41 protein-coding genes, 1 tRNA gene, 1 other RNA gene and 2 pseudogenes (1 of these 45 cut by a window edge) are annotated in these 43166 nt (G+C 69.6%); 30 read left to right on the plus strand and 15 right to left on the minus strand.

Translation table 11 applies throughout. The features are described from left to right. The 3 genes from Vgi01_RS04180 to hpf form a co-directional block, all read left to right on the plus strand. Nucleotides 1-498, plus strand: partial view of an LpqB family beta-propeller domain-containing protein gene (locus Vgi01_RS04180; protein ID WP_204290197.1) — the end only. 1296 nt of this gene lie to the left of the window's left edge; 498 of the gene's 1794 nt are visible here — the last part of the coding sequence; the start codon falls outside the window, past its left edge; its stop codon occupies nucleotides 496-498. A gap of 7 nt (nucleotides 499-505) precedes the next feature. Further along, on the plus strand, nucleotides 506-1204 hold the full coding sequence (locus tag Vgi01_RS04185; RefSeq protein WP_204290198.1) for a ComF family protein: 699 nt from the start codon (nucleotides 506-508) through the stop codon (nucleotides 1202-1204). Between the two features lie 249 nt (nucleotides 1205-1453). Then, the gene (hpf, locus tag Vgi01_RS04190; RefSeq protein ID WP_102658224.1) at nucleotides 1454-2083 is read left to right on the plus strand and encodes a ribosome hibernation-promoting factor, HPF/YfiA family; all 630 of its coding nucleotides are present in this window, start codon (nucleotides 1454-1456) and stop codon (nucleotides 2081-2083) included. 57 nt (nucleotides 2084-2140) lie between these two features. Here the strand turns inward: hpf and Vgi01_RS04195 are convergent, their stop codons facing one another. Together Vgi01_RS04195 and Vgi01_RS04200 are read right to left on the minus strand one after the other, a co-directional pair. Beyond that, nucleotides 2141-3250: a GNAT family N-acetyltransferase gene (locus Vgi01_RS04195; RefSeq protein ID WP_204290199.1), complete on the minus strand. Its 1110-nt coding sequence runs from the start codon at nucleotides 3248-3250 to the stop codon at nucleotides 2141-2143. Beyond that, the gene (locus tag Vgi01_RS04200; protein WP_204290200.1) at nucleotides 3247-4461 is read right to left on the minus strand and encodes a GNAT family N-acetyltransferase; all 1215 of its coding nucleotides are present in this window, start codon (nucleotides 4459-4461) and stop codon (nucleotides 3247-3249) included. Before Vgi01_RS04200 ends, Vgi01_RS04195 begins: the two co-directional genes overlap by 4 nt. Nucleotides 4462-4632: 171 nt before the next feature. Between Vgi01_RS04200 and secA the strand changes: the two genes are divergently transcribed. Then, nucleotides 4633-7563 carry a preprotein translocase subunit SecA gene (gene secA / locus Vgi01_RS04205; protein WP_204290201.1) on the plus strand — a complete coding sequence of 977 codons (2931 nt, stop codon included), beginning with the start codon at nucleotides 4633-4635 and terminating at the stop codon, nucleotides 7561-7563. A gap of 245 nt (nucleotides 7564-7808) precedes the next feature. On the opposite strand, the gene Vgi01_RS04210 is transcribed toward secA, so the two are convergent. Both Vgi01_RS04210 and Vgi01_RS04215 read right to left on the minus strand, forming a co-directional pair. Further along, nucleotides 7809-8420 (minus strand): Rv3235 family protein, encoded by a 612-nt coding sequence (locus Vgi01_RS04210; RefSeq protein WP_102658220.1) that lies wholly within the window; start codon nucleotides 8418-8420, stop codon nucleotides 7809-7811. Between the two features lie 141 nt (nucleotides 8421-8561). Then, nucleotides 8562-8789 (minus strand): helix-turn-helix transcriptional regulator, encoded by a 228-nt coding sequence (locus Vgi01_RS04215; RefSeq protein WP_102658219.1) that lies wholly within the window; start codon nucleotides 8787-8789, stop codon nucleotides 8562-8564. A gap of 194 nt (nucleotides 8790-8983) precedes the next feature. On the opposite strand from Vgi01_RS04215, the gene Vgi01_RS04220 reads away from it, so the two are divergent. Continuing rightward, on the plus strand, nucleotides 8984-9502 hold the full coding sequence (locus tag Vgi01_RS04220) for a DUF6912 family protein (RefSeq protein WP_204290202.1): 519 nt from the start codon (nucleotides 8984-8986) through the stop codon (nucleotides 9500-9502). Nucleotides 9503-9511: 9 nt separating this feature from the next. On the opposite strand, the gene Vgi01_RS04225 is transcribed toward Vgi01_RS04220, so the two are convergent. Next, nucleotides 9512-10585 (minus strand): hypothetical protein, encoded by a 1074-nt coding sequence (locus tag Vgi01_RS04225; RefSeq protein WP_204290203.1) that lies wholly within the window; start codon nucleotides 10583-10585, stop codon nucleotides 9512-9514. A 303-nt stretch (nucleotides 10586-10888) separates the two neighbouring features. Between Vgi01_RS04225 and pruA the strand changes: the two genes are divergently transcribed. The 8 genes from pruA to Vgi01_RS04265 all read left to right on the plus strand — a co-directional run bounded on the left by pruA (nucleotide 10889) and on the right by Vgi01_RS04265 (nucleotide 18494). Next, entirely contained in the window at nucleotides 10889-12517 is a 1629-nt protein-coding gene (gene pruA, locus Vgi01_RS04230; RefSeq protein ID WP_102658216.1) for an L-glutamate gamma-semialdehyde dehydrogenase, read from the plus strand. A gap of 236 nt (nucleotides 12518-12753) precedes the next feature. Beyond that, the gene (locus tag Vgi01_RS04235; protein WP_102658250.1) at nucleotides 12754-13272 is read left to right on the plus strand and encodes a PadR family transcriptional regulator; all 519 of its coding nucleotides are present in this window, start codon (nucleotides 12754-12756) and stop codon (nucleotides 13270-13272) included. A 125-nt stretch (nucleotides 13273-13397) separates the two neighbouring features. Then, complete coding sequence (gene prfB, locus Vgi01_RS04240; protein WP_102658215.1) at nucleotides 13398-14519, plus strand: peptide chain release factor 2; 1122 nt, start codon at nucleotides 13398-13400, stop codon at nucleotides 14517-14519. A 118-nt stretch (nucleotides 14520-14637) separates the two neighbouring features. Next, nucleotides 14638-15318 carry a cell division ATP-binding protein FtsE gene (ftsE, locus tag Vgi01_RS04245; RefSeq protein ID WP_013731749.1) on the plus strand — a complete coding sequence of 227 codons (681 nt, stop codon included), beginning with the start codon at nucleotides 14638-14640 and terminating at the stop codon, nucleotides 15316-15318. Nucleotides 15319-15387: 69 nt separating this feature from the next. Continuing rightward, nucleotides 15388-16263, plus strand: coding sequence for a permease-like cell division protein FtsX (gene ftsX, locus Vgi01_RS04250; protein WP_204290204.1), 876 nt, complete (start codon nucleotides 15388-15390; stop codon nucleotides 16261-16263). A 155-nt stretch (nucleotides 16264-16418) separates the two neighbouring features. Further along, nucleotides 16419-16898: an SsrA-binding protein SmpB gene (smpB, locus tag Vgi01_RS04255; protein ID WP_013731751.1), complete on the plus strand. Its 480-nt coding sequence runs from the start codon at nucleotides 16419-16421 to the stop codon at nucleotides 16896-16898. Nucleotides 16899-17005: 107 nt separating this feature from the next. Then, nucleotides 17006-17381, plus strand: a transfer-messenger RNA (tmRNA) gene (gene ssrA / locus Vgi01_RS04260). A 156-nt stretch (nucleotides 17382-17537) separates the two neighbouring features. After that, nucleotides 17538-18494: a hypothetical protein gene (locus tag Vgi01_RS04265; protein WP_204290205.1), complete on the plus strand. Its 957-nt coding sequence runs from the start codon at nucleotides 17538-17540 to the stop codon at nucleotides 18492-18494. Between the two features lie 84 nt (nucleotides 18495-18578). On the opposite strand, the gene mdlC is transcribed toward Vgi01_RS04265, so the two are convergent. Then, nucleotides 18579-20174 (minus strand): benzoylformate decarboxylase, encoded by a 1596-nt coding sequence (gene mdlC, locus Vgi01_RS04270; protein ID WP_204290206.1) that lies wholly within the window; start codon nucleotides 20172-20174, stop codon nucleotides 18579-18581. Nucleotides 20175-20457: 283 nt separating this feature from the next. Here mdlC and Vgi01_RS04275 point away from each other — a divergent pair, with 283 nt between their 5' ends. The 3 genes from Vgi01_RS04275 to Vgi01_RS04285 all read left to right on the plus strand — a co-directional run bounded on the left by Vgi01_RS04275 (nucleotide 20458) and on the right by Vgi01_RS04285 (nucleotide 22339). Next, the gene (locus Vgi01_RS04275; protein WP_102658249.1) at nucleotides 20458-21048 is read left to right on the plus strand and encodes a YqgE/AlgH family protein; all 591 of its coding nucleotides are present in this window, start codon (nucleotides 20458-20460) and stop codon (nucleotides 21046-21048) included. Nucleotides 21049-21137: 89 nt separating this feature from the next. Continuing rightward, nucleotides 21138-21210: transfer RNA gene (locus tag Vgi01_RS04280), tRNA-Ala, on the plus strand. Nucleotides 21211-21640: 430 nt separating this feature from the next. Then, a complete protein-coding gene (locus Vgi01_RS04285) occupies nucleotides 21641-22339 on the plus strand; it encodes a VOC family protein (RefSeq protein WP_204290207.1) in 699 nt (232 codons plus the stop codon). Between the two features lie 88 nt (nucleotides 22340-22427). Here the strand turns inward: Vgi01_RS04285 and Vgi01_RS04290 are convergent, their stop codons facing one another. After that, on the minus strand, nucleotides 22428-23066 hold the full coding sequence (locus Vgi01_RS04290) for a TetR/AcrR family transcriptional regulator (RefSeq protein ID WP_204290208.1): 639 nt from the start codon (nucleotides 23064-23066) through the stop codon (nucleotides 22428-22430). 442 nt (nucleotides 23067-23508) lie between these two features. On the opposite strand from Vgi01_RS04290, the gene Vgi01_RS04295 reads away from it, so the two are divergent. Further along, entirely contained in the window at nucleotides 23509-24588 is a 1080-nt protein-coding gene (locus Vgi01_RS04295; RefSeq protein ID WP_204290209.1) for an MFS transporter, read from the plus strand. Nucleotides 24589-24696: 108 nt separating this feature from the next. Here Vgi01_RS04295 and Vgi01_RS04300 read toward each other — a convergent pair whose 3' ends face one another. Continuing rightward, nucleotides 24697-26196 (minus strand): SulP family inorganic anion transporter, encoded by a 1500-nt coding sequence (locus Vgi01_RS04300; protein WP_204290210.1) that lies wholly within the window; start codon nucleotides 26194-26196, stop codon nucleotides 24697-24699. A gap of 240 nt (nucleotides 26197-26436) precedes the next feature. Further along, nucleotides 26437-27308, minus strand: a pseudogene (locus Vgi01_RS04305) (IS5 family transposase). Nucleotides 27309-27597: 289 nt separating this feature from the next. On the opposite strand from Vgi01_RS04305, the gene Vgi01_RS04310 reads away from it, so the two are divergent. Continuing rightward, nucleotides 27598-28740 carry an ice-binding family protein gene (locus tag Vgi01_RS04310; protein ID WP_204290211.1) on the plus strand — a complete coding sequence of 381 codons (1143 nt, stop codon included), beginning with the start codon at nucleotides 27598-27600 and terminating at the stop codon, nucleotides 28738-28740. A 96-nt stretch (nucleotides 28741-28836) separates the two neighbouring features. On the opposite strand, the gene Vgi01_RS04315 is transcribed toward Vgi01_RS04310, so the two are convergent. Then, complete coding sequence (locus tag Vgi01_RS04315; protein ID WP_204290212.1) at nucleotides 28837-29085, minus strand: hypothetical protein; 249 nt, start codon at nucleotides 29083-29085, stop codon at nucleotides 28837-28839. 508 nt (nucleotides 29086-29593) lie between these two features. Between Vgi01_RS04315 and Vgi01_RS04320 the strand changes: the two genes are divergently transcribed. Beyond that, nucleotides 29594-30733 (plus strand): IS701 family transposase, encoded by a 1140-nt coding sequence (locus Vgi01_RS04320; protein WP_204290213.1) that lies wholly within the window; start codon nucleotides 29594-29596, stop codon nucleotides 30731-30733. 202 nt (nucleotides 30734-30935) lie between these two features. On the opposite strand, the gene Vgi01_RS04325 is transcribed toward Vgi01_RS04320, so the two are convergent. From Vgi01_RS04325 to Vgi01_RS04345, 5 genes are all read right to left on the minus strand, one after another. Then, entirely contained in the window at nucleotides 30936-31169 is a 234-nt protein-coding gene (locus Vgi01_RS04325) for a phosphatase PAP2 family protein (RefSeq protein WP_204290214.1), read from the minus strand. A gap of 134 nt (nucleotides 31170-31303) precedes the next feature. Next, nucleotides 31304-31759, minus strand: a complete 456-nt coding sequence (locus Vgi01_RS04330) for an ADP-ribosylglycohydrolase family protein (RefSeq protein WP_505842439.1) — start codon at nucleotides 31757-31759, stop codon at nucleotides 31304-31306. 108 nt (nucleotides 31760-31867) lie between these two features. Beyond that, complete coding sequence (locus Vgi01_RS04335) at nucleotides 31868-32068, minus strand: DUF2795 domain-containing protein (RefSeq protein WP_204290216.1); 201 nt, start codon at nucleotides 32066-32068, stop codon at nucleotides 31868-31870. 101 nt (nucleotides 32069-32169) lie between these two features. Continuing rightward, nucleotides 32170-33456, minus strand: coding sequence for an MFS transporter (locus Vgi01_RS04340; RefSeq protein WP_204290217.1), 1287 nt, complete (start codon nucleotides 33454-33456; stop codon nucleotides 32170-32172). Nucleotides 33457-33817: 361 nt separating this feature from the next. Next, a complete protein-coding gene (locus tag Vgi01_RS04345) occupies nucleotides 33818-34774 on the minus strand; it encodes an ADP-ribosylglycohydrolase family protein (protein WP_204290218.1) in 957 nt (318 codons plus the stop codon). A 135-nt stretch (nucleotides 34775-34909) separates the two neighbouring features. On the opposite strand from Vgi01_RS04345, the gene Vgi01_RS04350 reads away from it, so the two are divergent. The 11 genes and pseudogenes from Vgi01_RS04350 to Vgi01_RS04405 form a co-directional block, all read left to right on the plus strand. Next, a complete protein-coding gene (locus Vgi01_RS04350) occupies nucleotides 34910-36031 on the plus strand; it encodes an FUSC family protein (protein ID WP_204290219.1) in 1122 nt (373 codons plus the stop codon). Between the two features lie 187 nt (nucleotides 36032-36218). After that, nucleotides 36219-36653 (plus strand): MerR family transcriptional regulator, encoded by a 435-nt coding sequence (locus tag Vgi01_RS04355; RefSeq protein WP_239088795.1) that lies wholly within the window; start codon nucleotides 36219-36221, stop codon nucleotides 36651-36653. Nucleotides 36654-36731: 78 nt separating this feature from the next. Continuing rightward, nucleotides 36732-38288 carry a GTP-binding protein gene (locus Vgi01_RS30465; RefSeq protein ID WP_239088796.1) on the plus strand — a complete coding sequence of 519 codons (1557 nt, stop codon included), beginning with the start codon at nucleotides 36732-36734 and terminating at the stop codon, nucleotides 38286-38288. A gap of 222 nt (nucleotides 38289-38510) precedes the next feature. Next, nucleotides 38511-39230 (plus strand): SigB/SigF/SigG family RNA polymerase sigma factor, encoded by a 720-nt coding sequence (locus Vgi01_RS04370; protein ID WP_204290220.1) that lies wholly within the window; start codon nucleotides 38511-38513, stop codon nucleotides 39228-39230. A 79-nt stretch (nucleotides 39231-39309) separates the two neighbouring features. Beyond that, nucleotides 39310-39483: a hypothetical protein gene (locus Vgi01_RS04375; protein WP_204290221.1), complete on the plus strand. Its 174-nt coding sequence runs from the start codon at nucleotides 39310-39312 to the stop codon at nucleotides 39481-39483. A 299-nt stretch (nucleotides 39484-39782) separates the two neighbouring features. Then, the gene (locus Vgi01_RS04380; RefSeq protein WP_204290222.1) at nucleotides 39783-40820 is read left to right on the plus strand and encodes a fatty acid desaturase family protein; all 1038 of its coding nucleotides are present in this window, start codon (nucleotides 39783-39785) and stop codon (nucleotides 40818-40820) included. Nucleotides 40821-41130: 310 nt separating this feature from the next. Beyond that, entirely contained in the window at nucleotides 41131-41403 is a 273-nt protein-coding gene (locus tag Vgi01_RS04385; protein WP_204290223.1) for a lipopolysaccharide assembly protein LapA domain-containing protein, read from the plus strand. Further along, nucleotides 41403-41960: a DUF5994 family protein gene (locus Vgi01_RS04390; protein ID WP_204290224.1), complete on the plus strand. Its 558-nt coding sequence runs from the start codon at nucleotides 41403-41405 to the stop codon at nucleotides 41958-41960. Before Vgi01_RS04385 ends, Vgi01_RS04390 begins: the two co-directional genes overlap by 1 nt. Nucleotides 41961-42089: 129 nt before the next feature. After that, complete coding sequence (locus Vgi01_RS04395; RefSeq protein WP_204290225.1) at nucleotides 42090-42590, plus strand: inorganic diphosphatase; 501 nt, start codon at nucleotides 42090-42092, stop codon at nucleotides 42588-42590. Between the two features lie 35 nt (nucleotides 42591-42625). After that, nucleotides 42626-42799, plus strand: coding sequence for a hypothetical protein (locus tag Vgi01_RS04400; protein ID WP_204290226.1), 174 nt, complete (start codon nucleotides 42626-42628; stop codon nucleotides 42797-42799). Beyond that, nucleotides 42796-43166, plus strand: a pseudogene (locus Vgi01_RS04405) (glycosyltransferase family 4 protein); the annotation flags it as partial. The gene Vgi01_RS04400 and the pseudogene Vgi01_RS04405, both read left to right, overlap by 4 nt.

Here is a 43166-nt window from a genome sequence, read left to right on the forward strand (position 1 = left end):
GCCATGCGCCCGGTGCAGCTCGGCCTGCCCGGCCGGGTCGACGCGGTGGCGGCCTCGCTGGACGGGCACCGGATCGCCCTGATCGTCGGCGGTGCGCTGCACGTGGCCGCGATCAGTTGGGAGGGCGGGGTGCCGACCATCGGCCCGGCCCGACGCCTGGCGACCTCACTGAACCGCCTGACCGCGGTCGACTGGTGGGCCGAGAGCCGCATGCTGGTGGCCGGGGCCGCCGGTCGACCCGCGATCTACGACGTCAGCGTCGACGGGGCGCTGGAGACCCGGCTGCGCGACGACGCCGGTGCCGAGGTCACCCACCTGGCCGCCCACCCCGCCACCCCGACCTCGCCGCTCGCCGCCACGTTCATGTACGAGGCCAACGGGGTGACCTACCGCAACAACCCGTTCGAGCGGATCGTGCGCGAACAGGTCCAGGAGGTCACGGCACCACCGACCGGGGTCCGCCCGGGCAACCCCACCGCCCCCGTCTTCCTCTACTGAGTCGACCGTGCTGCGCGGGCTGTGGGCGGATCTGGCCGACCTGGCCCTGCCCACCGAATGCGCCGGCTGCCGGCAGCGCCGGCCCGGGCTGCGGCACGGCGTCTGCCCGGACTGCGTGACCGCGCTGCAGGCGCTGCGCCCCGGCGAGGTCCGACCGGTACCGGCCCCGGTGGGGTTACCGCCCTGTCACGCGCTCGGCAGCTACGGCGGGCCGTTGCGGGAAACCCTGCTGGCGTACAAGGAACATGGCCGACACGGTCTGGCCCGGCCGCTGGGCGTGCTGCTCGCCGAGGTCGTGGCCGAAGCGGTCGGCTCGGCCCGACCGCTGGTGCTGGTGCCCGTTCCGGACACCCCGGCGGCGGCCCGGGCCCGCTTCGGCGACCATCTCGGCCGGCTCGCCCGGCACTGCGCCCGTCGGCTCGCCGCGGCAGGCTGGCCGGTACGCGTGGACCGGCTGGTACGCGCGCTGCCCCGGCCCGACTCGGTCACCCTGGACAGCGCCGGCCGGGCGGCGACGGCCCTGGCCGCCTTCCGGGTACGGCCGGACGCCGGCCCGGTGCCACCCGGCGCGACAGTGGTCCTGCTGGACGACATCGTCACCACCGGGTCGACACTTGCCGCGATCAGTCAATTGCTGGCCGTACAAGGAATGTCGCCGTCGGTGGCGGCTGTGCTGGCCGCCACCGAAAAAAGGCACCAACGGTGACGGATTGTGTTTCCGATTCACTCCTTCGTGTGTGATCTCTGCAAAATTCCGGCCGTTGTCGAGGACTGGGGATGACGACCGGGCAAACAAGAGTTAGCGTTTGCTTGTCGAGGGTAGGAGGTCAGCCACCCACCCCCGGCGGTGAGAGGAGGCGTAGCCGTATTGACCGGTCGACGCCGAGCGGGGCCCCTCCCCGGACGCGCGACCGGAGTTTTTCGGAGCAAAGACCGTCCGAAGAAGGAGGTCACGGTGGACATCGTGGTCAAGGGCCGTAACGTCGAAGTGCCGGATCATTACCGGGTGCACGTAGCAGAAAAACTGGCGAAGATCGAACGTTACGACCACAAGCTGATTCGTGCCGAGGTGGAGCTTTTCCACGAGCGCAATCCGCGCCAGGCCGACCACTGCCAGCGAGTGGAAATCACCTGCTTCTCCCGGGGCCCGGTGATCCGGGCCGAGGCCTGCACGAGCGACTTCTACAGCGCCCTGGACGCCGCGATCGCCAAGCTCGACGCCCGACTCCGCCGCGCCGCCGACCGGCGTCGGGTGCACCGCGGCCGGCACGCGCCGCTGTCGGTCGCCGCCGCCACCGCCGGCCTGCCGGTAACCGACCTCCCCTCCGCCGCCCTGGGCGCACCGGCCGGCGCCGCCACCGCGGTCGCCGAGCGTGCCGAGGAGGACGAGTACGACGACCAGCCGTGGCACATCGCCCGGGAGAAGGTGCACCCGGCCGAGCCGATGACCGTCGACGACGCGTTGTTCCAGATGGAACTCGTCGGCCACGACTTCTACCTGTTCCAGGACAAGGAATCGGGTCGTCCGAGCGTGGTCTACCGACGGCACGCCTACGACTACGGCATCATCTCGCTGGACATCTGACCGGCGTCGGTGCGGGCCGGGGCGGCAGCGCCCCGGCCCGCACCGCTGCGTCTGCGGTCAGTCCCGCAGTTCGCGGGGCAGCAGCCCGTACACGGTCGAGTCGCCGCGGCTGCCCTCCGCGCCGGGCAGCCGGGCGCTCAGCAGCCCCTCGTAGCGGAAGCCGGCCCGTTCCAGCACCCGCCGGGAGGCCTGGTTCTCCGGGAGGGTGCCGGCCCACAGCCGGGCCAGACCGACCTGCTCGAAGCCCCACCGGGCGAGCAGCCGCACCGTGCGGGTCGCGTAGCCGCGTCCCCGCCACTGCGGGAACAGGCTGTAGCCGAGCATCGCCTGCCCGCCGGGCTGGTCGGGCAGCAACATGCAGGTTCCGGCCACCGACCCCGAGGCCGCGTCGAGGATGGTCATCGACGCGACCGTGCCGACCAGCCACTGGTGCGCCGCACCGACGCCGCGCCGGACGAGCTCCTCGCGGGCCGGCGGACCCGGTGGCACCCGGCTGGCCACCACGGCCGGGTCGGTGTTCAGGCGGTACATCTCGTCGGTGTCCTCGGGTTCGAGCCGCCGCAGCACGATCACGCCGTCGGTGAGTCGCCCGCCGGGCAGGTCGGGCAGCAGGCGGGGGTACGGCCCGGGCGGATCGTCGGCCAGTCGTACCCAGACGGCCAGGTCCCGTCGGCCGCCATCGCGCGCCCGGCCACCACCTCGACGTATCCCCTCGGATCGGAAGCCGGCGGCCAGCGCGACCCGCTGACTTGCCACGTTCTCGACCTGGGCGAGCAGTTCCAGCCGGTCGATGCCGCCGGTGAAGGCGCGCTCGGCCAGTGCCCGGGTGGCCGCCGTGGCCACCCCGCGTCCCCGCGCGTCCGGATGCACCCAGTAGCCGATCTCGGCCTGCCGTCGCTGCGGCATCGCGTGGCTCAGCCCGATGGTGCCGAGCAACCGGTCGGTGGCCGGATCGGCCACGGCGTACGCGGCCCCACCGGCGGCGAACGCCGCGGGAGCAGCCTCGGTGATCCACCACCGGGCGTCGGCCTCGGTGTACGGGCTGGGCAGGCCGTCGAGGAAGCGCTGGGTCAGCGGGTCGGCGCAGCCGACGACGACATCGGCCTCGTCGTCCGGACGGAACGGCCGCAGGCGTACGCCGTGGGCTTCGATCGTCTCGGGGGTCACACCGTCACCTGGCCCGGTGCCGGCCGGCCGTCGGTGCCTGCGCCGGTCTGTGCCGCGCTGCTCGGCGGGGCCAGGTCCTCGGCCAGCAGCGCGCCGACCCAGGCGTCGACCCGGGTGCCGCGGTGGTTAAGCGCAGCCCGGGCGGTGCCCTCCATGGTGAAGCCGACCTTCTCGGCGACCCGGCGGGAGGCGACGTTGCCGACGTTGGCCCACCACTCGATGCGGGCCAGCCCGAGCGTGGCGAAGCCCCAGGTGGTGAGCGCCGCCAGAGCTGCCGTCTGGTAGCCCCGACCCCGGGCGTGCGGCGCGGTCATGAAGCCGACGGTCGCCAGCAGCGGGTCGCCGGAGGACAGCCGCAGGTCGATCGAGCCGGCGTAGCGGTCCTGCTCGTCGGCGATCACGAAGCTGGCCGCGGTGCCGTCGGCCCAGCAGTCCTCGCAGTGGGCCAGGAAGGACACGGCTGCCGACCGGTCGTAGGCCTCCGGGACGGTGGTCCACCGCAGGGTGTCCGGATCCTGGCAGGTGATCACCACCGCGTCGAGGTCGCGTTCCTCCAGCCGACGCAGGCGCAGCTCGCATCGCGATGTGCTGGCGAAGACTGTGGGCTGGGCCCGGCCGAAGACGGCGGCCCGGCGAGCCTCCAGGGAGCCCGGGCCGGCCGGACCGACCTCGCCGGGCGCCGGCACATCACCGGGCAGCAGCGAGCCGAACCACTCGTAGCTGCCGTGCGCCGGGTCGGCGGCGCGCAGCCGACCCTCGATCCGGAAGCCGCTGCGCAGGGCGACCAGCCGGGCGGCGTGGTTGCCCGCACAGGACGTCCAGAGCAGCCGGCGCAGGCCCAGTTCCGCGAAGGACCACCGGGCGAGGGCGCGGACGGCGCGTACCGCCACACCCTGACCGCGCGCCCACGGGGCGGTCCAGTAGCCGATCTCGCTCAACTGCCGGCTCTGGTCGATTCGTTGCAGATCAACGGCGCCGAGGAGTCGACCGGTGGCGGCGTCACAGACCGCGAAGGCGGCTGCCGTGCCCTCCGCCCACTGGCGCGTACGGCAGGCGATGAACCGTTGCGCGTCCTGCTGCCGGTAGGGTCGGGGGAAGTCGATCCAGCGCTGGATCTCCGGATCCTGGCACGCGCGATGCAGGTCGTCGGCGTCGGTCGGCCGCCACGGCCGGAGCGTCAGTCCGGCCTCGGTGATCTCCACGGGCTCCATTCGACCCATCGTGCCGGATCGTTCGCCCACGGCGTAACGGGTAAACCGGGCGCGTAGCCTGGAGCGTCGGACGTTATGTCGGTTTCGCGATGGCCGAGGGTCGCCACCAGTGACCATTGGCCCGATGAAACGCCTACGATGGTTCGAGACTGTCTAGGGGAGCGTTGATCCGTGTCGATTCTGGAAAAGGTCCTTCGCGCGGGCGAGGGGCGAATGGTGCGCCGGCTGAAGGCCATCGCCGCCGCCGTCAACTCGATCGAGGACGACTACGTCAACCTCACCGACGAAGAGCTGAGCGGCATGACCGAGCAGTTCAGGGAACGGCTCGCCGAAGGCGAGACCCTGGACGACCTGTTGCCCGAGGCGTTCGCGGTCTGCCGGGAGGCAGCGGCGCGGGTGCTCGGTCAGCGACCGTACGACGTCCAGGTGATGGGCGGCGCGGCGCTGCACTTCGGCAACATCGCCGAGATGAAGACCGGTGAGGGTAAGACGCTGACCTCGGTCATGCCGGTCTACCTCAACGCGCTGTCCGGCAAGGGCGTGCACGTGGTCACCGTCAACGACTACCTGGCCCAGCGTGACGCGGCCTGGATGGGCCGGGTACACCAGTTCCTCGGCCTGACCGTCGGTGTGGTGCTGCCCAACCGGCCCGCCTCCGAGCACCGCGCGGCGTACGAGTGCGACATCACCTACGGCACCAACAACGAGTTCGGCTTCGACTACCTGCGCGACAACATGGCCTGGTCGAAGGAGGAGCTGGTCCAGCGCGGCCACAACTTCGCCGTGGTCGACGAGGTCGACTCCATCCTGATCGACGAGGCCCGGACCCCGCTGATCATCTCCGGTCCGGCCGAGCACTCCGCCCGCTGGTACGGCGAGTTCGCCGCCGTGGTGGCCCGCCTTCAGCCCGGCAAGGACGGCGAGGGCGACTACGAGGTCGACTACGCCAAGCGCACCATCGCGGTCACCGAGCGCGGCGTGGCCAAGGTCGAGGACCGCCTCGGCATCGACAACCTCTACGAGTCGGTGAACACTCCGCTGGTCGGCTACCTGAACAACGCCATCAAGGCCAAGGAGCTCTACAAGCGCGACAAGGACTACATCGTCAGCGACGGCGAGGTCCTGATCGTCGACGAGTTCACCGGCCGCATCCTGCACGGTCGCCGCTACAACGAGGGCATGCACCAGGCGATCGAGGCCAAGGAGGGGGTGGAGATCAAGCAGGAGAACCAGACCCTGGCCACCATCACCCTCCAGAACTACTTCCGCCTCTACGACAAGCTCTCCGGCATGACCGGTACGGCCCAGACCGAGGCGGGCGAGTTCAACAAGGTCTACAAGGTCGGCGTGGTGACCATCCCGACCCACCGGCCGATGGTCCGGCAGGACAAGGCCGACGTCATCTACAAGACCGAGAAGGCCAAGTTCAACGCGGTCATCGAGGACATCGCCGAGCGCCACCAGGCCGGGCAGCCCGTGCTGGTCGGCACCGTCTCGGTGGAGAACTCCGAGATCCTCTCCCAGCTGCTGCGCCGCCGGGGCATCCCGCACTCCGTGCTGAACGCGAAGTTCCACGCCCGCGAGGCGGAGATCGTCGCCCAGGCCGGTCGCAAGGGCGCGGTCACGGTCGCCACCAACATGGCCGGTCGAGGCACCGACATCCTGCTCGGCGGCAACGCCGAGTTCCTCGCCGCCAGCGAGCTGCGCCAGCGCGGCCTCGACCCGGTGGAGAACGCCGAAGAGTACGACAAGGCGATGGAGGAGGTCCTGCCGAAGTGGAAGCAGGCCTGCGAAGCCGAGGCCGACGAGGTGGCCGCCGCCGGTGGGCTCTACGTGCTGGGCACCGAGCGGCACGAGTCCCGGCGCATCGACAACCAGCTGCGTGGTCGGTCCGGCCGGCAGGGTGACCCGGGCGAGTCGCGCTTCTACCTGTCGCTTCAGGACGAGCTGATGAAGCGGTTCCGCTCCGGTGCGGTCGAGGCGGTCATGGAGCGCTTCAACATCCCGGAGGACGTGCCCATCGAGTCGAAGATGGTCACCCGCCAGATCAAGAGCGCGCAGGCCCAGATCGAGGGCCAGAACGCCGAGATCCGCAAGAACGTCCTCAAGTACGACGAGGTCATGAACCAGCAGCGCCAGGTGATCTACGCCGAGCGGCTGCGCGTACTCAACGGCGAGGACCTCTCCGAGCAGGTCCGCAACATGATCGACGACGTGATCGAGGCGTACGTCCAGGGCGCCACGTCGGAGAACTACGCCGAGGAGTGGGATCTCGAGCAGCTCTGGGCCAGCCTCAAGCAGCTCTACCCGGTGGGCATCACCATCGAGGAGATGGAGGAGGAGGCCGGCGGCTCCCGGGCCGGCATCGACGCCGACTTCCTCATCTCCCGACTGCGGGCGGACGCGCACGCCGCGTACGACCGTCGTGAGGAGCAGCTCGGTGCCGAGGGCACCCGGCAGCTGGAGCGGATGGTGCTGCTCCAGGTCATCGACCGCAAGTGGCGTGAACACCTCTACGAGATGGACTACCTCCAGGAGGGCATCACGCTGCGGGCGTACGCCCAGCGTGACCCGGTGGTGGAATACCAGCGCGAGGGCTTCGCCATGTTCGCCACCATGATGGAAGGCATCAAGGAGGAGACGGTCGGCTTCCTCTACAACCTCGAGGTGCAGGTCAACGAGCCGGAGCCCGAGGAAGAGGAAATCCAGCTGCTGGACAAGCCGGTGGAGATCCGGGCCAAGGGCCTCGGCCGTGCACCGCAGCAGCAGGGCCTTCAGTACTCCGCCCCCACCATCGACGGTGAGGCCGGCGCCGGTGCGGTCGCCGTGCAGCGCGACGACCAGCGCGCCCCGGCGCTCGGCATCGGTGGCCCGGAGCCCGACGCGCCGGCAGCCCCCGGCCGCACCGCCCCGGCCGCGCCGCAGCGGCAGGCCAATGCCCTGCGCGGCGCCGGGGTGGCGTCCAGCACGGCCCGCCAGACGGCGGCCAACGGGCAGGCCGCGGCCAGCAACGGCCCGTCCCGCAACGCACCGTGCCCCTGCGGCTCCGGGCGTAAGTACAAGCGCTGCCACGGTGCCCCCGGTGGCACCTCGGCCAGCTGACCGAACACACTCGAAGCCCCGGACACCGCTGACGCGGTGTCCGGGGCTTCGCATTTCCCCCTGCCCTACATCGCCCTTTCCACGCTTGCTCGATGTGGGATCGAGTGGTCTCGGTGCGGCAGGTGACCACTCGATCCAGGATCGAGTGCGATTTGAAGATGCTGTGGGTGATGTTGAGGGTGGCCGGGGCGGGATGGGGGGGGCTGCCGAGGGTGGCAGTGGGGGCTGCGGGGGATGTCAGGGTGTCAGAGGACGCGGAGGTCGGTGCAGAGCCAGGTGCCGCGCCGGTGTTCCAGACGTAGTGCCATGGCCCAGTTGGTGTCGACGACGCCGGTGAGTACGGCGGCGGCCTCGATGGCGGCCGGGTGGAGTTCGCAGACGCGCAGGCGGCGGAGCCGGAGTGTGGGGCGGGGGGTCCGGCGGCGCGTCGGGACGACGCGGGCGGTGGCGCGCGCCAGCTCGGGCAGCAGTTGGGCGCTGCGGGCGGGGTCCAGTTGACGGCGAAGTTGCACCGGCGGCCGGAAGCCGTTGAAGACCTCGATGCAGCTCGCCACGAAACGGTGGGCGACCCGGGTGGCCGACGGGGTGGCGGTGGCCAGGGCACCGGGTGGTAGCTGCCGGACCGGATCATGGCCGGGGCGTACGGGGACCGGGCGGGCGGTGACCCGCTGGTAAGGGAGGCGTTCCGCAGCATGACGAGCGGATCGCTGCTGGGCGGAGAAGAGGTCGAGGGCGAGTTGGCCGTCGCCCGGCTCGGGCCACCCGGCGTTCTCGTCGACGAAGGGCGGGTCGTACGCGGGTGCCGGCCGTAACCGCACGGGCGGGTGGCTCGGCCCAGGTCGCCGGGGATCGATCATCGCCCTGGCCTCTCACTCGATTCGGTTTTCCCTACGTTTGCTTTCGTTTGCCTTCGACAGACTTCATTCTGTGGCACGACAGAGCCGTCGGTCAATGCCTTCGGTGATCGTGCGGCCACCCGTGGCCGTGCCCAGGGGCGACTACTCGGGCTCGCGCTCGGTCAGCGGATTCCCGCGTACCCACTCGGCGGTTTCCGCGTACTTCTGCTGGATGTACTCCTCCAGCCGGGCGCGCTCGACGCGCCACTGGCCCCGACCGCCGATCTTGATCGCAGGCAGCTCGCCGCTGCGCACCATGTGGTAGACCTGCGAATCCGACACGTTCAGCTCGGCGGCCACGTCGGACAGGAGCAGGAACCTGGGCTCCACGTGAACTCCCCGGGTTGGCGTCGTTTGCCTCAGTTTGCCATCGAGGGACGACAGGGTCTGCCGCCGAGGGGTGACTTCGACACACCCGCCGACCCGAGTTCCCACCACGGCGGCGTGGGGTGTATGACGTTCAGGGTGAGCGTGCGCCCGGGGCGGCGCAGTCGCCGACCGGAGCAGAGCAGGGGAGACCGACCGTGACCGACCAGCTTGTCCGGGTGTACCTGTCGGCGACCGTACCGATGCTGACCAGGCTGCCCGAGCACGGCCTTGCCGTGACCCAGGCGCACGCGGTGACCCCGATGCTGCGCGAGTGGTACGCGGAGGGCGACGAGGAGGAGTTGGAGTACGTCGCCTTCACCCGGGCCGCGCAGGACGCCCTGCAACTGCTCCATCACGATCCCGCGGCGCCGCGTCGGCGGGTGGTGGTCTCGGCGGACCTGCCCGCGTCGGCGCTCGGCCGGGGTGACGGTGAACTGGGTTCCAGCGTGGTGGAGCTGCGTGGGGTGGTAGCGGTAAACGCCGTGGCGGCCCTGCACGTCGACGGCGTCGACGCCGTACCGGATGTCACCGCCGCCGCGAAGGTGGTGGTGGAGGCGCTGGCCGGCGACCCGGACGCGCAGTTCACCGTCGATGGTGTCGAGGACCACGAACTGGAGTGGTACGACCCCAGCGAGCTGGACCTGCTGCTGCGCGACGCCGCCGACCAGGGGTGACCCGCGCGCTCAGCGCGTTGCGCCGGCCTCGGCGGGTTCGGGGTCGGTCTCCGGTGCCGGGGACAGCGTACGGCCGAAGATGATCATGGCGGTGAGTGCGCCCACGAACAGCACCCAGATCCCGTTGTCCACCCGGGAGGTGCCCAGCGAGGTCTGCGCCACCGCGTCGGCCTCGCTCAGCGCGGCGGCCAGGTCGATCAGGGAACGCCCGCCGACCCGGATGATCACCTCGGCGAGCAGCAGCAGGAGCCCGGGGCCGGCCCCGGCGACCAGGTACGCCGGCCAGCGCAGGGCGGTGACTGTGGTGTCGCGGCGGGCGGCCCGCCGTCGGGCCCAGGTGAGGTAGCCGAAGGCCAGCAGGCCGGCGATGAGGCCGGCGAGCAGCGATTCGGTACGCGAGACCCAGGTGGCCGCGGTGACCAGCGACTGCTGGCTGTCGCCCGCGCCGAACAGGTTGAACAGGGGATCCCGGGCGACGCTGAAGCCCACCACGAAGAGCAGCGTGCCGAGCGCGGCGGAGGCGACGGCACCGATGACCGCCCCGTTGCGAGCGCCGGCCAACGCGCCACCGATGACGGCCGCGGCGGCGGTCGTGCCGGCGATCGTGCGGGTGGTGGTGTTCCCGTCGTAGCTCAGCGCGATGGCGAGGGCGGCGGCGAGCCCGACCAGCAGGCCGACGCCGACCGCCACCGCGAAGCGCAGGGTGGCCCGATCGCCCCGCCGGGTGACCGGCTCGCTGGCCGCCAGTCCCACCGCAGCACCGGCCACCAGGGCGGCCGAGATCACGCCGGGCAGGGCGAAGGCGGACAGGCTGATCGCGGTGACGCCGGCGGTGGCCGACTGGATCGCTTCCCGGGTGGACCAGAGCATGGCGGCCAGCCAGCCGGTCGCCAGCAGCGCCAACCCGAGGGTGCCCGGCGCGGGTGGCGGTGGGGCGGAGCCGTCCGTAGCGTCGCTGAGCAGCACGACGGACCCGTCGGCGTCGTCGGCCGGGGCGGGGCCTGGCCCGTCGGCAGCCACCTCGTCGGTGGTCTGCAGCCGGTCGGGTTGCGCGGCGGTCGGCCCACCGGGCTGGTTGCTCATCGTCTCCCCTTCGCCGCCCGGACCTGGCGATCCGACCCGGGCACGTCACCGGCAATCCAGCGTACGCGGCCCGGCGGAGGAGGAGCCTGAGCCCCGCGCGCCGCCGAAATGATCTATGTTCCTTCGGTTTGCACGGCCTTCAAGGTACGAATCTCTGCCTGCCCCCGCCCGTTGCCTCTGGATCCACGGTCGTCCAGCGGCCGGGGGGTGATCGGTCGAAGCTGGTCGTGGGAAGATTGGCGCGCGGTCCCGCCACCTTTGGGGCCGGTTTCGCCACCGTCGTCGAGATCGCCAGGAGCCCTGATGGACGCCGTGTTCTCCGTACCCGAGCCGCACAACGAGCCGGTGCGCACCTACGAGCCGGGCAGCGCCGACGCCGAACGGCTCCAGCGGCGACTCACCGAGCTGGCGGCCGAGCGGATCGACCTGCCGATGACCATCGCGGGCGAGCAGCGGATGGCCGGCGGCGTGCCGATCCAGGTGGTGCAGCCGCACCGGCACGCGCACGTGCTCGGGGTCACCGGGCACGCCACCCACGACGACGCCCGGGCCGCGGTCAAGGCGGCCAAGGACGCCGCACCGGGATGGCGGGCACTGCCCTTCGAGGAGCGGGCCGCGATCTTCCTGCGCGCCGCCGAACTGCTCGCCGGCCCGTGGCGCGACACCCTCAACGCGGCCACCATGCTCGGCCAGTCGAAGACCGCCGTGCAGGCCGAGATCGACTCTGCCTGTGAGTTCATCGACTTCCTGCGGTTCAACGTGTACTTCGCCCGCAAGCTGCTCGCCGAGCAGCCGATGTCCTCGCCGGGCGTGTGGAACCGGTTCGACCACCGGCCGCTGGAGGGCTTCGTCTACGCGGTCACCCCGTTCAACTTCACCGCGATCGCCGGCAACCTGCCCTCGGCCCCGGCCCTGCTGGGCAACACCGTGGTCTGGAAGCCGGGCCCCACCCAGCAGTTCGCGGCGCACTTCACCATGCGGCTGTTCGAGGCGGCCGGCCTGCCCCCCGGCGTGATCAACATGGTCACCGGTCGGGGCGAGGAGGTCTCCGACGTGGTGCTCGCCGACCCCGACCTGGCCGGCATCCACTTCACCGGCTCGACCAAGGTCTTCCAGCACCTGTGGCGCACCGTGGGCGAGAACATCGCCGGCTACCGGGGCTACCCCCGGCTGGTCGGCGAGACCGGCGGCAAGGACTTCGTGGTGGCGCACACCAGCGCCGACGTCGACGCCCTGCACACCGCGCTGATCCGGGGCGCCTTCGAATACCAGGGTCAGAAGTGCTCGGCGGCCTCCCGGGCGTACGTTCCCCGGTCGATCTGGGAGGGTGGCCTGCGCGACCGGCTGGCCGCCACCGCGGACGGCCTGACCTACGGCGACGTCACCGACTTCCGTAACTTCGGTGGCGCGGTCATCGACGACAAGGCCTTCTCCCGGCACACCGCCGCGCTTGAGTTGATCTCCGGCGACGACAGCTGCCGGATCATCGCCGGTGGTACCGCCGACGACTCGGTCGGCTGGTTCGTCCGCCCGACCATCTTCGAATGCGGTGACCCGGCCCACGAGACGTTCACCACCGAGTACTTCGGGCCGATCCTCGGCGTGCACGTCTTCGACGACGCCCGCTTCGACGAGGTGGTCACCCAGGCCGAGGCGATCGCGCCGTACGCGCTCACCGGTTCGATCTTCGCCACCGACCGGCGGGTGGTCGACGCGGTGGCCGAGAAGATGCGGTACGCGGCCGGCAACTTCTACATCAACGACAAGCCGACCGGTGCGGTCGTCGGGCAGCAGCCCTTCGGTGGTGCCCGCGCCAGCGGCACCAACGACAAGGCCGGTTCCTGGCACAACCTGGTCCGCTGGATGTCCCCCCGGACGATCAAGGAAACCTTCGTGCCCCCCACCGACCACACCTACCCCCACATGGGCTGAGGTGTAAGGAAGGGCCCCTTACTAACGCCTCGTGCATAGGAAGGGGCCCCTCTTAACATCGCCGCTCGTGGGGGCCGGGCGCTCGGTGGGGGACGGGTCGGTCGTGGTCGGGTGGGGCGGTCTGTGGGGCTGCGGGGTTGACCGTCGCGCACCGACAGTGCACATAGGAAACCCCAATGGGTGGCGAAACGGTGAAATCCTGGACGCCAGCCCGTCAAAGTGGCAGCGTGAACGGCATGGCGGAATCCGGAGTCAACCCCACGGCGGCGGCCCTGCTCGGGCTGCTCCACGAGGGCCCCATGACAGGTGGCCAGTTGATGGCCGCCGCCGAGCGCCGGCTGGCGCCGTACTGGTCGATGACCCGCAGCCAGGTCTACCGGGAGTTGCCGGTGCTGGCCGAGAAGGGCCTCGTCCGGCTGGGTAAACCCGGGCCGCGGATGAGTCAACCGTATGCGATCACGGCAGCCGGTAAGCGGACCTTTTCCCGCTGGCTGGCCGAGGATCCGGGGCGGGACACCATCCGCAACCCGATCGCCCTGCGGATCGCCTTCGGGCAACTACACTCCGCGACCCAGCTGAAGAGCCTCCAGGCCGCGGCCAACGAATACCACACCGAGGCGTTGGCCCGGGTCCGCGAGCAGGTCAAGAACGCTCGCAAGGAAGGCGACACGTACGACGCGAGCGCGCTGGAGTTCGCCGTGGCGTACCACAAGGCCGCCCTGACCTGGCTCAAGAACGCACCAGTCAGCAGCTGACCAGCCCTCGTTTTGGCTCGGAGTGCGGGGCTCGCAAGCTCACTCCTCCTCCGAGCGGAGCTGTTTTGGCTCGGAGTGCGGGGCTCGCAAGCTCACTCCTCCTCCGAGCAGTACCCTTGTCTGTCGTGACAGCTGCCGATTACGCCGACCAGCTCAAGGACCTCGACGCCACCCTGCGCAACATCGAGGCGGTGCTCGACCTGGACCGCCTGCGGGCGGACAAGGCCCGCCTGGAAGAGCAGGCGTCCGCCCCGGATCTGTGGGACGACCAGGCCCGGGCCCAACAGGTGACCTCGCAGCTGTCGTACGTCAACGGCGAGATCGAGAAGCTGGGTAGCCTGCGCTCCCGGCTCGACGACGCCAATGTGCTGCTGGAGCTGGCCGAGGCGGAGGCCGACTCGGGAGTCCTCTCCGAGGTCGAGTCGGAGGTCGCCGGGCTGACCAAGGCCATCCAGGAGATGGAGGTCCGCACCCTGCTCTCCGGCGAGTACGACTCCCGGGAGGCCCTGGTGGCCATCCGGGCAGGCGCCGGTGGCGTGGACGCGGCGGACTTCGCCGAGATGCTGCTGCGGATGTACCTGCGCTGGGCGGAGCGGCACGGCTACCCGACCGAGGTCTACGAGACCTCGTACGCCGAGGAGGCGGGCCTGAAGTCGGCCACCTTCACGGTGAAGGTTCCCTACGCCTACGGCACGCTGAGCGTGGAGTCCGGCACCCACCGGCTGGTGCGGATCAGCCCGTTCGACAACCAGGGCCGTCGGCAGACCAGCTTCGCCGGTGTCGAGGTGCTGCCGGTGGTCGAGCAGACCGACAGCATCGACATCCCCGAGAACGAGATGCGGATCGACGTCTACCGCTCGTCCGGGCCCGGTGGGCAGAGCGTCAACACCACCGACTCGGCGGTGCGGATCACCCACATCCCCACCGGCATCGTGGTGACCTGCCAGAACGAGAAGTCGCAGCTGCAGAACAAGGCGTCCGCGCTGCGCGTGCTCCAGGCCCGGCTGCTGGAACGCAAGCGGCAGGAGGAGCAGGCCAAGATGGCGGGCCTGAAGACCGACGCCGCGGGCTCGTGGGGCGACCAGATGCGGTCGTACGTGCTGCACCCGTATCAGATGGTGAAGGATCTGCGTACCGAGCAGGAGACCGGTAACCCGAGCGCGGTCTTCGACGGTGAGCTCGACTCCTTCATCGAAGCGGGAATCCGTTGGCGCAAGCAGCAGCAACTCGCCGGCGACGCTGCGTGACCGGTCGTGGGCGGAGTGCGTCATCGATCTCCACATGACGTGCTGGATCAATGACTTCCCCCGCAACGGCGGGGCGTAGGACTTGGCACGACAGTTACACGGCGTAGACTCACCACCCGTGATTCAGCTTGAGCAAGTGACGAAGACGTACCCGAAGGCGTCGCGGCCTTCGCTCGACAACGTGTCCGTGTCGATCGACAAGGGCGAGTTCGTCTTCTTCATCGGCCCATCCGGCTCCGGCAAGTCCACGATCATCAAGATGCTGCTGCACGAGGTGACCCCCAACAAGGGTCGCGTCGTCGTCAACGGCAAGGACGTCACCTCGATGCGGTCCTGGAAGCGCCCGCACTTCCGCCGCTCGATCGGCTGCGTCTTCCAGGACTTCCGGCTGCTGCCCAACCGCACCGCGTACGAGAACGTGGCCTTCGCGCTCGAGGTGATCGGCAAGACCAAGGCGGTGGCCCGCCGGGTCGTGCCGGAGGTGTTGGAGCTGGTGGGTCTCGGTGGCAAGGAGCATCGCTACCCGCACGAGCTCTCCGGTGGTGAGCAGCAGCGTGTCGCAGTCGCCCGGGCGTTCGTGAACCGTCCCCTGATCCTGCTGGCCGACGAGCCGACCGGAAACCTGGACCCGGACACGTCAATCGAAATCATGCGCCTGCTGGACCGGATCAACCGCACCGGCACGACAGTCGTGATGGTCACGCACGACTCCAACATCGTGAACCAGATGCGCCGCCGGGTCATCGAGATCGAGAGCGGCCGCATCGTCCGCGACCAGGCCCGCGGCGTCTACGGGTGACGAGCGCAGCCCACCGCACCCCGATCTGACGACGAACACCTCACGCCGGAGAGCCGGAGGAATATCCCGATGCGGATGAAATACGTCCTGTCCGAGGTACTTGTCGGACTGTGGCGCAACGTGACCATGACCATCGCGATGATCATCACGTTGGGCGTCTCGCTGACCATGCTCGGTGCCAGCGGCCTGATCTACACCAAGGTCGCCGACATGAAGGACCTGTACTTCGAGAACATCCAGGTGTCGATCTTCCTGAAGACCGACATCTCGGAAGAAGACCGTGCGGCACTGGGCTCCCGGCTGGAGGCCGACCCGCTGATCTCACAGGTCACATACGTCAACAAGGACGAGGCCTTCCAGCGTTTCCAGGAGATGTTCCGGGACTCGCCGGACCTGCTCAGCGCGGTCAAGGCGGACCAGTTGCCCGAGTCGTACCGGCTGAACCTGGTCGACCCGGAGCAGTACAAGTCCATCTCGGAGCAGTACTCCTCGGCCGCCGGCGTCGACCAGGTGGTCGACCAGAGTCAGGTGCTTGACAAGATCTTCAACCTCTTCACGGCCGGGCAGAACGTCGCGCTGGCCGCCGCCATAGCCATGGCCGTCGCCGCGCTGCTCCTGGTGGCGAACACGATCCAGGTGGCCGCGTACAGCAAGCGGCGTGAGGTCGCGGTCATGAAGCTGGTCGGCGCCTCGAACTGGTTCATCCAGGCACCCTTCGTCCTGGAAGCGGTGGTCGCCGGCCTGATCGGCTCGGTGCTCGGGTTGGGTGCCCTGGTCGCGTTGAAGAAGTTCCTCTTCGACGACGCACTCAGCGCCCTGCAGGGCCTGTTCGCCCCGGTCAGCTGGAGTGAGGTGCTGCTGACCTTCCCGGTGATGGCGGGCGTCGGTGGCCTGATCAGCGCGATCACCGCCTGGGTCACGCTCCGCTTCTACCTGCGGGTCTAGCTTTCGGTACGACAGTCGCAAGGGCTCTTCGGCGCTGGAATAAACCGCGCGGAAGGGCCCTTGTCGTTCGGGTAGCATGATCTCCGCTCTCCGGCCGGCACGTCGCACGTCGCACGTCGCCGGGGGAGCAGGCAACGAAAGGAGGTGGCGCGGCGATGCCACGGGAAAAGGGGCGCAAGGTCGTCGCCTCCAACAAGAAGGCCCGCCACGACTACGCCATCCTCGACACGTACGAGGCGGGCATGGCGCTGACCGGCACCGAGGTGAAGTCGCTGCGGGCCGGGCGGGCGTCGCTTGTCGACGCGTTCGCCCAGGAGCGCGACGGTGAGCTGTATCTGCACGGCATGCACATCCCGGAGTACACCCAGGGCACCTGGACCAACCACGAGCCTCGGCGTACCCGCAAGCTGCTGCTCAAGCGGTTGGAGATCGATCGCCTGATCGGCAAGACCCGGGAGAGCGGGCTGACCCTGGTGCCGTTGCAGGTCTACTTCTCCGACGGCTGGGCCAAGGTGGAGATCGGCCTGGCCAAGGGCAAGAAGGCGTACGACAAGCGCCAGGACCTCGCCAAGCGGGACGCCGACCGGGAGATCCAACGTGCGGTCGGTCGGCGAGGAAAGGGCATGGCTGAGTGAGTTGTCCGGTTCGTCCTTCGGTCGCGTCGGCGACGTGACCTCGGGATGAATCGGGTTGCGGCAGGCGTTACGCTTGTCGGAGCCGCCGGAAGTTGGCGGCCTGTCGAGGGGGTGACTGGTTTCGACTTCGTACGTTGCGGCAGGGGAAGCGAGCCGAGGAAGCCGACGTCGTCTCGAGAATCGTTCGTCGGAAACCAATAAGCGCCAAGAACGAACGCGCTGACTTCGCTCTCGCCGCCTGAGGCGAGTAGCAAGTCTGTCGGCCTGGGAGCGCCTTCGACCCAGATAGCCGGCATCAGCTAGAAGGCTGGCCAATCGGACCCGGTCGCGGGGTCCGTGCGGCGAGATCAATCAGCGACTGGGCCCGTCACACCGACTCGCTCGCGTGATCGGAGGGGCCGAGTAGAGGCACAGCGAGCTGCGCTCGGAGAAGCCCTGACAAGGCGGCGAAGGACCCGGGTTCGATTCCCGGCACCTCCACCACCTGACTGCGCGCCCCGGCCACCCGGCCGGGGCGCGCAGTCGCGTCTGCGCCAAAAGGTTGATCACACGTTCGTGCCCGAGAGGCACGTCTGCGCCAGAAGGGCCCGACCGGTGTGCCGTGGGAACCAAGTGCAGGCCAGACCCGTCAGACGGGGTATGCGTCTCTTCGCCGCCCGGTTGGGTCTGCCCCTGATGATCGTCGTAGCCGGCTGCGCGCCGGCAGGAACCGGAACCGCACCGACCGGTCCCATCAGCTCCGCTGACGAGCCGGGGCCGTTCGACCGCCGGGCCACCGCAGTGGCCGAGGCGTGGCAACCCGGGCCGGGTTGGCGCGAGGGCTACGTACCGCTGCAGGACCCCGCGGTGCTGATCGGCGAGGCGAACTTCACGCCGGCGACCCAGACGGCGTTTCAGGCCGGCTGGTACCGCAAGCCGGCCGACCTGCCCGTACGGCAGCCCGACGACGGCACCATCCGCTTTCCCGACGGGCAGCTGCGCGTACCACTTGTCAGCGCCACCGACGCGTTCCTGACGCTCACCCGCGGCAGCGACCCGCCGTCCTGCCCGCAGCCGAAGGAGCCCGCCATCCCGCCGCCGCCCGCACCCGGCGACGAACCGGACGACACGGTCGTCGGCCGGCCGCAGGGGGAGTGCGTCGCGCTCACCATCAGCAAGGTCGAACTGGGTACCGCGCCGCTGCGTACCAGCCGTGGCGAGGCACAGGTGCCGGCCTGGCTGTTCACCGTCGAGGAGATCGGCGCCGTGGTGGCCGCCGCCGCCGTCGCACCGCACGCGGTCGATGCGGTGCCCGCGCCGGTCGCACCCTCCGACACCGCTCCGGAAGGGCTGGTCGCCGCGCAGGACATCGTGGAGATCGACGGGACCCGGCTGGCCTTCCGGCTCGGGGTCGGCAGCTGCGACACCGACATCACCCCGCTGGTGCAGGAGCGCGACGACGTCGTGGTGGTGGGCGGCACTGTGGTGCGCTCCACCGACGTCTGCGACGCGATGCTCAGGATGGAGCCGGTCGAGGTGACGCTCAAGGAGCCGCTGGGCGCCCGGCCCGTCCTGGACGCGCTCACCGGCGCACCGCTGCGCATCGGCGGCAACTGAGCGCCGTGAGCGCCCTGTGGCGTTAACAGGGGGCCCTTCCTATACCCCAGGCGTTAAGAAGGGCACCTTCCTTACACCTCACCCCTAGAGCAGTGGGGGGATGTCGGTGCGGATGGGTACGGGCAGCACCGTCGGGCCGTCCGCGCGCAGCGCCACGTCGAGGGCCTCGCCGAGCTGATCGGGGCTCTCGACGACCGCGGTGGCGCAGCCGTAGCCACGGGCCACCGCGCTGACGTCGATGCCGGGAAGATCCAGCCCGGGTACGCCGGGAGTGTGTTTGAGTTCGGCGAACGCCTTGAGGATGGCGTACTGCTGGTTCACCGGTACGACGACGACAAGTGGCAGCCGCAGTTGGGCGGCGGTCCACAGGGCCTGCACCGAGTAGTGGAACGAGCCGTCGCCGATCACCGCGATCACCGGCCGGTGCTGGCCGGTGTCTCGTTGGGCCAGCGCGATGCCGACCGCCGCCGGAAGGCCGTAACCGAGCCCACCGCTGGCCATCGTGAAGTACGACCCGGGTCGGCCGAACCGTAGCCGGCGACGCAGGGCGGAGAGGTTCGACGGCGACTCCTGCACGAGCACCCCGTCGGAGGGCCAGTACCGCGCCAACGCGGCGAAGAGCGCGTCCGCACTCAGCGGGAGGGAATCCTCGACCGGTGGCGGATCAGGTGGGGTGGCCGGCGGCGGCCGATCCGCCGACGGCAGCAGTTCGGCAAGCGCGGCGAGGGTGAGTCCGGCGTCGCCGAGCAGACTGTCCCCGACCGGAGCGCGAGCCGCCTCCTCCGGATCGTCGGTGACGTGCAGCAGTTGGGCACCCTCGGGCACGGTGTCGCCGGGCACGTGCGGGTAGTACCGGAACACCGGAGCACCGACCACCAGCACGGTGTCGTGCCCGTGCAGCCGTTCGGCCAGCGGCCCGGCGGCGTAGGGCAGCACGCCCTGAAAATGCGGGTGGCTCTCGGGGAAGGCGGTCCGCTCGGGCGCGGGCGCCGACCAGACCGGCGCGGCCAGCCGCTCGGCCACGGCCACCGCCGAGTCCCAGGCGTCGGCGCGGTCCACCGCCGCACCGAGCACCATGACCGGTGACCGGGCGCTGGTCAGGGCGGCGACGAACTGCCGCAGCCGCTGCGGGTCGGGCGCGAACCGGGTCGCCACGGACCGGACCGCGGGTGGCGGATCGGCGGGCTGCGCCCAGTCGTCCAACGGCAGGGAGAGAAAGACCGGCCCGGCGGGCGGTTGGATCGCGGTGGCGTACGCCCGCATCAGCGACGCCGGCACGTCCTGCGCGCGGACCGGCTCGTACGCCCACTTCACGTACGGCTGGGGCAGCTCGGTGGGACGGCGGGCGGTGAGGCGCGGTTCGAGCAGCAGCATCTGCCGGGTCTGCTGCCCGGCGGTGACGATCAGCGGTGTCCGGTTGTGCCAGGCGGTGACGATGTTGCCCATGGCGTTGCCGGTGCCGGGTGCCGTGTGCAGGTTGACGTGCGCCGGTCGTCCGGTGACCTGGGCGTACCCGTCGGCCATGCCGACCACCGACGCCTCGTGCAGCGCGTGCACGTACTGGAAGTCGTCGGGGAAGGCATGCAGGAACGGCTCCTCGGTCGACCCGGGGTTGCCGAACACGGTGGTCATGCCCAACGCGCGGAGCAGCTCGTAGGTGGTGTCGCGGACCGTTGCCATCGCCCCTGAATCTAACCGGGCGGCTCCGGCCGACAGGGCCATTCGGCGTTGCCGGAGCTCACCGTCAGCCGGTTCGTCCCAGGTGCTGGCTGCGATTATCGACAGCCGTGACGGATCTCCGCGCATCACTGTCGATCACCCGACGATCAGACCTTCGCCACGGCCGGGGACGCAAGCTATCGTGCCAGACATGGCTACGACAGCGCGGATGGCATCGACAGGGCTCGTTGGTGGTCTTCATGACCGGCCCTCTCGGCTGCTACACGGCTGACGGGTACACGTGATGCAGGGAGAGGGGCAGGCGATCGGCGGGCGAGCCATGGAGTCGATGACCGGGAAACTACTGGTGGCGACGCCCGCACTGAAAGATCCGAACTTCGACCGTACGGTGGTCCTGTTGGTCGCCCACGAGCCCGGCGGCGCCCTCGGCGTGGTCCTCAACCGGGCGACCGAGGTTCCGGTGGCCGACGTGTTGCGCGACTGGGGTGATCTGGCCCGGCACCCGGCGGTGCTGTTCGAGGGTGGCCCGGTGCAGCCCGAGTCGGCGATCTGCCTGGCCCGGATGCATTCGCCGGTCCGCCGTCTCAAAGGCTTCCACCAGGTCTCCGGAGCCGTCGGCACCCTCGACCTGTCCGTCGACCCGGACCGGCTGCGGGAGAGCGTGCAGACCATCCGGGTCTTCGCCGGGTACGCCGGCTGGGGCAGCGGGCAACTGGAGCAGGAGATCGAGGAGGGTTCCTGGTTCGTGCTGGACGCGCTGCCCGGCGACGCCTTCGTCGAGCGCCCCGACGACCTGTGGCCCATGGTGCTGCGCCGGCAGGGCGGCATGATGGCCGCGGTGGCACATTTCCCGCCGGACGTGACGCTCAACTGACCCGCCCGGTGGGTACCCCCGCCAGATGACCATGCCGGGCGCCGTGTGTATAGTTCTTCCAGTGCCCGGGTGACCGGGGACAACCGCAAGGGGCCGTGGCGCAGCTGGTAGCGCACCACACTGGCAGTGTGGGGGTCAGGGGTTCGAGTCCCCTCGGCTCCACCTCGCGTTTATGCAGGTCAATCGGCGTCAGTCATCGACTGACGCCGATTGTTTGTGATCTCGTGGTCACAGCCGTGGTCACACAGCGCCCCACACTGCACTTCGATGATCGGTGTTGAGACTTCGTCCGAAACAGCCTTTGACCAGGAGTCTTTCTATTGCTTCGGCTGCCCGGGCCTTGTCGGGGCGAAATGTGGGGCGCAGAACCGTGTGGTACCCGGTGTCGGCCCGTACCGTCAGATGCGGCCCGGCCGGGGCGCTGGGGCGTACCCGAGCTTCGTCGGCTGAGCTCGGGCCCGTCAGCCGATGGTCATAGGCTTACGGGAATAAGGTTGCATCTGTTCGCCACCGGAGACAGGGTGGACCTGTGAGGACTCGGCGCTCGGCAGCCAAGGTGGTCTCTATTGGTGCTGGCGGTGAGTTCTGCTGGATGGACGTGAAGACCAGGGATATTCCCGGCACGGCGGCGTTCTTCTCGGCGTTGCTCGGTTGGCGTTTCGCCGTGGATGAGACCGACTGGCGTCGCGCCACGGTCATCACGGTTGGCGAATTCCCGATCGGTACGGTGAGCGACCTGGCGGCGCCGATCTACCCGCCGGGGACCCCGGCCCACCTTGCCTTCTACCATCGCGTGGATGATGTCGATGGACGAGTGGCGGCAGCGGTGGCCAGCGGTGCGGAAGTAGTTGTCGCTCCCTTCGACGTCCCGGGGCAGGGGCGCCTCGCAACCCTGATCGATCCTTTCGGTGCGGCCGTTTCCGTCTGGCGTCCGACTCCGGCCGTTGGTTGGCGGCATCCGGTCGGCTTGCCCATGGCGCCGTACCGGATGGTGCTCAGTTGTCCGCGTCCGGAGTTGGTCCGTCGCTTCTATCGGGAGGCGCTTGGCGCCACCCTGCAACACGCCGCGTTTCTCCCGATGCGTGACGGCGCTACCTTGCCCGGACAGTGGCAACTCGTCGTACCTGCCGCTGACCTCGACGCGGTCGCGGATCTGTTTGCTCGGTTCAGCGATGATGGTCGGGAACTATCGATTGATCCGCATCTGGGGGCACTGCGGGTGTCGACGGTTGAGGGCCTCAGCGTCTACGTGGTCCCGGCCGGCGAATCGAGCCGCGGCGGCAGGGCCTGATCAGTTTCCGGCCAGGGGTCGTGTCGAGGTGGCTGGTGGTGAGTCGGTGCCACAGGTGGCGACGGAGATGACGGCTGCTGCCGTGAGGTCATGCCGTGTCTTGGGCTCGTGGTCGGTAGCCGTCGAGGAAGGCGGTCACGCCGGTGGTGATGATCGCCGTGGTCTCGGCTGCGGGTAGCGGGACAGCCCCGTGGTAGGAGGCGGCGTCGATGGCGGCGACGGTGAGCAGCAGATAGTGGCTCGCCGCCCGCTCGGCGTCGAAGACCCTCAGCGTGCCCTGCCGCGCCATGGCGGCGAGGCGGTTGGTCAGCGCCGCCATCACTCGGGCCGGCCCTGTCTCGTGCCAGGTGTGGAGGGCCGCTGCGGGTACGTGGGTCGCTTCGATGTTGATCTGCCGGACCATGGCGAAGTGGTCGGCGAACTCGGCCTGCGCGGCGATCCAGTCGTGGGCCAGCGCGACGAGGGCCCGATGTGGTGGCGCGGCCGGATCGTTGAGGTGAGCGGCGATGAGTTCGGTGAGGGTGTCGGCGACCTGGGCCGTGCTGGCGGTGACCACGGCGGAGAACAGGTCGTCCTTGCCGTCGAAGTGGTGGTAGATGGTCCGGGTCGACACTCCGGCCTCGGCGGCGATCGCGTCGATGCCGGCCCGGGCGTATCCGTCGCGGCCGAAGACTCGTCCTGCGGCGGCGAGGATCGCTGCCCGCTTGCCGGGTCGGCCTCGGCGCATCCGTGGTTGGTCTGACTCTGTCGCTTCGGACCGCACGACGCCCCCCGCTCCCAATCTGCCACGACCGTTGTACTTTAGCGGATATGCGGGTCGTGACCATCCTCAATCCTGTTGCTCCGCTCACCTGGTGGCCGCGCCTGATCTGCCGGTCGCGGCAGTGACCGGCACCGGCCCCACCACCGCACCGGCCCGCGCTGACCGGACCCGGTGGGCGGCGGTGGTGACGTTCGGGACGGCCACCCTTGTCGTGCGTCCGAGTCGAGCATGGCGGCGTTCGTGCTGCCGTCGGTGGCCGCCGAGATGAACGTCTCCGCGTCCGCGACGACCTGGGTCGTGCTGGCGTACGCCTTGCCGTTGGCGGCGCTGGCGTTGCCCGCCGGCCGATGGATCGACAACGCCGACCTGCGCCGCGTCTTCATCTTCACCCTTGGTGGTGTTGGGGGTGGCCAGCGTGCTGGCTGCGCTCGCGCCGGCGTTCTGGGTGCTCCTCGTCGCCCGCGTGATGCAGGGCGTGGCGTCCGCTGTCTATCTGGCGGGCTACCTACCGATCGTCGCCGCGGCGGTGCGTCCGCAGCATCGGGGTCGAGCGTTGAGTTACATCAGCACGATCATGATGTTGGGCAGTGTGGTCATCGCCCCGCTCGGCGGGTTCGTCGCCGACGGCTTCGGTTGGCGGGCGGTGTTCCTGTTCAAGGCGCCGTTGCTCGTCCCGGTCGTCATCGCCGGGTGGCGCACCATCCCGACCGACCGGGCCCACCGTGTGCCGATGCCGGGCCGAGGTCTCGCGGTGGAGGCCCTGCTGCTCGGCGGCGCGGTCGTCTTGGCGCTGCTGTCTGTCGAGTACGTGCAGACCGGCTGGTGGTGGTCACTGGTACTCGGAGCCGTCGCGGTGGTGTTGACGGTGGCCTGGTCACGGCTGTCGTCGTCCCGCCCGGTGCTGGCCCTGCTGCGTCGCCGTGCCTTCGGTCTCCCGGCCCTCGCGTTGATGTTGATGGCCTCGCTGCTCGGGCTGGTGGTTTTCTCACTGCCGTACTTCGTCGCCGAGGTTCTCGACGACGGGCCGTCGGTGCTCGGCGTGGCGATGCTGTTCTTCACCGCCGCCGCGTCGCTGGTGGCGCCGCTGGCCGGCCTGCTGGCCGACCGGTACCAGCCGTTGCCCGTCGCCGCCGCCGGTGTCGCGATGACAGTGGCTGGCCTGCTGAGCATGCTGACCCTCGGCCCGGCTGCCAACGTCGTCGACCTGTCGTGGCGAATGCTGCTGATCGGAGCAGGCATGGCCTTGTTCAACTCACCCACGGTGACCTTGCTGCTTGCCGCAGCGCCGGAGGGAAGGGCCGGCACCGCCGGGGGAGTGAGCAATCTGGTCCGCACGCTGGGCACGACCATCGGGCCCGCCGCCACCGCGCTCATGTGGAGCCTGGGCGGCGGGATCGGCGGTTTCCGCACCGGGGTGGTGATGTTGACCGCCTTTGCGGTCGCCGGCTTGGTTGCGCTCGTCGCCACCGGCCGTCATGCCCTGTGACGAGAGCTTTCACCGAGCTACACGTTCGGCGGCCTCGCCAGTCTGCGGGCGTCGACTGCCGGCCGGGCCGCGGATGTTGGGGCCCGGCATCAGGCCCGATCTTTGGTATCAGTGGCCCGCGCTGAGGGTGCCGGCGAGGGTGCCGTGGATGGCGGCGCTGGGCTTGTTCAGCTCGATGATCTCGACGGTCTTGCCCCGCGCTGCGTATTTGGTGGTGATGGCGTCTAGGGCAGCGACGGAGGAGGCGTCCCACACGTGGGCGCGACTCATGTCGATGATCACCTTGTCGGGGTCGCCGGCGTAGTCGAACTGGTAGACGAGGTCGTTGCTGGAGGCGAAGAAGAGTTCGCCGTGTACGGAGTAGATGCGGGTGCCGCCGTCGGGGTCGAGCACGCTGGTGACCTCGACGAGGTGGGCGACCCGGCGGGCGAAGATGACCATGGCGGTGAGTACGCCGGCGACGACGCCGATGGCGAGGTTGTGGGTGGCCAGGGTGGTGGCGACGGTGGTGACCATGACGAGGGTCTCGCCCAGGGGCATGCGCTTGAGGGTGGCGGGGGCCACGGAGTGCCAGTCGAAGGTGGAGACCGCAACGATGATCATGACGGCGACGAGGGCGGCCATCGGGATGGTGGCGACCACGTCGCCGAGTGCCACGACCAGGATGAGCAGGAAGACCCCGGACAGGAACGTCGACAGGCGGGTCCGGGCGCCGGACGCCTTCACGTTGATCATCGTCTGGCCGATCATGGCGCAGCCGCCCATGCCGCCGAAGAAGCCGGTGACGATGTTCGCCACACCTTGGCCCCAGGACTCGCGGGTCTTGTTGGAGTGGGTGTCGGTGATGTCGTCGACCAGCTTCGCGGTCATCAGCGACTCCATCAGCCCGACCAGCGCGACACCGAAGGCGTAGGGGGCGAGCAGGGCCAGGGTGTCCATCGTCCAGGGGATCTGCGGCAAGCCGAGGGTGGGCAGGCTGTTGGGCAGTTCACCCTGGTCGCCGACGGTCGGCACGGTCACCGCGGCGGCGACAGTGATCACGGTGAGCACGACGATCGCGACCAGCGGGGCGGGGACGGCCCGGGTGAGTCGGGGCAGCCCGACCATGATTACCAGGGCGACGGCGACGAGGGGGTAGACCAGCCACGGCACCCCGAGCAGGTACGGCACCTGCGCGGCGAAGATCAGGATCGCCAGGGCGTTGACGAAACCGACCATCACGCTGCGCGGGATGAACCGCATCAGCCTCGCCACCCCGAGGGCGGCCAACAGCACCTGGATCGCCCCGCCCAGGATCACCGCCGCGATCAGGTAGTCCAGGCCGTGCTCCTTCGCCAGCGGCGCGACGACCAGGGCGATCGCGCCGGTCGCCGCACTGATCATCGCCGGCCGGCCACCGCAGATCGAGATGACCACGGCCATCGTGAACGAGGCGAACAACCCGACCCGCGGATCCACGCCGGCCAGGATCGAGAAGCTGATCGCCTCCGGAATCAACGCCAACGCCACCACCAGCCCGGCGAGGACCTCGGTCCGGAACACCTTCGGCGACAACCACGACGGGCGGGACAGACGCGGCCGGGCGACCGCGGACAGCATCGAAGACATACAGCCGTTTCCACTCAGGGTGCACGCCCCAGACGCACACACGATGCCGCCCCCTGCAGGGAACGACGTGATCTGCACATACCAGTACCGGTCGGACGTTTCCGGACCGTTTCCGGGCATCGTTGCCCGGGAGAACACCGCTCAAGAGACCGCGAGGGGCCGTAGCCGCACCTCGACGACCTATGCGGACTCTACCGTCTGGTGAGGGTAGAGTTCAGCCACGGTGATGATCATCACCTGCTAGGCCGTGTCTTCAAAGGTTTGCAACCATTGGAGTAGCGCGGCGATGGTGACGGTGGCCTGGAACGAGGTCGCGGTCTTGTCGTAGCGGGTCGCGACGCTGCGGCACTGCTTGAGCCGGTTGAAGCAGCGCTCGACGACGTTGCGCCGCTTGTAGAGCTGTTTGTCGAACGCCGGTGGCCGGCCGCCACAGTTGCCTCGTCGGTGGCGGTTGGCCTGCTGGTCGGCGCGTTCAGGGCTCGTGTGCCCGATGCCGCGTCGGCGCAGGTCCGCCCGGATGGCCCTGGTGCTGTAGCCCTTGTCGGCGATGACATGGTCCGGGCGGACCCGAGGTCGGCCGGGACCTGGCCGCTCGACCCGGATGGCAGCCATGACGTGGGTGAAGCGGGTGCAGTCGTTGACGTTGCCGCCGGAGAGCACGAACGCCAGGGTTCGCCCGACGCCGTCGCAGGCGAGGTGAATCTTGGTGGTCAGTCCACCTCGATTTCGACCGAGGGCGTGATCTTGTGGTTCGTCCGATTCTCGGCGCCCCCTTTAGCGCCCGCGGCGTGCTGGTGGGCTCGCACGATCGTGGAGTCCACCGACACCAGCCAGTCGATATCCCTGGCCGCGTCCGCGTCGGCCTGGACGCCGGCGAGCATCCGCTCGAGCGTGCCGTCCAGGGCCCACCTGCTGAAACGGGTGTAGATCGACTGCCAGGACCCGTAGCGGGCGGGCACATCCCGCCACGCCGCCCCGGCCCGGATCTTCCACACGATCCCATTGAGCGCCCTCCGGTCATCGACCCGAGGCCGACCACCGGTCACCGCCGACGGCAGGTACCTCGACAGCGCTTCCCACTCGACGTCAGACAACTCGTAGCGACGACCCACGCGCTACATCATCCGACACGAAGATCCTTTAAAGACACTGCATAAGGCCGAGATCCGCTCGGTTTCTTGGGTTAGGACCCGCCCGCTACTCCCAGAACCGGCGAAAGCGAATGCGAATGTCAGTCCGATTCGGATAGATGGGATCGGGGCTATTGTTCCGATTTGCCCTCATTGGAGCACCTGACGTGATGTGGTGGTCAGCGCGCTTCATCGGCGCCATTCAGGCCGTATCACGCAGGACGCCGCTCGTTGGACGTCTCCTGCGAGTAGTACCCACGGAGGGTGTTCTGTGACAGCTAAACCCAAGAATTGGCTACGGCGGCGGGTGGTCCTGCCGTCGCTCGCGGCTGGCGCAGCCGCCACGGTGGCAGCCAGCCTGCTGATCTTCAGCTCGACCGCCGCAAACGCGCAGGTAGCACCGGTCAACCTGGGGACGGCGGCCGACTTCTCCGTCCTCGCCGGAGCGGAGCCCACCAACACCGGCCCTAGCTTCCTGGCCCAGAGCCTCGGGCGGTTCCCCGGAAACACCGCGTCCGGCTTCGGAACGGCAACCATCGGCGGGGAGGTGCACCTCGGCGACGCGGTCGCGCTCCAAGCTCAGAGCGACCTGACCATCGCCTTCAACGACGCCGCCGGCCGGACCCCGTTCACCAACCTCCCGGCGGAGCTGGGTGGCAACACACTCAACGAAGGGGTCTACCGGATCGGGGCCGCCCAACTGACCGGAGCGTTGACGCTCAACGGCCAGGGCGACCCGTCGGCCGTGTTCATCTTCCAGGTCGACTCCTCGCTGACGACGGCGTCGAACAGCAGCGTCGTCCTGACCAACGGGGCGTCGGCCTGCAACGTGTTCTGGAAGATCGGCAGCTCGGCGACGATCGGCACCGGCACCACCTTCGTGGGCACCATCATGGCTCAGGCCGCGATCACGATGGCCACGGGCGCGACCCTCCAGGGCCGCGCGCTGGCGCGAACCGCCGCCGTCACCCTCGACACCAACGTCATCACCGCACCGATCTGCGCCGGGCCGACGGGCCCGCCCGGACCGACCGGCCCACCCGGGCCCACCGGCCCACCCGGCCCGTCCGGCAGCCCCGGAGCACCTGGCAGCCCCGGAGCACCCGGTAGCCCGGGCGCACCCGGAGCCCCCGGAGCACCCGGTAGTCCGGGCGCGCCCGGCAGCCCCGGGGCACCTGGTCCGTCCGGACCCCCCGGAGCGCCCGGTGCACCCGGCAGCCCCGGAGCACCCGGCAGCCCCGGTGCACCTGGCAGCCCTGGCGCACCCGGCAAACCTGGTGGTGGAGGCAAGCAACCCATCCTGCCGGTCACCGGCGGAAGTGTGGTCCCGGCCATGACCGGCGTCGGAGGTGTGATGGTCGTCCTGGGCGCGGTCATGTTCTTCCTCGCCCGGCGTCGACGCCTGGAGTCCTGACCGGTGGCCCGGCCGGTGTGATCCCGGCCGGGCCATCTCACGTCGTCGGCCCGCTCCCCACCGGGGGCGGGCCGACGACGTACTCGCCATGGACGGTCAGCCGGTGAGCCCCAGCTCGCGCATGACATCGTCCACGCGCTCGTGCGAGAGGTAGAGCAGGATCTGTGGCCGGTCGCCGTCGCAGCGCACCACGTAGGTCTGTGCGAACCGCGCGCTGCCGGCCTTGCCCTGCGGCGGCGCGAAGTCCAACGTCCACTCGGTCGGTACGAGGACGTACCCCGGTGCGAGATCGAGAACGTCCAGGACCGTCAACTGGACTCCGGTCAGACCAAACTGCTCGGTCATCGCCGTGTGGCGTTCGTCGAGAGCGGCCCGGTACCCGGCGTCGTTGATGACGGCCGCCGCCCCGCCCGAGGTCGCCCTCGATGTACGTCTCGGCGTAGCTCGCGGCAACGGCGCCGTTGTCGCCGGCCTCGACGGCCCGCGCGTAGCCGTGCAGGAAGGCGGTGATCTGGTCGCGTACCGGTGTCTCCGTCGACTTCATCCTCGGTCCTCTCAGTTCGGCGGCTGTCAGTAGGCGAGGATCCGCCCGTCCTCACCGCCGGGGCAGCCCGCTCAGCCAGACGTCCAGCTCCGCCGGGGAGTGCAGCAACACCACAGGCGGCGCGGACGGATCGGTCTGCCAGGCCCGCATCCGCCGGCGGCCCCGCCGCTACGACAAGACCGCGACCTCGTTCCAGGCCACCGTCACTATCGCCGCGCTACTCCAATGGTTGTGAACCTTTGAAGACACGGCCTAGTACTGCAACGGCAGTAGGCGAGTCGAGTTCGGCTCGCGTTCGTTGGTCTGCCTGTGGCGGATGTTGATGTCGATCGGTGGCATGGGGAGTTGGACCGGTTGCATGCTCGGATCGGTGTGCGTTTTCGCCGGTCGGAGCCTCGTCGGCGGGCGCGTCAGTACCTGTGCGGGCTGGTCTCGGGTCTGGGTCGCAAGAACGGCTGGACTCTGGCGGAGCAGGCCGGTGATGTGTCGCCGGACGGGATGCAGCGGTTGTTGCGGTGGGCGGACTGGGACGTCGACGCTGTCCGCGACGATGTGCGGGACTACGTGGTCGAGCATCTCGGCGATCCGGCCGGTGTGCTGATCGTTGACGACACCGGCTTCCTGAAGAAGGGCACGCGGTCGGCCGGGGTGCAACGTCAGTACTCCGGCACCGCGGGACGGACGGAGAACTGCCAGGTCGGGGTGTTCCTGGCCTATCGCTCGTCCAAAGGCCACGCGTTGATCGACCGGCAGTTGTACCTTCCGGCGTCGTGGACCGATGACCGGGACCGGTGTCGGGCAGCGGGGATCCCCAACGAGGTCACCTTCGCCACGAAGGTGCAGATGGCCCGCCAGATGCTGGCCCGTGCGTTGGACGCTGGGGTGCCGGTGGGGTGGGTGACTATGGACGAGGCCTACGGGCAGTCGAAGTCGCTGCGGGTGTGGCTGGAACACCGGGATGTGGCTTATGTGGTCGCGACCCGCCGCAACGACGACATGATCACCACCACGATGGGGCGGGCGCGGGCCGACGACTTGATCGCCGCTCTGCCTGCTCAGGCGTGGTGTCGGCTGTCCGCCGGCGTGGGTGCCCACGGTCCCCGCGAGTATTGGTGGGCACGAGTGCCGGTGCGGATCTGCTGGCAGCCCGGTCGCGGGCACTGGCTGCTCGCCCGACGCAACATGAGTACCGGGGAGATCGCCTACTACGTCTGCTACGGCCCTCGCCGCACCCGCCTAGTCGACCTGGCCCGCATCGCCGGCACCCGCTGGGCGATCGAGGAGTGCTTCCAACAGGCCAAGAACGAAACCGGCCTCGACGAATACCAGGTCCGCGACTGGCGAGCCTGGTACGCCCACATCACCCTGTCCATGGCCGCCCACGCCTGGCTGACCGTCGCCCGATCCCTAACGACAAAAGGGGAACCAGTCCCGGCGACGACACGATGATCGGCTACACCGTACCGGAGATCCGAAGACTGCTCACCGCACTTGCAGTGCGATCGACCCACCTACCCCAGCAGGTCTGGGCCTGGTCCCGATGGCGCAGACGACGCCAACACCAAGCCCGAACCTGCCACTACCGACGACGCGGCTACCCCTGACCAACTGCCGTTGCAGTACTAGGTCGTCCGGATTGTGCGAGTTCAAATCACCGACCTCGCTGACGAAGCCGTGACGTGAGGCGGGCGGTCGCAGGGGCCGCCGTCACCGAAACGGTGCTTGTGATGATCAACACGCCGAGCGCGACCCCGCACAGGACGTCGTACGGATAGTGCACGCCCACGGCCACCCGGGACAGGGCCGCGAGCGCCGCCAGCGGCGCCGCTAGGACGACCATCTGCCGGCTGAGCAGCACGATCGCGGTGGCCAGGCCGGCGGCCACGGTACCGCCACGCCGACAAGAGGAACAGGAGCGCGAGCGCCACCACGATGGCGTCCGTCGCGGGCCGGGTCATCTGCTGCAGGCCGTCCGGGCGCGGCTCGTCAGGTTGACGATGCTGCGGTACCAACGCTCGTTCACGTCGTGGATGTCCACGCGCTCCTCATTGCGTCGTCGGGGCCGTGCCGGCCATGCCAGGCGGCTCTCCGCTTCGCGGTGGGCTCGGTCAGCGGGAGCGCAGCATCTGCCGGCGACAGGCGAGGGCGGCCAGCGCGTCCGCAGCGTCGGTGATGGGCGGCGCCGTGGCCGTAGCCGCGTTCGGGGTCGCGCGCCCACTCCCGGGCGAGCTCGTCGGCGAGTTCGTCCTCATTCACGATGCCCCACCTGCGGGTCAGGTGGTCGGCCACGACGAGAGTCGAGGTGGTGTCATCGGTGAACCGCACCGGCTGGGTTGACTGGTTGATCCAGTCGTCGATCTCGGCTCGGTCCGCCGGTGCCCGGCCCTCGAAGGGCGCGCCGAGGGCGTCACCGCAGGCCGCCAGCATCATGGCACCACGTACCCGGTGCGACCAGCTCGGTTGTGCCCGCAGCATTGGCTCACCACCTTTCCGCGATCACTCGCGCCAGACCATACTCTAACGCACGGGTAGAGTCGCCAAGGTGTCCCGAAGGGCGTGTCCGGGGCGTGCGGCGGTGGCAGTTCAGGCGTCGATAGGGACATCGGCCATCTCTTTCCACAGGTCGCGTAGTTGGCGGAAGTCGCGGTCGGGTAGGCGGTGCAGCAGGGCGATGACGTCCGGTCGGGCGTTGCTTTCCACGGCGGCGGCGAGCAGTGCGTCGCGGCTGGCGGGACCACCGTCGAAGGCGGTCTCCACGTGGTCGAGAAGTTCGATGCGGGTCACGGGGCGCACCGGATCCTCCAACTGGTCGGGTGTCGCGGCAACCCACGAGACCCACTCTAACGTCAGGGTATATATGGAGCGGGCCTGCCCGTCGGTCGGGGTCACCGGGAAGCCGCGGACCGTTGGCGTCGCCGAGGAAGGACGTGTTCGTGGGCCGGCAATGGCGCCAGAAGCGCGGCGACGCCCACGGCCAGGGGTAGCGCCGCGCCGATCAGCAGGACCCCCGTGTAGCTGCCGGTGAGGTCGTGTCCGGGGGCGAACAGGACGGGGCCGAACGCGGTCGAGCCGACGTTGACGGCGGTGACCGTCCCACGGATGGTGCCCAGGTGGGCGACTCCGAACAGGCGCGGGGTGAGAGCAGCCTCGGCGGTACGGATGGCGTTGGAAGCGGCGCCGAGGGCCATGCCGAATCCGAGTGCCGACCAGCCCGGCGCGACCTGGGTCGCCCAGACGAGCGCTGCGGCCAGTCCTGCCATGGCGGCGAGCAGCACGCCCCGAGGGCTGGCGCGGTCGATCAGAGCGCCGACGAGCAACGTCATAGCGAGTCCCGCGAGGGTCTGCGGCAGGAAGTTCGCCGCCGCCGCGGTGGTCAGCCCCCGTTCGGTTAGCAGGCTGATCTGGTGGAACGCCACGGCGGTGGTGAGCAGACCGGAGGCCGCGACGCTGCCGCAGAGCACCCAGAAGTACGGCGTACGCAGCGCCTGGCGGTGATCGAGGTCGGCGAAGGTGCTGCTGGTGTGGTGGCTGTCGTCCGGCGCGCCGTCGACCCGTTGGCCGATGTCCTCGGGGCGGTTTCGGATACCGAACAGCGCGATCGGGATGACGATCGCCCACACGAGAAGCCCTTCGACGAGCCAGGACGTGCGCCAGCCGTGATGAGCGATGAGCCGTTCCAGCAGTAGCGGGGCGAGGGAGATTCCCGCGGCGCCGACGGCGGAGACGACCCCCAGCGCCAGACCCCGCCGACGCCGGAACCAGTGCGCGGTGACGGCGTTCGCGGCCAGACCGAGGGCGCCCTGCCCGGCCATCCGGATGCCGACGAAACCGGCGGTGAGACCGACGATTCCCGACACGGCCGACAGCGCGACCAGCACGGCGCCGAACACCGCCGCGATGACCAGCATGCAGCGACGTACCCCGTAACGGTCGATCAGCCGGCCGATCGCGGGCAGGGCCGCCGCCCCGGTCAGGGTGCCGATGAGGTATGTGGTGGAGATCGCCGACCGGCTGATGTCGAGGTCGGCGATGAGCGGGTCGACGAAGGTCGACACCGCCACGGTCTGGCCGGGTGCGGTCATCGCGAGCGCCGCTGCGGCGTAGCCGACGATCCGCCATCCGTGGAAACCGTTGGTGGGTTCGGGTGTGGTTGTCGAACGCGGAGTGGTCACGGGCCTCACGGTGGTCGACGCGCGCCGCGATGCGCGGGCATCCCGCCCGCAGTCACGCGGGTCGGGCGGGAATGTGCTACCGCGGCAGGACGATCATGTCAGCGTGAATGGTCGCGCCGTAGGCGGGACAGACGAGCCGCATTGCCCGCCGGTCGCCTCTCGCCATGCCGGGTAGGCGACGTCGCCCCGAGGCGGCGGGAAGGTAGGACAAAACCCGTCGCCCCGAGGCGTCGCGGCGCCAGCTGTACGATCGGCGCTCGGCGACCCTACTCTAACGTGCGAGTCTGGCCTTCGACCGGCACTCGACAGGGCGCAAGGTCGGAGGCGGGCGGGACAACCCGGACCCGACCGTGTGATCTGGCTAATGTGCGCCTGGGCCGCCGTGCTGGCGTAGCCCCAGATTTGTCGATCGGGCTGGCGTGAGGGCGTCGGCTACCTCGGTGATCCGGTCGCGGTCCTGCAGGCGGCGCAGCCATGGCGCGGGCAGCAGGGTGCCGCCGCACCGGGCTCCAGCGATCGCGCCTGCCATTCCCGCGACGGTGGCGCTGCCCGCGCCGAGGCTGACGGCGTAACGAACGACGGCGGCGGGATTGTCGGGGTGGCGCAGGAACGCCGCCACGGCCGCCGGCACCAGGAACATCAGCGGATTCTCGGCGGGCGCCATCCGCCGCGCGAGGTCGTCGGCGGTGAGGCTGCCGAGAGCGGTCACCGCTGCCACGCGCTCGGCCAGTCGATTGTCGGTGGTCAGCCGTGCCAGTCCCGAGCCGAATGCGGGCCGATCCACCGGGCTGGCCGTGTCACTGGTGAACGCCGCTGCCACCGCGCATGCCAGCACCACCGCCGCCTCGCGGACGATCGGGTCGTGCCCGTCGGGGATTCCGGTGCGGACGATCGCGGCGACCTGAGCCGGCGGCAGCGGGAGCAGCCCGACCGGCACCATGGCCAACAGGATGTCATCGAGGGGGGTGCCCGCCGGGATGCCCTCGGGCCCCGGCCACGGCCTGACATGCGGCCGCAGAGGGCCACCGCGTGCGTCGTCACGTTCCCACCGGCCCACCCACCTTTCGGCTATCGCTGTCACCGCATCGACCGGCCGGCCCTCGGTACCCGCCAGGTGTCGGGCATGCTTCAGCATCACGGCGACGGGTTGGCCGATCGGTAAGGGATCTCCGGCGCGGGCAACCGCATCGACATCGTCACCGTCCGGCCGCTCCTGTCCCGCGAACGGCATGCCCAACGCGTAGCCGCAGGCCGCGGTGAGTAGGCAGCCACGTACCCGCAGCCGGGCCCGGTCAGGCGTCATCCACACGTCGGTCACCCGGCAACCCTATCCTCACGTAAGAGACGAGGCGAAGGAGGTGCCCATCGGGCGAACTGTGGCGATCCGGTGCCAATCTGGTGCTCCCGCTGCCTAGCGTGGGGCCGTGACGGGGCCGACGGTGGAGGAACCCGGGTGAGCGGACGCGCGGCGCGGCTGCGAGCCCGGGCGGCCGGTGCCGCGCGGGAACGGTGGCAGCGGCTGCGTGCCCTGGCGGTCGTCGTGGTGCAGACCTCGGTGGCTGCCGCCGTGTCCTGGGCGGTGGCCAGCCGCGCCATCGGGAACCCCGAGCCGGTCTTCGCCCCGATCTCCGCGGTGATCACGCTGGGAATCTCGACCGGGCAGCGCTACCGGCGCGCCGTCGAGCTGGTGTTCGGTGTGGCGTTGGGTATCGCCGTGGGCGATGGACTCATCTGGTTTATCGGCACCGGCGGTTGGCAGATCGGTGTGGCGGTGGCGCTGGCGATGGGAGCGGCCGTGGTCGCCGGCGGCACGGCGGCCGTGGTCGGGCAGTCGGCGGCCTCGGCGGTGCTGATCGCCACCCTCACCCCGCCCACCGAGGGCATCTACTTCTCCCGGGTCGTCGACGCGCTGATCGGTGGTGTGGTCGCGTTGGTGGTGATGGCGGTGCTGCTGCCGGTCAACCCGCTGACCGTGGTGTCCCGGGTTGCCAAGCCCGCGCTCGGTGTGTTGATCGATGGTCTGTGCGGCGCCGCTCGCGGCCTGCGGGAGCAGGACGACGGCCCGGCCCACGACGCTCTTGTCCTGCTCAGTGAAGGTGAGGACAAGCTTGGTGCGTTCCATGAGATCCTGCCCGAGGGGCAGGAGGCGGCGACGATGGCTCCGCTGCGCTGGCACGCGCGCAACGCCCTGCGGCAGTACCTCGACGCCGCCGAGTACATCGAACGCTCCATCCGTAACGCCCGGGTGCTCGCCCGACGCACGGTGACGCTGTTGCGCGACGGGGAACCCAGCCCGCCGCAACTGGCAGAGTCGGTGGCGGCCCTCGCGGAGGCGGCCAAGGTCATCCGCCGTGACCTTCGTCGTGGACGGGCACCCCAAGAGGCGGTCGACCTGCTGTGCGGGGCTGTACGCGAGGCGAGTGCCGCCTACCGGCAGGGCGTGGGCTTCTCCGGCAGCGTCGTGGTCGCCCAGGTCCGGGCCATCGCCACGGACCTGCTCGGCACCACCGGTCTGACCCACGACGAGGCCGACCGTGAGGTACGCCGGGCTGGCGGCCTCCTGCACGACGGTTGACTCCGCAGCCCGTGCCAACCCTTCCGTGAGGATAGAGTTGTGGTTTGAGACTGGCGGTCCGCGTCAGGCCAGGGCGGTGTGGCCGGCAGGCTGCTGTCGCTCACGGTGGTGCCAGCTAGCCTGAACGGCAGTCGACCGGTGGACGCCCACCGGGTTGCGAGCGCGATCGGGAGGCGGGACGGAAGCGATGGGTGACGGCGCACTGATGCAGATCGGCGAGGTGGCCGAGCGGACCGGACTGAGCCTGCGCACGATCCGCTACTACGAGGAGGTTGGCCTGATCGTGCCCTCCGCCCGCAGCCAGGGCGGCTTCCGCCTCTACACCGAAGCCGACGTGGACCGACTCCAGGTCGTCAAGCGGATGAAGCCGCTGGAGTTCACGCTGGAACAGATGCGCGACCTGCTGGCCATCGTCGATCGGCTCTCCGGAGGCGCCCGCCTGCCCAAGGCCGAACGCGAGCGACTGCTCGACACCCTCGCCGGCTACCGGGAAGCCGTCCACGAGCGCTGCGCGGCACTGCGGGCGCAGCTTGCCACGGCCGAGGAGTTCGCCGCCACCTTGACCGGCCACATGGACACGCTGCAATCGCCCACCGTCTCCCGCGCCACCACCAGCACCTGACCTTTCACCCACCCTGAGCAGGCAACCCTAACGTGAGCGTATTGTTCAGACTGGGATCGAGCGGAAGGAGGTGGGTGAGTGCCGTCGGCGGCAACCATCACCGGCGTCGCCGCCGAGGCGGCCCGACGGCGAACGTTCGCGGTGATCTCGCACCCCGACGCCGGCAAGTCCACGATTACCGAGGCGTTGGCGCTGCGCGCCCAGGTGATCGGGGAGGCCGGCCGTAAGGGCGTGGTCTCCGACTGGATGGCGATGGAGCAGCAGCGCGGCATCTCGATCACCTCAGCCGTCCTGCAGTTCGCCTACCGCGACCTGGTCGTCAACCTGCTCGACACCCCCGGCCACGCCGACTTCTCCGAGGACACCTACCGGGTCCTCACCGCCGTGGACTGCGCCGTGATGCTCCTCGACGCCGCCAAGGGCCTCGAACCGCAGACCCTGAAACTGTTCGAGGTCTGCCGCGCCCGCCGGATCCCCGTGATCACCTTCATCAACAAATGGGACCGCCCCGGCCGTGAACCCCTCGCCCTGCTCGACGAGATCGAGCAACGGATCAAGCTGCGGCCGACGCCGGTCACCTGGCCGGTCGGTATCGCCGGACACTTCCACGGCGTCGTCGACCGCCGCACCGGTCAGATGACCGCCTTCCGCCGTACCCCCGGCGGCGCCACCGCGGCCATCGAGGAACAGCTCAGCCCGCAGCAGGCGGCACGCCAGTACGGGCCGGACTGGCACCGCGCGATCGAGGAACTCGATCTGCTCTCCCTCACCGGTGCCGACCACGACCAGGCCGCCTTCGCCGCCGCCACCAGCACGCCGGTCCTGTTCGGCGCCGCAGTCGCCAACTTCGGCGTACGGCACCTGCTCGACCCGGCGGAACCACTGATTGACGAGGTAACTGACATGGCCGAGACCCCGCTGGCCGACGTTTTCGTAGAGATGGCCGACACTCTCATCGACGACTTTGACGTGATCGAGTTCCTGCACGTGCTGACCGAGAGATGTGTCGAGCTGCTGGGTGTGTCGGCGGCCGGGCTGCTCCTGACCGATCAGCGCGACACGCTGCAGGTGGTAGCCGCCTCCTCCGAACGCACCCGACTGCTGGAGCTGTTCCAGCTCCAGACCGACCAGGGGCCCTGCCTCGACTGCTTCAACTCCGGCCAACCGGTGTCGGTCGCTGACCTGACCCTGACCACTGGCCGATGGCCGAGGTTCACCGCCGCCGCGGCCGAGGTCGGCTTCGCCGCGGTGCACGCCCTGCCCATGCGCCTGCGCTCCGAGGTCATCGGCGCGCTGAACCTCTTCCACGTCCAGCCAGGGGCCATCGACGGGGACAAGCTCCGCATCGGTCAGGCGCTCGCCGACGTGGCCACCATCGGACTGCTGCAACACCGCGCCATCCATCAGCGCGACGTCCTCACCGAACAGCTGCAGGCAGCCCTGAACAGCCGTGTCCTGATCGAACAGGCCAAGGGGGTCCTGGCCGAACGCCTCCAGGTGGACGTGGGCCAAGCCTTCGCGATACTGCGCGACGGCGCCCGCAGCCGCAACCGGCGACTGTCCGACCTGTCCCAGGCGATCGTCGACGGCTCCGAGCAGCTTGCGCCGGTACCGGTCACCAACCGGCCCGGCTGACGACCGGCTCCACCGCCGAGCCGGTTCCCGAAGCCTTCAGGGGTGTCGGTCGGGCAGATGAAGGCGTACGGTGGCGGTGTCGCCCGGGTCCCCGGTGGCCGCCAGTCTCGCCGCCACCAGCCCGTTAGGGGCGTAGAAAAAATGGTCTCCACCATCGTGACACCCACAGCCGCTTTGTCCCCTCCGACGCTGAGCCCGGCCACAGGGGCCAGCGAACAACTGTTGCGTCGACGCGCAGCCCTGAACGTCGACGATCCCGACCGTGCCCGGCTGCGGACCCGGATCATCGAGGCGAACCTGCCGATGACGCGTCGACTGGCCCACCGCTACACCGGCCGGGGAGAGTCCTACGAGGACCTGGCTCAGGTCGGCGCGCTCGGCCTGATCAAGGCCGTCGACGGATACGACAGCGATCGGGGCGTGCCGTTCGCCAGCTACGCCATCCCGACCATCCTCGGCAGCATCCGACGACACTTCCGCGATTCGGCCTGGGCGATCCGGGTGCCGCGAGCGGCGCAGGAACTGGGCGCCCGGGTGCCCGAGGCCCGGCGCAAGCTCGGGCAGCAGCACGGTCGCGAACCGACTGACGTGGAACTCGCCGACCACCTGGACGTGACCGCTGCCCAGCTCATGGCCGCCGTCGCCGCCTCCGATGTCTACCGGCCGCAGTCACTCAACGAGCCACGGCCCGGGGGCAACGGCATCGAGCGGCACGCGCACATCGGCACCGCCGATCCGGGATACGCAGCGGTGGACGACCACCTCACCCTCCGACTGCTCCTCGCGGCGCTTCCGCTACGCGAACGTCGGATCCTGACCATGCGGTTCTACGGTGATCTGACCCAGGCGCAGATCGCCACCCGGGTCGGGATGTCCCAGATGCACGTCTCCCGGCTGATGAAGCGCTCTCTGGCCCAACTGAGAGCCGGGATGCTCCGCTGACCGGTAGTCGACCGGGACCAGCGTTTTCGCAGTGGCCGGTAGCACGACCCTTCCGGACGGCCTTACCAGGGAGCATCCGATGAACATCGCCAGACAGAAGATCGTCAGCATTCTTCGCCAACGCGGCCAGCAGGTCAGGGCCGACTGGGTCGAGTGCGAGCTACCGGAGCGGGTGGACCCCGAAGAGCACGCTGGGCTGCTCGCCATCCTGCATCTGGATCCGGCCGATCTCGCGGACGAACCGTCCCCGTGAGGCGCGCTCTGCTCGGACCTTCGCGAGGCCCACACCTCCCACCCGCGGCGCCCCCGTGCTCCGGCGCTATTGAGCCAATCCGCTGCGACGGGTTGGTCGAATGACGAAAATTCAAGATGAAGTGGCATCGGAGCGGGCCGCCTCGGGGCCGACCAGGGAGGAAGCGTGCGGCCTGATGCGGCGTGCCCGGCGGAGCGCGGGTCTGCGGCGGACGCCTCAACAGCTCATGGCCCGCCCGACCGGATGGTTGAGCCGCCGGTGAGACAGGCAGACGGAGAAGGACCAGCGGGAGCCGCCATATGAGCGATACCAGCCTCGGCACCGACGGGCAGCGAGGCAGCGACTACGCGAACCTGTCCCGGCTGGTCCGAGCGGCGGGTCTACTCGGGCGACGGCGAGGCTACTACGCAGTGCGGATCGGCCTCGTCCTCACGTCCTTCGCCGGAGTGTGCGCCCTGTTCATCCGACTGGGTGAATCGTGGTGGCAACTCGGCGCCGCGGTGGCTCTGGCGGTGGTCTTCGCGCAGGCCGGGTTCATCGGCCACGACGCGGGGCACCGGCAGATCGCCAGCTCCCGCCGGGGGAACGACCTGATCGGCATCGTGCACGGCAACCTCCTGACCGGGCTCAGCTACGGCTGGTGGGTGGACAAGCACAACCGGCACCACGCGCACCCCAACACCGAAGGCAAGGACCCCGACATCACCGTGGCGCCCCTGGCCTTCACCGCCGACCAGGCACGTCGTCAACGTGGACTCCGTGCGCTGCTCGTGCGCTACCAGGCGTATCTGTTCTTCCCGTTGCTCCTGCTGGAAGGCCTGCACCTGCACGTCAACAGCGTGAAGGCGGTCCTCGGCCCACGCCGCATCGCCCGCCGACCCGCCGAAGCCGGACTGCTGGCCCTGCATCTGGGCGGTTACCTCACCGCCGTGTTCCTGGTCCTGAACCCGGCGCAGGCGGTCGCGTTCATCCTCGTCAACCAGGGCGTGCTCGGCCTCTACCTTGGCTGCTCTTTCGCCCCGAACCACAAGGGCATGCCCATCCTCGACGCCGACGACAGGCTCGACTACCTCCGGCGGCAGGTTCTCACCTCCCGCAACGTCCGTGGCGGGAGGTTCCTCGACATCATGCTCGGCGGCCTGAACTACCAGATCGAACACCACCTGTTCCCGAGCATGCCGTGTCCCAACCTGCGCCGCGCCCGACCACTGATCAGGCAGTTCTGCGCCGAGCACGACATCGACTACCGCGAAACCACGCTGGTTCGCTCCTGGGCCGAGGTACTGCGCCACCTGAACGACATCGGATCCCCCGCACCTCCAGTCGCCATGCGTTGAGCTGCCGTGCCACCCGGCAGGAGCTGAGGCGCCCTCCTGGGCCGTGCTTGTCCGATCGGTAGATCCGACATCTCGGGCGTGCCGATCAGCCACTCGGAGAGTAGACTGAGGATGTCGTCCTGGACCCCGGCGGCCCCCGGTTCGCGTACTTCGCGCACCACCGTCGAGAAGAGGGTCCACGATGACCAGGTTCACCGACTCCGCCCGCTCCACCAAAGTGCAGTCGGGCCCCGAGATCAATGACCGGCCCCGTCCTGTGCCGCGTGTCCGCGTCGGGGGTTCGCTGATCGCGTTCGCAGCGTCCGCCGTGGTGCTGCTCCTGCTACTGATCTTCATCCTGCAGAACGGTCAGCGTACGGACGTGCACTTCTTCGGCGCGCAGGGGCAACTGTCGATGGGAGTCGCGCTACTGCTCGCCGCAGTGTTCGGCGTGCTGCTGGTGACCGTTCAAGCCACCGTGCGGCGCATCGTCCAGCTGCGGCTGTTGACCCCCAGACGCCGCACCACCCCCTCCACCACCATCACCCGTCCAGGCCCCCCTGACACGGAGCCGGGCGCCGACGTACCCGAGGAACGGAACTGATGGTCCGCTCTGCCGAGGACCGTATGACGTGGGTCTGCACCCGTGAGCCGCCTACGGCACGCCTGCGGCTGGCTGACCCGCCGTCCAGCCGCGCGATGCTCGACGGCGGTTGGTGGCCCACCTCGCGTGACCCGGTCGTCGAACTATGCAGCCTGGTCACGGCACTGACCGCCCAGCGTGGTTGCGTGATCGAACGGATCATGTTGCAGCCGGCGGCCTGGGACAGGCATCCCCGCCGGATCGGCGTCGGCGGCGGCGTGGTGCGGGTGGGCTGGTTCACCACTCTCGAGGCCGGGTTGGTGATCATCACGGGCCGGCGGGATCTGCGGATCGACCTGGCCGTGATAGCGCCCGAGACCACGTACGCCGCGGCTACGGCGACCATGCTCGCCGCCTCCCGCTCCGCCAACACCACCCGCGCCACCGACATCCTGTCCATACCGCCCAGCCCTCGCTCACGACCGTTGGCGCGGCACGGTGACGATGTCGCCGCCTGGGAGACCGAAGGCGGCCACCTTCAATCCGATCGACACCCCACAGCGCCCGCCCGGACCTGAACGCTCCAACCGGCCCGGGTCGGCAGGCGCGGGGTCCGGGACCTCGGTTCGAGATCCCGGACCCCGAAGCCATCACGACCAGACCGACAGCCGGCCACCGACTAAAGGTCCGAGGAGCGGAGCAACCGCATGGAGTTCGACGTCACCATCGAGATTCCCAAGGGAACACGCAACAAATACGAAATGGATCGCCAGACCGGCCGGATCCGACTTGACCGCACCCTGTTCACCGCTACCCAATACCCGGCCGACTACGGCTTCATCGAACACACCCTCGGCGAAGACACCGACCCCCTTGACGCGCTGGTACTGGTACAGGAATCGACTTTTCCCGGCTGCCTCATCCGATGCCGGGCCATCGGCATGTTCCGCATGCGGGACGAGAAGGGGCCCGACCCGAAGGTGCTGTGCGTGCCCACGGCTGACCCCCGCCTCGCGCACCTCGGCGACATCGCGGATCTGGAGCACTTCTACAAGCTCGAGATCCAACACTTCTTTGACGTGTACAAGGACCTCGAACCCGGCAAGAGCGTCGACGTCGAACGCGGGATCTGGGCCGGCCGGACCGAAGCCGAGACGGAGATCAAACACTCACAGGAACGCGCCCGCCAGCCCACCTCCGCCAGATGACCATGACCACGCCAGGCCGAGCCAGGGAGCATTCGATGAACATCGCCAGGGACCGGATCGCCAATGTCCTTCGAAACCGCGGCCAGCAGGTCAGGGCTGACTGGGTCGAGCGGGAACTACCGGTGCGGGTGGACCTAGCCAAGCACGTGGGGCTGCTCGCCACTCTGCGGCTTGATCCGGCCGACCTTGCCGACGCATCGTCCCCGTGAGGGTTGCCCTGCTCGGTCCGGTCGCCTGGCGAACACCCCCGCACCACTACGGCCCCTGGGAGCAGGTGACCGGCCTGCTCGCCGAAGGACTGGTCACCCGCGGCCTGGACGCGACCCTCTTCGCGACACTCGACTCCGTCACCTCCACCGCCCTCGACGGTGTGGGCCCCCGCGGGTACGCCGACGACCCGAGCATGAGCGGCCGGGTGTGGGAGGCGATGCACGTCTCCCACACGATGGGGAGGTCGCCGCATCTCGACCTGGTACACAACCACCTCGACTGGCTGCCGCTGGCCTCGTGCAGACCGTCGAGCAGGCCGTTGACGCCGCGGGCTGGACCGGGCCGCCTGCCGGGCCCGGGCCCGAC

Origin of the sequence: Micromonospora gifhornensis (assembly GCF_016863515.1) — a bacterium.
GTDB classification, from domain to species: domain Bacteria; phylum Actinomycetota; class Actinomycetes; order Mycobacteriales; family Micromonosporaceae; genus Micromonospora; species Micromonospora gifhornensis.

Bases quoted from the DNA above. Each gene is read 5' to 3' on its own strand.
- Vgi01_RS04200 (WP_204290200.1), bottom strand. From the start codon at position 4,461: ATGGAGCCCGTGGAGATCACCGAGGCCGGACTGACGCTCCGGCCGTGG.
- Vgi01_RS04210 (WP_102658220.1), bottom strand. From the start codon at position 8,420: ATGATCGATCCCCGGCGACCTGGGCCGAGCCACCCGCCCGTGCGGTTA.
- Vgi01_RS04225 (WP_204290203.1), bottom strand. From the start codon at position 10,585: ATGAGCAACCAGCCCGGTGGGCCGACCGCCGCGCAACCCGACCGGCTG.
- pruA (WP_102658216.1), top strand. From the start codon at position 10,889: ATGGACGCCGTGTTCTCCGTACCCGAGCCGCACAACGAGCCGGTGCGC.
- Vgi01_RS04235 (WP_102658250.1), top strand. From the start codon at position 12,754: ATGGCGGAATCCGGAGTCAACCCCACGGCGGCGGCCCTGCTCGGGCTG.
- ftsX (WP_204290204.1), top strand. From the start codon at position 15,388: ATGCGGATGAAATACGTCCTGTCCGAGGTACTTGTCGGACTGTGGCGC.
- smpB (WP_013731751.1), top strand. From the start codon at position 16,419: ATGCCACGGGAAAAGGGGCGCAAGGTCGTCGCCTCCAACAAGAAGGCC.
- Vgi01_RS04265 (WP_204290205.1), top strand. From the start codon at position 17,538: ATGCGTCTCTTCGCCGCCCGGTTGGGTCTGCCCCTGATGATCGTCGTA.
- mdlC (WP_204290206.1), bottom strand. From the start codon at position 20,174: ATGGCAACGGTCCGCGACACCACCTACGAGCTGCTCCGCGCGTTGGGC.
- Vgi01_RS04275 (WP_102658249.1), top strand. From the start codon at position 20,458: ATGCAGGGAGAGGGGCAGGCGATCGGCGGGCGAGCCATGGAGTCGATG.
- Vgi01_RS04285 (WP_204290207.1), top strand. From the start codon at position 21,641: ATGGACGTGAAGACCAGGGATATTCCCGGCACGGCGGCGTTCTTCTCG.
- Vgi01_RS04290 (WP_204290208.1), bottom strand. From the start codon at position 23,066: ATGCGCCGAGGCCGACCCGGCAAGCGGGCAGCGATCCTCGCCGCCGCA.
- Vgi01_RS04300 (WP_204290210.1), bottom strand. From the start codon at position 26,196: ATGTCTTCGATGCTGTCCGCGGTCGCCCGGCCGCGTCTGTCCCGCCCG.
- Vgi01_RS04315 (WP_204290212.1), bottom strand. From the start codon at position 29,085: ATGACCGAGCAGTTTGGTCTGACCGGAGTCCAGTTGACGGTCCTGGAC.
- Vgi01_RS04330 (WP_505842439.1), bottom strand. From the start codon at position 31,759: ATGCTGCGGGCACAACCGAGCTGGTCGCACCGGGTACGTGGTGCCATG.
- Vgi01_RS04355 (WP_239088795.1), top strand. From the start codon at position 36,219: ATGGGTGACGGCGCACTGATGCAGATCGGCGAGGTGGCCGAGCGGACC.
- Vgi01_RS04375 (WP_204290221.1), top strand. From the start codon at position 39,310: ATGAACATCGCCAGACAGAAGATCGTCAGCATTCTTCGCCAACGCGGC.
- Vgi01_RS04380 (WP_204290222.1), top strand. From the start codon at position 39,783: ATGAGCGATACCAGCCTCGGCACCGACGGGCAGCGAGGCAGCGACTAC.
- Vgi01_RS04390 (WP_204290224.1), top strand. From the start codon at position 41,403: ATGGTCCGCTCTGCCGAGGACCGTATGACGTGGGTCTGCACCCGTGAG.
- Vgi01_RS04395 (WP_204290225.1), top strand. From the start codon at position 42,090: ATGGAGTTCGACGTCACCATCGAGATTCCCAAGGGAACACGCAACAAA.
- Vgi01_RS04400 (WP_204290226.1), top strand. From the start codon at position 42,626: ATGAACATCGCCAGGGACCGGATCGCCAATGTCCTTCGAAACCGCGGC.